The sequence below is a fragment of the Shewanella sp. S1-49-MNA-CIBAN-0167 genome (genome assembly GCF_040310145.1).
Lineage (GTDB): Bacteria > Pseudomonadota > Gammaproteobacteria > Enterobacterales > Shewanellaceae > Shewanella > Shewanella psychromarinicola.
Map to the genome: position 1 here is coordinate 1 of NZ_JBEOPO010000033.1, position 57,671 is coordinate 57,671.

Annotated in this window: 47 protein-coding genes and 1 tRNA gene (1 of these 48 running past the window's edge); 24 read left to right on the plus strand and 24 right to left on the minus strand. The window is 41.2% G+C overall.

Going from position 1 to position 57,671, the window contains the following annotated elements; translation table 11 throughout:
* Positions 1 to 103: 103 nt before the first annotated feature.
* Positions 104 to 179, plus strand: a tRNA-Val gene (locus AAEZ00_RS15155).
* A 215-nt stretch (positions 180 to 394) separates the two neighbouring features.
* Here the strand turns inward: AAEZ00_RS15155 and AAEZ00_RS15160 are convergent.
* Entirely contained in the window at positions 395 to 2,224 is a 1,830-nt protein-coding gene (locus AAEZ00_RS15160) for an ABC transporter ATP-binding protein (RefSeq protein WP_351078377.1), read from the minus strand.
* A 221-nt stretch (positions 2,225 to 2,445) separates the two neighbouring features.
* On the opposite strand from AAEZ00_RS15160, the gene AAEZ00_RS15165 reads away from it, so the two are divergent.
* The 6 genes from AAEZ00_RS15165 to sstT all read left to right on the plus strand — a co-directional run bounded on the left by AAEZ00_RS15165 (position 2,446) and on the right by sstT (position 9,532).
* Positions 2,446 to 3,981 (plus strand): AlkA N-terminal domain-containing protein, encoded by a 1,536-nt coding sequence (locus tag AAEZ00_RS15165; RefSeq protein WP_124013652.1) that lies wholly within the window; start codon positions 2,446 to 2,448, stop codon positions 3,979 to 3,981.
* Positions 3,982 to 3,985: 4 nt separating this feature from the next.
* Positions 3,986 to 4,537, plus strand: a complete 552-nt coding sequence (locus AAEZ00_RS15170) for a methylated-DNA--[protein]-cysteine S-methyltransferase (RefSeq protein WP_124013651.1) — start codon at positions 3,986 to 3,988, stop codon at positions 4,535 to 4,537.
* Between the two features lie 71 nt (positions 4,538 to 4,608).
* Positions 4,609 to 5,895 carry a DEAD/DEAH box helicase gene (locus AAEZ00_RS15175; protein ID WP_124013650.1) on the plus strand — a complete coding sequence of 429 codons (1,287 nt, stop codon included), beginning with the start codon at positions 4,609 to 4,611 and terminating at the stop codon, positions 5,893 to 5,895.
* A gap of 11 nt (positions 5,896 to 5,906) precedes the next feature.
* Positions 5,907 to 6,386: a dual specificity protein phosphatase family protein gene (locus AAEZ00_RS15180; RefSeq protein ID WP_124013649.1), complete on the plus strand. Its 480-nt coding sequence runs from the start codon at positions 5,907 to 5,909 to the stop codon at positions 6,384 to 6,386.
* Positions 6,387 to 6,895: 509 nt separating this feature from the next.
* The gene (locus AAEZ00_RS15185) at positions 6,896 to 7,798 is read left to right on the plus strand and encodes a chemotaxis protein (RefSeq protein ID WP_351088963.1); all 903 of its coding nucleotides are present in this window, start codon (positions 6,896 to 6,898) and stop codon (positions 7,796 to 7,798) included.
* Positions 7,799 to 8,299: 501 nt separating this feature from the next.
* Positions 8,300 to 9,532, plus strand: a complete 1,233-nt coding sequence (gene sstT / locus AAEZ00_RS15190; protein ID WP_124013648.1) for a serine/threonine transporter SstT — start codon at positions 8,300 to 8,302, stop codon at positions 9,530 to 9,532.
* Positions 9,533 to 9,607: 75 nt separating this feature from the next.
* On the opposite strand, the gene AAEZ00_RS15195 is transcribed toward sstT, so the two are convergent.
* The 3 genes from AAEZ00_RS15195 to AAEZ00_RS15205 form a co-directional block, all read right to left on the minus strand.
* A complete protein-coding gene (locus tag AAEZ00_RS15195; RefSeq protein ID WP_124013647.1) occupies positions 9,608 to 10,261 on the minus strand; it encodes an RluA family pseudouridine synthase in 654 nt (217 codons plus the stop codon).
* A gap of 137 nt (positions 10,262 to 10,398) precedes the next feature.
* Positions 10,399 to 11,004 carry a protein disulfide oxidoreductase gene (locus tag AAEZ00_RS15200; RefSeq protein WP_101030211.1) on the minus strand — a complete coding sequence of 202 codons (606 nt, stop codon included), beginning with the start codon at positions 11,002 to 11,004 and terminating at the stop codon, positions 10,399 to 10,401.
* A gap of 28 nt (positions 11,005 to 11,032) precedes the next feature.
* The gene (locus AAEZ00_RS15205) at positions 11,033 to 11,629 is read right to left on the minus strand and encodes an acyl carrier protein phosphodiesterase (RefSeq protein WP_101030212.1); all 597 of its coding nucleotides are present in this window, start codon (positions 11,627 to 11,629) and stop codon (positions 11,033 to 11,035) included.
* A gap of 193 nt (positions 11,630 to 11,822) precedes the next feature.
* Between AAEZ00_RS15205 and AAEZ00_RS15210 the strand changes: the two genes are divergently transcribed.
* The 6 genes from AAEZ00_RS15210 (at position 11,823) to secF (ending at position 17,593) form a co-directional block, all read left to right on the plus strand.
* A complete protein-coding gene (locus tag AAEZ00_RS15210; RefSeq protein ID WP_351088965.1) occupies positions 11,823 to 12,029 on the plus strand; it encodes a hypothetical protein in 207 nt (68 codons plus the stop codon).
* 68 nt (positions 12,030 to 12,097) lie between these two features.
* Positions 12,098 to 13,138: a tRNA preQ1(34) S-adenosylmethionine ribosyltransferase-isomerase QueA gene (queA, locus tag AAEZ00_RS15215; RefSeq protein ID WP_101030214.1), complete on the plus strand. Its 1,041-nt coding sequence runs from the start codon at positions 12,098 to 12,100 to the stop codon at positions 13,136 to 13,138.
* Positions 13,139 to 13,280: 142 nt separating this feature from the next.
* Positions 13,281 to 14,405, plus strand: a complete 1,125-nt coding sequence (gene tgt / locus AAEZ00_RS15220; protein WP_124013644.1) for a tRNA guanosine(34) transglycosylase Tgt — start codon at positions 13,281 to 13,283, stop codon at positions 14,403 to 14,405.
* A gap of 25 nt (positions 14,406 to 14,430) precedes the next feature.
* Positions 14,431 to 14,763 (plus strand): preprotein translocase subunit YajC, encoded by a 333-nt coding sequence (gene yajC, locus AAEZ00_RS15225; RefSeq protein ID WP_101030216.1) that lies wholly within the window; start codon positions 14,431 to 14,433, stop codon positions 14,761 to 14,763.
* Between the two features lie 17 nt (positions 14,764 to 14,780).
* Positions 14,781 to 16,631, plus strand: a complete 1,851-nt coding sequence (gene secD, locus AAEZ00_RS15230; RefSeq protein WP_124013643.1) for a protein translocase subunit SecD — start codon at positions 14,781 to 14,783, stop codon at positions 16,629 to 16,631.
* Between the two features lie 14 nt (positions 16,632 to 16,645).
* Positions 16,646 to 17,593, plus strand: coding sequence for a protein translocase subunit SecF (secF, locus tag AAEZ00_RS15235; RefSeq protein ID WP_124013642.1), 948 nt, complete (start codon positions 16,646 to 16,648; stop codon positions 17,591 to 17,593).
* Between the two features lie 268 nt (positions 17,594 to 17,861).
* Here secF and AAEZ00_RS15240 read toward each other — a convergent pair whose 3' ends face one another.
* Positions 17,862 to 18,263 (minus strand): DUF3224 domain-containing protein, encoded by a 402-nt coding sequence (locus tag AAEZ00_RS15240; RefSeq protein WP_124013641.1) that lies wholly within the window; start codon positions 18,261 to 18,263, stop codon positions 17,862 to 17,864.
* A gap of 165 nt (positions 18,264 to 18,428) precedes the next feature.
* On the opposite strand from AAEZ00_RS15240, the gene AAEZ00_RS15245 reads away from it, so the two are divergent.
* The 5 genes from AAEZ00_RS15245 (at position 18,429) to AAEZ00_RS15265 (ending at position 21,582) form a co-directional block, all read left to right on the plus strand.
* The gene (locus AAEZ00_RS15245) at positions 18,429 to 18,749 is read left to right on the plus strand and encodes a putative signal transducing protein (RefSeq protein WP_101030221.1); all 321 of its coding nucleotides are present in this window, start codon (positions 18,429 to 18,431) and stop codon (positions 18,747 to 18,749) included.
* 117 nt (positions 18,750 to 18,866) lie between these two features.
* Positions 18,867 to 19,226, plus strand: a complete 360-nt coding sequence (locus AAEZ00_RS15250; protein ID WP_101030222.1) for a rhodanese-like domain-containing protein — start codon at positions 18,867 to 18,869, stop codon at positions 19,224 to 19,226.
* 8 nt (positions 19,227 to 19,234) lie between these two features.
* A complete protein-coding gene (locus AAEZ00_RS15255) occupies positions 19,235 to 20,146 on the plus strand; it encodes a precorrin-2 dehydrogenase/sirohydrochlorin ferrochelatase family protein (protein ID WP_124013640.1) in 912 nt (303 codons plus the stop codon).
* Between the two features lie 78 nt (positions 20,147 to 20,224).
* Complete coding sequence (locus AAEZ00_RS15260) at positions 20,225 to 20,761, plus strand: YaeQ family protein (protein WP_101030224.1); 537 nt, start codon at positions 20,225 to 20,227, stop codon at positions 20,759 to 20,761.
* 218 nt (positions 20,762 to 20,979) lie between these two features.
* Positions 20,980 to 21,582, plus strand: a complete 603-nt coding sequence (locus AAEZ00_RS15265; protein ID WP_101030225.1) for a CBS domain-containing protein — start codon at positions 20,980 to 20,982, stop codon at positions 21,580 to 21,582.
* A gap of 58 nt (positions 21,583 to 21,640) precedes the next feature.
* On the opposite strand, the gene AAEZ00_RS15270 is transcribed toward AAEZ00_RS15265, so the two are convergent.
* The 15 genes from AAEZ00_RS15270 to AAEZ00_RS15340 all read right to left on the minus strand — a co-directional run bounded on the left by AAEZ00_RS15270 (position 21,641) and on the right by AAEZ00_RS15340 (position 41,613).
* Positions 21,641 to 24,088, minus strand: coding sequence for a S8 family serine peptidase (locus tag AAEZ00_RS15270; protein WP_351088967.1), 2,448 nt, complete (start codon positions 24,086 to 24,088; stop codon positions 21,641 to 21,643).
* A 482-nt stretch (positions 24,089 to 24,570) separates the two neighbouring features.
* Positions 24,571 to 24,948, minus strand: coding sequence for a rhodanese-like domain-containing protein (locus AAEZ00_RS15275; protein WP_124013638.1), 378 nt, complete (start codon positions 24,946 to 24,948; stop codon positions 24,571 to 24,573).
* 13 nt (positions 24,949 to 24,961) lie between these two features.
* Positions 24,962 to 25,174 (minus strand): YgaP family membrane protein, encoded by a 213-nt coding sequence (locus AAEZ00_RS15280; protein WP_124013637.1) that lies wholly within the window; start codon positions 25,172 to 25,174, stop codon positions 24,962 to 24,964.
* Positions 25,175 to 25,219: 45 nt separating this feature from the next.
* Entirely contained in the window at positions 25,220 to 28,492 is a 3,273-nt protein-coding gene (locus AAEZ00_RS15285; RefSeq protein ID WP_124013636.1) for an efflux RND transporter permease subunit, read from the minus strand.
* A 5-nt stretch (positions 28,493 to 28,497) separates the two neighbouring features.
* Positions 28,498 to 29,547, minus strand: a complete 1,050-nt coding sequence (locus tag AAEZ00_RS15290; RefSeq protein ID WP_351088969.1) for an efflux RND transporter periplasmic adaptor subunit — start codon at positions 29,545 to 29,547, stop codon at positions 28,498 to 28,500.
* Positions 29,548 to 29,788: 241 nt separating this feature from the next.
* Positions 29,789 to 31,072, minus strand: a complete 1,284-nt coding sequence (locus tag AAEZ00_RS15295; RefSeq protein ID WP_351078345.1) for an OmpP1/FadL family transporter — start codon at positions 31,070 to 31,072, stop codon at positions 29,789 to 29,791.
* Positions 31,073 to 31,499: 427 nt separating this feature from the next.
* Entirely contained in the window at positions 31,500 to 32,957 is a 1,458-nt protein-coding gene (gene putP, locus AAEZ00_RS15300; protein ID WP_124013633.1) for a sodium/proline symporter PutP, read from the minus strand.
* 134 nt (positions 32,958 to 33,091) lie between these two features.
* Entirely contained in the window at positions 33,092 to 33,799 is a 708-nt protein-coding gene (locus AAEZ00_RS15305) for a DUF3379 domain-containing protein (RefSeq protein WP_124013632.1), read from the minus strand.
* Positions 33,792 to 34,355 (minus strand): sigma-70 family RNA polymerase sigma factor, encoded by a 564-nt coding sequence (locus AAEZ00_RS15310; RefSeq protein WP_101030234.1) that lies wholly within the window; start codon positions 34,353 to 34,355, stop codon positions 33,792 to 33,794. The genes AAEZ00_RS15305 and AAEZ00_RS15310 overlap by 8 nt, the downstream gene beginning before the upstream one ends.
* Positions 34,356 to 34,456: 101 nt before the next feature.
* Positions 34,457 to 36,085 (minus strand): BatD family protein, encoded by a 1,629-nt coding sequence (locus AAEZ00_RS15315; protein ID WP_351078342.1) that lies wholly within the window; start codon positions 36,083 to 36,085, stop codon positions 34,457 to 34,459.
* Positions 36,079 to 38,133, minus strand: a complete 2,055-nt coding sequence (locus AAEZ00_RS15320) for a vWA domain-containing protein (protein WP_351088971.1) — start codon at positions 38,131 to 38,133, stop codon at positions 36,079 to 36,081. Before AAEZ00_RS15320 ends, AAEZ00_RS15315 begins: the two co-directional genes overlap by 7 nt.
* The gene (locus AAEZ00_RS15325; protein WP_351088973.1) at positions 38,133 to 39,137 is read right to left on the minus strand and encodes a vWA domain-containing protein; all 1,005 of its coding nucleotides are present in this window, start codon (positions 39,135 to 39,137) and stop codon (positions 38,133 to 38,135) included. Before AAEZ00_RS15325 ends, AAEZ00_RS15320 begins: the two co-directional genes overlap by 1 nt.
* A complete protein-coding gene (locus AAEZ00_RS15330; protein ID WP_124013628.1) occupies positions 39,137 to 39,679 on the minus strand; it encodes a DUF4381 domain-containing protein in 543 nt (180 codons plus the stop codon). The genes AAEZ00_RS15325 and AAEZ00_RS15330 overlap by 1 nt, the downstream gene beginning before the upstream one ends.
* Entirely contained in the window at positions 39,680 to 40,615 is a 936-nt protein-coding gene (locus AAEZ00_RS15335) for a DUF58 domain-containing protein (protein ID WP_124013627.1), read from the minus strand.
* A gap of 41 nt (positions 40,616 to 40,656) precedes the next feature.
* Positions 40,657 to 41,613, minus strand: coding sequence for an AAA family ATPase (locus tag AAEZ00_RS15340; protein WP_124013626.1), 957 nt, complete (start codon positions 41,611 to 41,613; stop codon positions 40,657 to 40,659).
* A 248-nt stretch (positions 41,614 to 41,861) separates the two neighbouring features.
* On the opposite strand from AAEZ00_RS15340, the gene fadI reads away from it, so the two are divergent.
* Both fadI and fadJ read left to right on the plus strand, forming a co-directional pair.
* A complete protein-coding gene (gene fadI, locus AAEZ00_RS15345; protein ID WP_124013625.1) occupies positions 41,862 to 43,172 on the plus strand; it encodes an acetyl-CoA C-acyltransferase FadI in 1,311 nt (436 codons plus the stop codon).
* A 5-nt stretch (positions 43,173 to 43,177) separates the two neighbouring features.
* Positions 43,178 to 45,304: a fatty acid oxidation complex subunit alpha FadJ gene (fadJ, locus tag AAEZ00_RS15350; RefSeq protein WP_351088976.1), complete on the plus strand. Its 2,127-nt coding sequence runs from the start codon at positions 43,178 to 43,180 to the stop codon at positions 45,302 to 45,304.
* Between the two features lie 483 nt (positions 45,305 to 45,787).
* Here the strand turns inward: fadJ and AAEZ00_RS15355 are convergent, their stop codons facing one another.
* From AAEZ00_RS15355 to AAEZ00_RS15365, 3 genes are all read right to left on the minus strand, one after another.
* A complete protein-coding gene (locus AAEZ00_RS15355) occupies positions 45,788 to 46,318 on the minus strand; it encodes a hypothetical protein (RefSeq protein ID WP_351088978.1) in 531 nt (176 codons plus the stop codon).
* 109 nt (positions 46,319 to 46,427) lie between these two features.
* A complete protein-coding gene (locus AAEZ00_RS15360) occupies positions 46,428 to 50,729 on the minus strand; it encodes an EAL domain-containing protein (protein ID WP_351088980.1) in 4,302 nt (1,433 codons plus the stop codon).
* A gap of 280 nt (positions 50,730 to 51,009) precedes the next feature.
* Positions 51,010 to 53,799, minus strand: a complete 2,790-nt coding sequence (locus AAEZ00_RS15365) for an insulinase family protein (protein ID WP_351088982.1) — start codon at positions 53,797 to 53,799, stop codon at positions 51,010 to 51,012.
* A gap of 188 nt (positions 53,800 to 53,987) precedes the next feature.
* Here AAEZ00_RS15365 and sixA point away from each other — a divergent pair, with 188 nt between their 5' ends.
* Positions 53,988 to 54,461 carry a phosphohistidine phosphatase SixA gene (sixA, locus tag AAEZ00_RS15370; RefSeq protein WP_101030247.1) on the plus strand — a complete coding sequence of 158 codons (474 nt, stop codon included), beginning with the start codon at positions 53,988 to 53,990 and terminating at the stop codon, positions 54,459 to 54,461.
* Positions 54,462 to 54,549: 88 nt separating this feature from the next.
* Here the strand turns inward: sixA and smrB are convergent, their stop codons facing one another.
* On the minus strand, positions 54,550 to 55,077 hold the full coding sequence (smrB, locus tag AAEZ00_RS15375; RefSeq protein WP_101030248.1) for an endonuclease SmrB: 528 nt from the start codon (positions 55,075 to 55,077) through the stop codon (positions 54,550 to 54,552).
* Positions 55,078 to 55,156: 79 nt separating this feature from the next.
* On the opposite strand from smrB, the gene prmB reads away from it, so the two are divergent.
* The 3 genes from prmB to AAEZ00_RS15390 form a co-directional block, all read left to right on the plus strand.
* Entirely contained in the window at positions 55,157 to 56,101 is a 945-nt protein-coding gene (prmB, locus tag AAEZ00_RS15380; protein ID WP_124013620.1) for a 50S ribosomal protein L3 N(5)-glutamine methyltransferase, read from the plus strand.
* Positions 56,102 to 56,169: 68 nt separating this feature from the next.
* Positions 56,170 to 57,264 carry a chorismate synthase gene (gene aroC / locus AAEZ00_RS15385; protein WP_124013619.1) on the plus strand — a complete coding sequence of 365 codons (1,095 nt, stop codon included), beginning with the start codon at positions 56,170 to 56,172 and terminating at the stop codon, positions 57,262 to 57,264.
* On the plus strand, positions 57,264 to 57,671 hold the beginning of the coding sequence (locus AAEZ00_RS15390) for an MFS transporter (RefSeq protein WP_351079249.1). The gene runs 774 nt beyond the window's last position; 408 of the gene's 1,182 nt are visible here — the first part of the coding sequence; it begins with the start codon at positions 57,264 to 57,266; its stop codon lies beyond the right edge, outside the window. The genes aroC and AAEZ00_RS15390 overlap by 1 nt, the downstream gene beginning before the upstream one ends.

The window sequence follows — 57,671 nt, forward strand, 5'->3', positions numbered from 1 at the left end:
TCGCTTAGCTCAGCTGGGAGAGCACCTCCCTTACAAGGAGGGGGTCACTGGTTCGAGCCCAGTAGCGACCACCATATCAATTTAGATTTTGCGTTATATCCCAGGTCGCTTAGCTCAGCTGGGAGAGCACCTCCCTTACAAGGAGGGGGTCACTGGTTCGAGCCCAGTAGCGACCACCATATAGCTTTACTGTTAATCTCATCAAATTATCTCGCTGCATCTATCAAACCCCCTAAGCTTTACCATTTTTTTGTACATCAATTATTTTTGTTAATTGCTAAGTCTCTAATGTAGATGTTTTTGTTGGATTGGGTTATCTCGGCAAACCGCAATAAAAAACCACTCAAAGTTGAGTGGCTCTTATTAGTTTTATTTTAATAATTTAAGTACTTAATTAATCTAACCCTAAAAACCCTCCAGTTTGATGGGCCCAGAGTTGCGCATAGATGCCACTGGCATTAATGAGCTCTTGATGGGTTCCTTGTTCAACAACACAGCCTTGATCCAATACGATGAGTCTATCCATAGCCGCAATCGTTGAGAGTCGATGCGCTATTGCTATCACGGTTTTGCCTTCCATTAATTCATAAAAGGATTCTTGAATCGCTGCTTCAACTTCAGAATCGAGTGCTGAGGTTGCCTCATCAAGCAATAAAATTGGCGCGTTTTTTAATAATACACGTGCAATGGCAATTCGTTGACGTTGACCACCTGAGAGTTTGACTCCACGTTCGCCAACTTGAGCGTCAAGACCTTTATTACCAAATGGGTCAGTTAAATTTTCAATAAACTCTGCCGCTTGTGCTTGAGTGATTGCCGCCATTAATTGTTCATCACTTGCATGGGGATCGCCGTACAAGATATTTTCACGAATTGAACGGTGCAATAACGACGTATCCTGAGTCACCATACCAATATTGGCGCGTAATGAATCTTGGCGAATATCCGTTATTGGTTGATCATCAATGAGTATTTCACCTTTCTCCACATCATGGAAACGCATTAGTAAGTTCACTAAGGTCGACTTTCCTGCGCCTGAACGTCCAACCAGACCGACTTTTTCCCCCGCTTTAATGTTCAGGTTTAGCTGCTCAATAACGCCCGTTTTCTCGCCATAATGAAAACAAACTTGATTAAAGTCTATTTTACCTTGATTAACAATAATGTCTTTGGCGTCGGGTTTATCTTGGATAGCAATGGGTTTAGATAGCGTGTTCATACCATCGGTCGCCGTGCCAATATTTTCAAAAAGTGAGCTGATTTCCCACATGATCCATTGTGACATGCCATTTAAACGCAACGCTAAACTCACGGCTATGGCAATGGCGCCAACCGTAATCGCACTGTCAGCCCATAACCAAATAGACACTGCGGTGATGGTAAATGCTAAAAGGTAATTGATGATTTGTACCAAAACATTAATTATCGTCACCAAACGCATTTGGCCATAAACGGTTTTTAAGAAACGCGTCATACTATCTTGGGCATAGTCGGCTTCTTGGGTGGTATGTGAGAACAGTTTTACGGTTGAAATGTTGGTATAACTGTCAACAATACGCCCTGTCATCGTTGAACGAGCATCGGCTTGTTCTGTGGATATTGCTTTTAGCTTTGGCACTAATTTCCATTGAATCAAGATATAAGCAGCCAACCATAGGAGCATGGGTAACACTAAGCGCACATCAGCAGCGGCAATCATCACGAGCATAGACGTGAAATACACTAAAATATACATCAGTACGTCCAGCAATTTCATTACCGTTTCACGTACCGCAAGCGAGGTTTGCATGACCTTTGTGGCTATTCGTCCAGCAAAGTCATCTTGATAGAAAGAAATACTCTGTTTGAGTAAATAACGATGCGCTTGCCAGCGAATGGCCATGGGGAAGTTACCCAAAAGCGTCTGGTGCACGATAGACGAATGTAGCCAAACAATCACAGGAATGACCACTAAGACAACCACCGACATGGTAATTAACGTCGTGCTTTCATCTTGCCACAAAGTTTGCGGGTTTTTGGTCACTAACCAATCGACTAATTTGCCCATAAAGCCAAACAGTGATACCTCCAACATCGCCAGCACCGCCGTAAGCACCGACATGATAATTAATGGCCTACCAAATCCGCGGGTATAATGGCGGCAAAATGCATATAAGGTATTGGGTGGCTGACTCGGTTCTTCTTGTGGTAATGCTTGGGTCAATGATTCAAAAAATTTAAACATCTAATGCTCTAACTTCATGGTGATAGTTCTGCTGACTAGGATAACGTAAAATGGCCAAATGTAATCGGTTAAATTGTTACATGATACGAAACGATTGAGTTCCGTTTTCCGCTAGTCGTGGTGGTTGTGTTTCGGTAAAGTAATCACTTAAGTACGCAGTGCAGGGAAAATGGTTCAGTTTTCGATTGAACCTGATTAACGTAAAGAGGCTAGCGAGACTAATGGTACAGATCCACAGCGATTGTAATGTTGCAGCACAGATTTGCCGGCAGGCTAGATTAAGTCGTGACGCTCGCTTTGATGGTCAATTTTTTACAGGGGTGCTAACTACAGGTATCTATTGTCGATCAATTTGTCCCGCGCCTGCGCCTTATGAGAAAAATGTGCGTTACTTTGATTCTGCTGTAAAAGCAGCTAATGCTGGACTGAGGCCTTGCCTTCGATGTCGACCAGATAGTGCACCAAGCTCATTTGCGTGGTTAGGGACTCAAACAACGTTAATGCGGGCAATAAAGTTGATTGAGCAAGGCTTTTTAAAAGGCGACAATCCAGGAACTGTGGTCAAGCTGGCAGAGAAACTAGGTATTAGCAGTCGGTATTTGAATAAACTCTTTAGCCAAGGATTGGGTACATCCCCTAAACGCTTTGCGTTGTACCAACAGTTGATGTTTGCCAAACAGTTATTGCACCAAACACCATTATCGATGACTGAAGTTGCCATGGCTGCGGGTTTTAATAGCATCAGGCGGTTTAATGAAATATTTAAACAAGAATTACGATTAACCCCAAGTGATTTACGCCAGAAAAGTCGATCCTCAACGAATGTTATTCACCCTCACAAAGATAACCACGTGAGTACTTATATTAAACCAATAACATTAGCATTAGCCTACAGACCACCCCTCAATTGGGCGAAGATGTTGGCTTTTTATGCCTTTCGCCAAGTCGACAATATGGAAGTAATTGATGATATTTCTGGCCGTTATGGTCGAACGTTTTCATTTGATGGCGTGGAGGGTTTTTTTTACATTTCAGCTCATAAAGATAAACCCCAACTTGATGTGAGTATTTACTTAGTTGATGCCAATGATATTAAGTTTTTACACAATATAGTGTTGCAACTTCGTCGCATGTTCGATTTAAATGCCGACATGGATATAATCCAGCAGGCATTATTACCCATCATCGAATTAGGAGCCAAAATTGATAGTGGTTTGCGTATTCCTGCCGCGGGTAGTGTGTTTGAAGCTGCTTGTCGAGCCGTTTTAGGGCAACAAGTGAGTGTCCTGCAAGCGACTAAATTATTAAATTTGCTGGTCGAGCATTATGGTACCTCACTGGTAATTGATGGTAAAACTTGGCGATTATTCCCGACAGCAGAAGCAATCGCTAAGGCATCATTAGATGAACTTAACATGCCTGGTGCGCGAAAATTAGCCTTAAATGCCTTGGGGGAATTTGTGCATCAACACCCAGATTCTATGCCTGATGATTGGCTTGCGGTAAAAGGTATTGGCCCGTGGACAGTTGCTTACGTTAACATGCGAGGCTTGAGCGATCCTGATGTTTTTTTGAGCTCTGACTTAGTCATTAAAAATCGCCTGCATGCGTTACATGAGCAATTGGGTAAAGCCATTGAAACACCTAAATCATACCTAAATATTGCCGCTGAGATCGCAAAACAAGCATCACCGTGGGGCAGTTACTTAACATTTCAGCTTTGGGATAACGATCCTGTTATTGCAAAAAAAGGATAATATTATGCCCCAATTTGCCTTACCTAAGCGTCACGCTTTAGTGACAAGTCCTGTTGGTTTACTCTCGCTTAAAGCCTCTGAGCATGGGTTAACGCATTTACAGGTTGAGGATCTCGTTCAAATAAGTTCAACAGTAGAAATTCAAACTCAAGTTACATTGCAGCAAAGTGGCATAGTGCATGCTCAAACTTTACTGTTACAGGCTCAGCGACACATTGATGAAACTGTGTTCCAGTTAGCTGAGTATTTCGCTAAGCAAAGGCAACAATTTGATGTGACCTTAGCGCCGAAAGGGACAGTGTTTCAACAAGAGGTTTGGCAAGCATTGAGTCAATTAACATTCGGTCAGCGTTGCAGTTACAGTGATATCGCTAATACTATTGGGCGACCTAAAGCCGTTAGAGCTGTGGGGGCTGCAAATGGTGCTAATCCAATTGCCATTATCGTCCCATGTCATCGGGTGATAGGCAAAGGTGGTAAGCTCACAGGTTATGCTTATGGGCTCGACATGAAGCAATGGCTACTCGACCTAGAAGGGATTGACGAAATTAACTGATTTATCTGACTGCTGCGCCAAAGTACGTTAAAATGACCGATTGATAACCTTTTTTTGAGCGCATTTGATACATGACCCAAGCTTCTTTAGTCACGACTTTTGCTGAATTTGGCCTGCATACCCCATTGTTGGCAAGATTAGCTGAGCTTAATTATATTCAGCCTACACCAATCCAAGCTGAAACCATTCCCAGTACGCTAACCGGTAAAGACTTACTGGCGGGTGCGAATACAGGCTCAGGTAAAACAGCGGCTTTTGCTCTGCCGATTTTACATCAATTAATGAATCGTCGGGCAACATCATCTGCTAAAGGTAATTTTGTGAGTGCATTAGTCTTGGTACCCACACGGGAATTAGCCAAGCAAGTTGCTGACAGCTTTAAATCCTATGCGGTTCATTTAAATGGTGACATTAAAGTGGTTGCTGCATTTGGTGGCGTATCGGTCAACACTCAAATGTTAGCATTGCGTGGCGGCGCGGATGTGGTAGTGGCAACCCCAGGCCGTTTACTCGATTTAGTCTCTTCTAATGCACTCAGGTTGTCTCAAGTGTCAACGTTGGTGCTTGATGAAGCTGACCGTATGCTAAGTCTTGGTTTTACTGAAGAATTGACTCAAGTACTCAACTTCCTCCCTAAGCAAAAACAAACGTTATTGTTTTCAGCGACTTTTCCTGATGAAGTTCGTCAATTAACGCAAGCGTTGTTAGTGGACCCACTTGAGATACAATTACAAAGCGCTGAGACGAGTACCTTAGTGCAGCGTGTAATGACGGTTAACCGTGAAAAAAAGACGGCATTACTTGCACACTTGCTACAACAACATCAATGGCGCCAAGTATTGATCTTTGTTAGTGCCAAAAATAGTTGTAATCATTTAGCTGAAAAATTAGCTAAACGTGGTATCACTGCAGAAGTCTTTCATGGTGATAAAGCCCAAGGCGCGCGAAGTCGGGTATTAGACGGTTTTAAAGCGGGTGAGATTCAAGTACTCATTGCGACAGACATTGCTGCCCGTGGTCTCGATATTGAAAAATTACCTGTGGTAATTAATTTTGACTTACCGCGCAGCCCAGCAGATTATATGCATCGAATTGGTCGCAGTGGACGTGCGGGAGAAATTGGTTTAGCGTTGACCTTATTGTCTCATGACGAGTATCATCACTTCTGTGTAATCGAGAAGAAAAACAAAATTCGCCTTGAACGTGAACAAGTTAACGGATTTGAGGCTGATGATGTTGTGCCTGAAACCGTACTCGAACAACCTAAACCAATGGCTAAGCCAGAAGGTAGTGGTAAAAAAAAGCGCAAAAAAGTAGCCTCCGTTAATATTGGTATTTGGGCTAAGAAATCTGATTAGTAGTAGGTAATATGAAAGATATTTTTTGGTTAGTTGATAAGCAAGTCGCAGGCCGTAGTGGTCCAAACAAAGATGCATGGGACTTAGCTGAATTAAAGCAAGCTGGTTTTGCTGCTATCGCATCATTAAATAATGGTGAAGGTTGTGATGTCGATGCTATGGCAGAATTAGGCTTGCGTCATAAAGTGTTTAATTTACCTGATAATATGCCACCTAAACCACAAGATTTAGCCATTTGTGCTGAGGTATTACCTCAGGTATTAGCATTCATTCGTGAATGTGAAAGTGAGCAAAAGGCAATATTATTGCACTGCAGTTCGGGAATTAATCGTACTCAAATGGTGATGGCTTATTATTTGATGGAAAACGGTGCCGCCCCTTTGCATGCTGTTAGCCAAGTCAGAAATGCCTGCGGGTTAGCGTTTGATGCTGAAGGCTGGGATCAATTTGTTTATGACGTGCTTTACGAACTGCAAGCCGCTTCGAACTGATTTATTTGAGTTTTAGCCTCATTGTTTTAGATCTCATATTATTAGGGAGACAATTGATTGGATCTGTAACTGATTAAATCAATTGACTCCCTTTGTTGTTTTTACCGAACATCTCCACATTCCCGAATGTTATATTCAGCCCTCTATCCGATATTCATCGGCAGTTAAGCTTATTACAGTGGCCGTGATGATTTACATTGTAGGCGGCGGAACATTTCAACTATTATCGACTATGCCCGTTACACTGGCTGTTTGCCGAGAAAAGAGCATTAAATACTACAAGCCTGTTTTACATTGCGAGTAAGCGATATCTCTTTTACCAACAGTGGGGTTTGATTGAGTGTAAATCGAATATCATCTAGTAATAGCGGAACTGATCATCGGATGAATTGCTAATTTTGTGATTTGTAATGATATTTGCAGATAAAATAGCTGGCTAAAGTTAGTCTATATTCTGACGATAAATGTTATAGTGAGGCTGATTTCAGTCTTCAGATGAAGGGGTAGTGATGAGTCCGAAAACGAGCAAAGCGAATCAATCGCAGGGTCTATTACTTTTTAAGTTAAATCAAACACAACTGTTTGCTTTAGGTACTTTAAAAATTCGTGAACTTGTGCCGTTTACTCCTTTAAATAAAATTCTGCACTCTCACTCTTCCATAATGGGTGCAGCCACTATTCGGGGGATGACTATTCCGGTTATCGATATGGCTGCTGCCATTGGTTATAAACCTGTGACCGAACAAGAGCGTAAAGATTGCCACATCATTATTACTGATTGTCAGCGAATGGTGATAGGTTTTCTTGTGCGTTCAATCGATAAAATTATTGAGTGTAACTGGCGTAATATCGAGGCGCCTTCCAGCAACTTAGGTAAAAATGCCTTTCTAACCGGTGTAACTCGTTTTGATGATCAGTTAGTTCAATTACTGGATGTCGAATTGTTACTATCAAAAATCTTTCCTGATGATCCTCTTCGTAATCGAGCCATATTAACCGATGTTCAACGTGAAAAATTAACACCATTACAAATTTTACTGGTGGATGACTCAAAAGTGGCCCGTAAACAGCTGTCTGATGCACTAGACTCGATTAACATTGCCTATCAAGTGACGGCAGATGGTCGGGACGCACTAGATATTATGCAACAAGCCGCTACAGACCGAAAACCAATTGATTTACTGGTGAGTGATATTGAAATGCCTGGTCTTGATGGTTATGAATTAGCCTTTGAGGTTAAAAATAATCCCGAAATTGAACACGCGTACATTATTTTACATACATCATTATCCAGCGAAATTAGTGTCAGCCAAGCTAAACAGGTCGGAGCCAATGAAGCATTAACTAAGTTTGATGCTCAAGAGTTAATTGAAGCGATGCTTAGAGGCGCTCATGCATTACAGTCTGCTTAATATTTAATAGTTGTTTCTCTGTTAGTATTTCATGGCTTTTAACATTGATAACAATTTTGCATCAAAAAAAGTGTAACCATTAAATTAACGTTTACTTTGCGAACGATGGTTGAATTTTTTTACTCATTTGGCATCAAGACTAGACTTATTACACACCATCCTGATATACAGCTATAAGGCTTTTACAGTGTCAGTATACACGATGTTCACAAGGTAATGCTTAACGTTAATGAGGGAGTGCTATCCCTGAAAACGAATTGATTGAAGTGTATTTATTGAGTGTGAGTTAATTGCACATCAATAAGTAAAATGAGCAGGGTGTTTTCAGTAATAGCATTGTTATTATCGATAATGTCATGAGTATCGTAGCATACGTGTTATATCACTATATGTTGTAAGGTGGTTAACGTGGATGTTACCAGTATTGTGATGTTTCCTTTTTAAAGATAAGCAAAATCTTGATCATAAAAAGCCATAAATATAATAATCATAGGTTAAACAATGAATCAAAAAAAATCTCTGTTAGCTCGTATCGCTAGCGGTAGCCTCGTGCTACAAATTATCAGCGGGATCATTTTGGGCGTGATTCTGGCAAGTATTTCAACAACGGGTGCCAATAGTGTGGCTTTTCTGGGCTCACTCTTTGTGGGTGCACTGAAAGCCATTGCGCCGATTCTGGTTTTTGTTCTGGTTGCATCATCGATTGCCAATCAAAAGAAAAATAGTCAAACCAATATGCGCCCGATTATTATGTTATATCTTCTGGGTACCTTTGCTGCGGCATTAACGGCGGTATTATTCAGTTTTGCGTTTCCAACCACCTTACTGCTAACCGCAGGCATTGAAGGCTCTAATCCTCCTCAAGGGATTGGCGAAGTTATTAATACCTTATTATTTAAAATTGTCGATAATCCGGTTAACGCATTAGTAACGGGTAATTATATTGGTATTTTAGTATGGGGAGCAGGCTTAGGGATAACCATGCATCATGCCAGTGACAGCACCAAGCAAATGCTTTCAGATGTCAGTGACGCTGTATCAAATATTGTCCGCTTTGTGATCCGTCTAGCGCCGATAGGTATTTTTGGCTTAGTGGCTGCTACGTTTGCCGAAACAGGTTTTGAAGCACTAGCAGGTTACGGCCAGTTACTCATGGTACTCGTGGGCTCTATGTTATTTATTGCCTTGGTTGTTAACCCAATTATCGTTTATGCCAAAATCAAACGTAACCCTTATCCCTTAGTGTTTAAGTGTTTACGCGGTAGTGGTGTTACGGCATTTTTTACTCGTTCAAGTGCTGCCAATATCCCGGTCAATATGGCCTTGTGTGAAGAGCTAAAACTGCATAAAGACACTTATTCGGTATCGATTCCATTAGGTGCCACCATCAATATGGGCGGCGCTGCTATCACCATTACGGTATTAACCTTAGCTGCAGCTCATACTTTAGGTATCGAAGTTGATTTTATGACGGCATTGTTATTGAGTTTGATGGCTTCTGTTTCAGCTTGCGGTGCTTCAGGTGTTGCGGGTGGTTCGCTATTATTAATCCCACTGGCGTGTAGCTTGTTTGGTATTTCTAATGATGTTGCGATGCAAGTTGTGGCTGTCGGATTTATCATTGGTGTGATCCAAGATTCTGCAGAAACCGCATTAAATAGTTCTACTGATGTGATCTTTACTGCTGCAGCGTGTGAAGCTGCTGAAGCAAAAGAGGCCTCTCAAGCCGGCTAATATTGTAAAGATATATTGATTGAAGAAATGCCGACGCGATTGAGTCGGCATTTTTTTCATTTAATTAGCTGCGAATTAAAATGGATGCTGACTAAAGAAAGTCATCTCGACTTGGCTGTAAGGGTGGGTAATCGTTAGCAATTGCGCATGTAAATTTAAGCGCTTACTGGCATTAATTGTCTCCGTATCGCCATAAAACTCATCCCCTAAAATGGCATGACCAAGCGACAGCATATGAACCCTAAGTTGGTGAGTGCGACCAGTGTGCGGTTTCAGTTCCATCAAGGTTGACTGTGGCCTATGTTCAAGCACTTGGAAGTAGGTCAACGCAGCTTTGCCAGAGTCGGTGAGCATTTGGAATGGTGGCGAATCAGGATTAGGCCCAATGGAGACGTTTACTTTGCCTTGTTGTTCATTGACGTAGCCCATGACTTCGGCAATATACACTTTTTTAGCTTGGCGATTTTGAAATTGAATTTTTAAATGCGATTCTGCTTTTTTAGTTCGAGCAAAAATCATGATCCCAGAAGTGTCACAATCTAAGCGATGGATCAGAATGGCTTCAGGATAGCTTTGTTGCAAGCGAGTGATTGCCGTATCGTGTGTGTCAGGTGAACGTCCTGGATTTGATAATAGGCCTGAAGGTTTATTGATGACGATAATGTCACGGTCTTTATAGCGTATGTCCAACCATGGGATCGAAGGAGGTTGATAAGTAAAGATGTGCATTATGAGTTATTCTCTTTAATTGAGTCAGATTCAGGTATTCGTATTACGAAAAATTAACGTCGCCAATACTACCGCCGCGAATACTAACAAAGTTTTACTCATAACAAAAAATCAATTGTCCAGTTGAACAGAGGCGTTTAACTAAAGGCGGGTGACCAAGTCGCTAACCACAAGCGCAATGACATTCCCCAACCGCTGGTCACGCCTGAGGTAACAAAACGGATATTATTGTTGGTATCAATGATATAAATAGCGGGTAAAGCCATTGCACCCCATTGTTGGCTTAATAACGCAGCCTGAGGTTGGTATTGTTGATTGATCACTTCAAAATCATAATGATGTTGTTGCATAAAGCGACTAATTTCAACATCAGATCCTGAAGCTACCGCAATGGAAATAACCTGATAATCTTGATTAAGATTAACCGAGTTGACCATAGGAGAGGTCACTTTGCATACCGGACACCAAGTACCCCAAAAATAGATCAAGGTGGGTTTATTGTTGGTATTCATCGGTCTGATATTTATTTGCGTGTTAGCAGAGGTTGAGGTAAACAATGATATGGGTTTATTGGCTATCGTGTGGGCTTGAATTGGCGTGGCGATACCTGTTCGCATATCTCGTTGTAAATAACTGGCAAGCGTGAACAATACCACTGCGATGAGTATTATATCGCGAAGGCTAGTTAGCCAAAACCGCCCGGATGTGAGTGTGGATTTTAGGTTAGTTAACCATGATGTCATACTTAATTAACTCCATTATTGCTCGGTGTTAAGGTAAATATTCAGCTGGAGTTTTACGACTATAAACTTTGCTATAGGCCATTAATTGCGGATAAAAGGTTCTAAATGCAATTTCAATATCAATATAAATCTTATCAATATCGTTAATGGCATGATCAAACAGTTCCGGTTTTGATAAGCGACGACTCACACCTTTAATCGCTTGATCTAATCCTTGCCTTGTTTGGTAACTACTTAACCAATCTTGCTCAATAATTTGTGGCGCAATTGCCTGTAATGTCGGGGGTAATTCAGGTGTCGTGCTAAGTTGATGGTATGCTTTTTGGCAAAATTCATCCAATGGCTGGTGATGATACTCTTCCCAATAAAACGCTAAGTAATGATCAAAGACTAAATCAACCAGTATCGGTGCAACGCGGCGTGAGGTTTTAGGGAATAACTTGAGTAAGTCGATAATAATTTCATGGCTGTCAGTAACTTGGTCTATCTGACGGTGAAGCCATATCCCTTGTTGCAGATGTTTTGGATGTTGCTGTATATTACCTTTTGCGAAATCGCCCGACAAATTAGCGACTAGGTGAGTGTTGCTGATGTCGGCTAAATGTAAGTGAGCTAAAAAGTTCATAAATTGTACTTCTAATTTTATTATTTTACAGTATGATACTAACCGATTGTAACAAAGCGTTACGAAGTGGCGAGTGTGTAGACCTAATGATAACGCTTTATCGAAAAATGTCATTGAGTATTGAGCATCTCTCGTTGTGACGGCTAGAGGTCAGTGCTTTTAAAGGGTATAGGATTAATTATAGGGATCAAGGATGATGAAAGATTGGTTTAAAAAATTATTGGGCAGGTCTACAGCGACCAAAAGAAATAAAGTATACATCGACATGCGTTATGAAGTGCATTCATATAAATCGAATGAAATCTTTTACGCTGCTAAGCCTAAGCCTAAGCCTAAGCCTAATCCGATTACTAGCGATGATCTCGACACTGAGATCATAGAGCAAAAGCCGACAACATAATCAGTAAACTTGATCTTAACCTTTGCTCGCCATAGACTAGCGGCCGTTTTTACTGTTGAGATAATACTATGCGTGTTGCAGATTTTTCATTCGACCTACCAGATGAGCTGATTGCTCGCTATCCGACAGCACAACGCAATGCCTCGCGTTTACTCACGCTAAGTGGCGAAAACGGTGAGCTTGTTGACAAAAAATTTACTGATTTACTCAATATGATCAATCCTGGTGACTTGATGGTGTTTAATAACACTCGAGTCATACCAGCGCGTTTATTTGGCCAAAAGTCCACTGGCGGTAAGCTTGAGATCCTCGTTGAACGTATGCTGGACGATAAACGTATTTTAGCCCATGTTCGCAGCTCTAAATCCCCTAAAGTTGATACCCTTATCGATTTAGACGGCGGATACCAGATGAAAATGTTGGCGCGTCACGATGCCTTATTTGAACTTGAGTTACTTTCTGATAAAACCGTATTAGAAGTGCTTGAAGACGTCGGTCATATGCCTCTGCCGCCTTATATTGATCGTCCAGATGAAGATGCTGATAAAGAGCGTTATCAAACGGTATATAACCAAACACCAGGCGCTGTTGCAGCACCGACCGCAGGTTTACACTTTGACGACGCTATGCTGGCTGAACTAAAAGCTAAAGGCGTCAATATTGCTTTTGTGACATTACATGTTGGCGCGGGTACCTTTCAACCAGTACGGGTCGATAATATTCTGGAGCACAAGATGCATTCAGAATGGGCAAACGTTCCTCAAGATGTCGTTGACCTCATTGCGCAAACTAAAGCCAACGGCTATCGCGTCGTTGCCGTTGGCACGACGTCTGTTCGTTCACTTGAAAGTGCAGCTCGTGCCAGTGGCGATGGTCCACTAAAAGCCTTCAGTGGTGATACCGATATTTTTATTTACCCTGGCTTTCAATTTAAAATAGTCGATGCCATGGTGACCAATTTTCATTTGCCTGAGTCGACATTAATCATGCTATTAAGCGCTTTTGCCGGTTTTGATGAAGTGATGAACGCCTATCAGCATGCGATTACGCAAAAATATCGCTTTTTTAGCTACGGTGATGCAATGTTTGTGACGAAAAAAGCCCCCTAAGCAACGAATTTGATTTAAAATACTCGCCCACAGTAGTGGGCGTTTTTTTGATTTAATGTGTCAGTAACCTTGAAGCAGTAAAATTCGCCCTCATTACTATAGAAACTAAACGAGTCAGACTGTTTATCTGGCAAGGTGATTTATGAAATTTGAATTAGATACAACAGATGGTCGTGCTCGTCGCGGACGTCTTATTTTTGATCGTGGCACTGTTGAAACGCCTGCATTTATGCCAGTGGGAACTTACGGTACGGTAAAAGGTATGACGCCTGAAGAAGTGCGTGCTACCGGTGCCGATATTTTATTGGGTAACACCTTCCATTTATGGTTACGTCCTGGTGAAGAGATCATGCGTAAGCACGGTGACTTGCACGACTTTATGAATTGGCAGCGTCCTATTCTAACGGACTCAGGTGGATTCCAAGTGTTTAGTTTGGGCGACATCCGTAAAATCACTGAAGAAGGTGTCCATTTCCGCTCACCAATTAATGGTGAAAAGATTTTTTTAGATCCAGAAAAATCAATGCAAATTCAGAATTCTTTAGGTTCTGACGTGGTAATGATTTTTGATGAATGTACCCCATATCCTGCAACACATGACGAAGCGCGTAAGTCGATGCAAATGTCACTGCGTTGGGCAAAACGCTCGCGTGATGAATTTGACCGCTTAGAAAATCCAAACTCTTTGTTTGGCATTATTCAAGGTGGGGTATTCGAAGATTTACGTGATGAGAGTGTAAAGGGTCTTTTAGACATAGGTTTTGATGGCTATGCCGTTGGTGGCTTGGCTGTGGGCGAGCCTAAAGCTGATATGCACCGTATTTTAGAGCATGTTTGCCCGCAAATTCCAGCTGACAAACCACGTTATCTAATGGGTGTAGGTAAACCTGAAGACTTAGTGGAAGGTGTTCGTCGTGGCGTCGATATGTTTGACTGTGTGATGCCAACGCGTAATGCCCGTAATGGCCATTTATTTACCAGTGAAGGTGTGATTAAAATTCGCAATGCACGCCATCGTGATGATACAGCAACATTAGACACTAAGTGCGATTGTTACACTTGTAAAAACTATTCACGTGCTTATTTGTACCATTTAGATCGTTGTAATGAAATTTTAGGTGCGCGTTTAAACACCATTCACAATTTACGTTATTATCAAATTTTGATGGAAGGTTTGCGCGGCGCAATTGAGACAGGTACATTAGACGCCTTTGTTAAGGAGTTCTACACCAGTCTAGGTCGTGAAGTACCTGAGTTAATCGATTAATTTTAGCTAATAAGAAGAGAGAACTATGTTTATTTCAAATGCATATGCAAGTCCAATAAGTGGAATAGCCGGTGGCGAAACCATGCAATTAATTTTCATGCTCGTCATGTTTGGATTAATTTTTTACTTTATGATTTTCCGTCCACAGTCAAAGCGTGTTAAAGAACACAAAAACCTAATGGCGTCGATTTCAAAAGGTGATGAAGTGTTAACCAGTGGTGGCATTCTCGGTAAAGTGACCAAAATCGCTGATGAAAGTGATTATGTGTTATTAGCTATTAATGATAATAACCAAATCACGATTAAAAAGGATTACATCGCAGCGGTATTGCCTAAAGGTTCTATTCAGTCGTTATAAGCCAAGAGGGCTATGGTGTGTTAAATAAATACCCAATGTGGAAAAACATCATGGTGATGCTTATCATCGCCGTTGGTAGTTTTTATGCAATTCCAAATTTGTTTGGTGAAGATCATGCAGTACAGATCGTCGCGACTCGCGGCGCTGAAGTCACTGTATCGACACAAACGACTGTCGTTGATCTATTAGAGAGTCAGGATATTGCCGTAAAGCGCGCCGAGCTTGAAAATGGTCAGTTATTAGTTCGCGTACAAAATCCTGAGCAGCAGTTGGTGGCGAAAGAGGCTATCGCTGAACTACTTGGTCAGAAATATACCGTTGCGTTAAACTTAGCACCGGCAACCCCAGCATGGCTTGAAGCTGTTGGTGGGTCGCCAATGAAGCTAGGTTTAGACTTGCGCGGTGGTGTTCATTTCTTAATGGAAGTGGACATGGGCGAGGCGGTCCGCAAAATGGAAGCGGCTAAAATAGCTGATTTTCGCAGTCAGCTTCGTGAAGAGAAAATTCGCTACGCCGGTATTCGTAAAACCCCGAAAGGGATTGCGATTAAGTTTCGTGATGCTGAAACGGTTGTCGAAGCTGAGGATTTTTTAAAAATCCGCAGCAATGACATGACCTATACCGATGCGAGTAGCGGCGATGAGTTTATGCTTCTTGCTACCATGAGTGATACCTACCTTACGCAAATTAAGGAAGAAGCACTGAAGCAAAACATGACCATCCTTCGTAACCGTGTCAACGAGCTTGGTGTCGCTGAGCCTGTCGTACAACGTCAAGGCGCAGAGCGCATTATTGTTGAACTGCCAGGTGTACAAGACACTGCTCGTGCAAAAGAAATTTTAGGTGCTACAGCATCAATTGAATTTCGTATGGTTGATGACAAGGCGGATGTAAGTGCCGCGGCAAATGGTCGTGTACCTGCCGGTGCAGAAGTGTACAAACGTCGTGAAGGCGGGATTGCCGTATTGAAGAAAGAAGTCATGCTCACTGGCGATCATATCACCGGCGCGCAACCGACTTTTGACCAATACAGCCGTCCACAGGTTGCGATTAATCTTGACGCCGAAGGCGGCTCGATTTTCTCGAACGTTACCAAAGACAATATCGGTAAGCCAATGGCTACATTGTTTATCGAATATAAAGATAGTGGTACACGTAATCCTGATGGCACAGTGAAAATGACTAGGATTGAAGAGGTCATTTCGGTTGCCACTATCCAGGCTCGTTTAGGTCGTAATTTTGTGATTACGGGTCTTGAGCACTCTGAATCACAGAGCTTAGCGTTACTGTTACGTGCCGGAGCGCTTATTGCTCCTATCACTATCGTAGAAGAAAGAACGATTGGTCCAAGCTTAGGCGCTGAAAATATCCAAAACGGTGTTCAAGCAATGGTTTGGGGCATGGTTGTTGTGCTTATATTCATGATGATTTACTACCGTGCGTTTGGCTTTATTGCCAACTTGGCATTGATGGCTAACTTAATCATGGTTGTTGGTGTGATGTCGATGATCCCTGGTGCGGTGTTAACCTTACCTGGTATTGCTGGCATGGTATTAACGGTGGGGATGGCAGTAGACGGCAACGTGCTTATTTTTGAACGTATCCGTGAAGAACTCCTAAACGGCCGCAGTGTACAACAAGCCATCCATGAAGGTTATGGTAATGCGTTTTCAACCATTGCAGATGCCAACATTACTACCTTTATGACAGCGTTAATTTTATTTGCTGTTGGTACCGGTGCGGTTAAAGGCTTTGCTGTTACCTTAATGATAGGTATCGCGACTTCGATGTTTACAGCCATTATTGGCACACGCTCAATCGTGAATGCGGTTTGGGGTGGTAAACGCGTTAAGTCATTGTCTATCTAAAGGAGAAGTTGAATATGTTTCAGATATTTTCAGTAAAGAACACCGTCGACTTCCTTCGTCATGCAATGCCTATCAGTGTGATGTCGATGATCTTAGTGATAGCCTCATTTGTGTCGCTGGGTGTCCAAGGCATTAACTGGGGATTAGACTTTACCGGTGGTACTGTTGTTGAAATGGAGTTTTCAGCTCCTGTTGACTTGAGTGCTTTACGCGCGAAGATGACTTCAGCGGAAGCTGAAGGGGCGGTAGTACAGAACTTTGGTTCTAGCCGCGATATATTGGTTCGTTTACCGGTAAGAGAGACCTTAAAAAGTGATGTGCAAGTAGCTGCAGTATTAGCTGCTGCTCAAACTATTGATTCTGCTGTAATTCAAAAGCGAGTTGAGTTTGTTGGACCACAAGTGGGTAAGCAATTAGCAGAGCAGGGTGGCTTAGCGGTTATTGTTGCGCTTATTTGTATTCTTATCTACGTATCATTTCGTTTTGAATGGCGTTTAGCAGCAGGTTCTGTTGCGGCGTTAGCCCATGACGTTATTGTGACTTTAGGGGTGTTTTCGGTATTACAGCTTGAGTTTGACTTGACTGTATTGGCAGGTTTATTGACGGTTGTAGGTTACTCACTTAACGATACTATCGTGGTGTATGACCGTATCCGTGAAAACTTCCTTAAAATGCGTAAAGGTAGCCCTATAGAGGTTGTGAATACCTCAATCACTCAGACCATGAGTCGTACTGTGATAACCACAGGTACTACATTAGTTACCGTTATTGCGCTGTTCTTAAAAGGCGGCACAATGATCCATGGCTTTGCGACGGCATTGTTATTAGGTATTTTTGTTGGTACATACTCATCGATTTTCGTGGCCAGTTATTTAGCCGTTAAATTGGGTATCAATCGTGAGCATATGTTACCTGTAGAGATTGAAAAAGAAGGTGCAGATCAACCTGCAATGATGCCTTAATAGGCATGATTAATATCAATCACTAAAAATAAACCCTGGCTTTGCTGGGGTTTATTTTTTTATGACCAGGTTATTTCTTTGTTGGCTTAAATGAACTTCACAGGCAGCGACTAACGTTTTGTACCACTGAGTGTGTGGATCGATTATCAATGCTTCCCACCCATCACAGCCTAGTATGTCAACGGTGCTAAAAAGCAATCCAGACGGCGTGAGCTTGACCGTGGTTCTAAACGTGCCGATATCAGTATCTAAACGAGAAATGGTTACCTTAGTCATGATATAGGGTGATGGTGTAATCAGCTTGACCATTTTCGGTTGAGGTAAACTCTCCGTGGCCAAGATAGTGTTGCAGGTTATGGGTCCCCGAGTCCGCTATTACGCTAAATTGGCTTTGTGCAACGCCTTGTGAAAATAATCCATCATGTTGTAATACTAATGTACCCGCTATCTCGGGGGTATTTATGGTTAAGTGCTCTATCCCTACAAATACCGCAGAGCCATCTTTTTGATACGACATCACACAGCGGTTCTGTGCAGCACCACTGATATCACCAGAGTAAGTTTGGGCAATTTCTGCAATGGTTTGTTTGCTGCTATCATCATGTTCTGCATAAGCAGTTTCATTCCAAGCAGTGATTTGAAAGATACCTTTTAAGACTATTTTTGTCATCTAGCATCCCATTAATGATGTTATTGAGTGCGAATGACTCATACAGCGTTAAGATAATCATTGTTTATGATAAATGTCCAATTTATAAACAGTACTCGACAGATTTTGATTGAGGCAGTAGGATGAAATTAATTTGCCAGCAAGAGCAATCACGGTGGATAACGCATGGAACAACGAAAAGTATTATTGGCCGGTGGTAATTTATTACAGGCTCACACATGGAAAGGGCTACTGGAAACCAGCGGAATAGACGTTGATCTTAAAGGTGAAGCTCTCATTGGTGGTGTAGGAGGTTTGCCGATTGAAATGCAGACGGTTGAGTTATGGGTAGCAGACAGTCAACTTGTCGCGGCACAAACGCTACTGGATGCACATGATATCGAACAGCCTCAATGGCAATGTGTTCAATGCCATGAAATAAACGAAGGAAGTTTTGAATTGTGCTGGCAATGTAGTTCGCAACAAAGTGAAATGCATAACGAATAAGCGCTTGTATAAGATTATTTTTTTCTTAAACTAGTGAGTAAACCACTTTTAGGTTTATGACGTATGTAGTGCTAATTTGTCGCTAATGAGTGACTTTACTTTACTTAAGGAAACCCTATGCAAGCAACCCCAGCATTCGCCAGTTTGGTTGATTCTGTTATGCCTCATGTCACCTTGTTAACCATTGAACAATATCAACAACAAGATCAATGGCTATTAATTGATGTACGAGAAGATAACGAGTGGCTGCAAGGTCATTTACCCAATGCCAAACACTTGAGCCGCGGCATTATTGAACGCGATATAGAGCATCGTTTTCCGGACAAAAACACCCCGTTATTGCTTTATTGCGGCGCGGGTCAACGTGCAGCGTTATCGGCCTATAATCTACAACTTATGGGCTATACACAAGTCGCTTCAATGATTGGTGGGTACCGCGCTTGGATCCAACATCAATTTCCTATTGTTGAAGACTGAGTAGATTAATGCAATATTTCCCATTGTTTGTGGATACTCAAGGTCTACAGGTTTTAGTCGTTGGCGCTGGTGAGGTCGCCACGCGTAAATTGGATTTACTGTCTCGTACTGATGCTCATATTCATGTAATAGCGCCTGTGATCGCTAATGACATTGAAAACTATCATACCCAAGCTCGGATCCAGTTGTCTCGTCGTGAAGTGTGCCGTGATGATATTGCCAACGTCGATATCATTTACCTCGCCACTGCCGATGAGCAGTTGAATATGGAGTACGCAGAATTAGCGACTGAGCGTGGAATTTGGGTCAATGTAGTCGATAATCCTAAGTTTTGCAGATTTATTACGCCTTCAATAGTGGATAGAGGCAGGTTAGTCGTTGCCATCAGTACCGCTGGCGCCGCGCCAGTTTTTGCTCGAACTATCCGTTCACGACTCGAAACGATGTTACCGTCATCGTTAACGCCTTTATTTGATTTTGTTGCCAGCAAGCGAGAGGAAGTTCAAGATAAATTACTTGCAGGTAAAGATAGACGTTTGTTTTGGGAACGATTTTTTACCACTAACCAAGATAAATTTGATACGTTAACCGAGCAGCGTTTCCATAACGCTTTTCAAGATTTTAGCGTTAAAGGTGACATTATTCTATTAACTGAGGATACGCCAGCACATTTATTGCCTATCGCAGCAATGCCCTTGCTACAGACGTTAGACGTTGTCTTCAGTGATAACCCGCTTGACAGCGAGTTTAATGAGTTATTAAGGCGTGATGCAAGCAGAGAAACGCTACCATTATTAAGTGATATTACCCATCAATATGAACATGGAAGTCGTATGTTAATAGTGTCTTCTGTTGCAAAAGTTGCCCAGTTAAGTGCGCATTTCCCCATGGCCAAACATCTACGCCCTGGCGCTATTTAACCCGATAAGTACGATGTCCTATTATGCCGAGTCTACTTTGTAGTAGACTCGGTTTTTTTATGTTAGTTGGAACCCTTTATGGCCGCTAAAGCTACCGTTTTTAAAGTATTACTGCAGATAGCAGATATGGATCGTCATTATTATGCCGATCATCAATTTACCTTAGCGCAACATCCCTCTGAAACGGATACCCGTATGATGGTTCGTTTATTGGCGTTCGCCTTAAATGCCTCTGAGTCATTAGTGTTCAGCAAAGGGTTAAGTGTTGATGATGAAGCAGAACTTTGGGATAAAAATCTAACGGGTGAAATCGATCTTTGGGTTGAGTTTGGCCAAGCTGATGAGAAGTGGCTCAGAAAAGCCTGTGGTCGCTCAAAACAAGTCATTCTTTATACTTACGGTGGCAGAAGTGTACCGATTTGGTGGCAACAGAACCAACAAGCGTTTACCCGTTACGATAATTTAGCTGTGATTAATCTTCCTGAAGATGCAGTGAAACAAATGGATGTATTTGTTAATCGAAATATGACATTGCAAGTGAGCATTAGTGAGGGACAAATATGGTTGTCGGATGCAAACAATAGCGTATTAATCGAGCCTGAAACCTTAAAATGATCGAGATTGCACCTAGTGGTCATTATCATATTTACGACCACAAAAAAGTGAATTTAACCTTAATTTAGCAAAAGTTAATTAAATTTAATCAAAAGGGTCTTGTACTAATAAAAACACAGGCAGATAATTAATTCATGTAGTGGACATCATGAAAATATATAACCAATTAATATATATGGTTTTTTGTTTCTTGATGGTTGTTGATTAAGGATGTTATTGTGAAGAAGTTAGCCCTATACCCAGTAGAAAAAATTGATGAATTAACCTCTCCTGATGTTCATGAAGATATATCAGTACTATCTTCAGCGCTAAATGTGTTCACTGACTTTAAGAAAGTGACTCCGCTGGTTATTGAATCAAATACATCCGCTGTTAACGTTGAACATTTAATGCAGAAATCTCATGTTCGTCTTAAATTAGTGATCGATAATGCAGATCGATTTATAGGTTTAATCAGTTTTGAGTCTTTACATAATCAAGAGATATTAAAACGTGTTGCAGCCGGGCATCAACGTGAGCAATTAAGTGTAGCGGATTTTATGATCCCTAAAGAAGACCTTAAAGCGATTGATTATGAAGATTTAAGTTATGCAAGAATTGGCGATGTGATAGAAACATTAAAATCTGCAGGACAGCAACATTGTTTAGTATTAGACCGTGTAAACCATGCTATCTGTGGTGTGTTGTCTGCTAATGATATTGCTCGGCGATTAAAACTTGCTGTCGATGTGAGTACGCCCAATTCATTTGCTTCAATATTTGAAGTTATTTCGAATAGTCAGCAGCCATCAGTGTTGCAATCACCGCAGCCTCATGTTTAATCTATAAATAATAAAAATAGCCACATCACGTGGCTATTTTTGCGTTCAATTGAATATATTATTGAAAGCTTAAGCTCCAAGTGTCGATATATCCGCTGTCTTGGTTTGCATTATCAACGGCTTTTAATGTCCATATACCACTTGATTCAACACCTGCCATATTAGCTGTGTAAGTCTGGGTTAGGTTATCGGTTCCGCCACCTGTGTTGTTATGAATAACAACCGTTTGACCTGTAGGGCTAACTAACTGGATTTTTAAATCGCCGATATAAGTATGAATAATCCCGATAGACACCGATACCGTTCCTGAATCGCCAGTGCGGTTAACATTTATAGGGCTGACTATGCCAGTAGTATTATTATCTGGAATAGTATAATTACCCGTATTAGTGTAGCTTGCTGGACCTCCAGTGTTACCACCACTCGTATTACCAGCAGTGTAATTAGCGACTAAACTGACACCGCTAAATGCACTGTAACCTTGTACCATCACATAATAAGTACCAGATAGAGGCGTCGCAATTGGGCAAGACTCTGCATTACCACTTTTCCAAGGACGACAGTCATAACTGCTGCTGGTAGGTGATGCGCCATACTGCACATACAAGTCAGCATCGCCTGTACCACCACTCATGGTAAAGCTTAAGTCTTTTGCACCTGTTGGCACATCTAACGAGAAATATAGTTCATCACTTTTTGCACCAGCTAAACCGGTTTTAACAGCGCCTTTTTCAAGTACACTGTCTCCAGATCCGGTTCCCGGATCGGTTGGACCATTACATGATTCGTCTAGATAAGCTTTTGCTGCAACGGCATTAATCATCCCGTAACCTGTTTGGTTATCACGACCCGCAACGCTTAAGTCATCTGCGGTTGCATTGAGTGCAGCACGCACTTGGCTAGCGCTACATTCTGGATGATAACTCCACACTAATGTGGCGACACCTGAAACATGCGGCGTTGCCATTGAAGTACCATTATAATATGCATAATCTCGGTTCCCTTGGTTGCTCACCGTGGTTGATTGCCCCAACTTGGCTTTAAGAGCAAGCCCTGTTGTCCGATCGATAGAAACTGAAGGCACTGTAATGTCACTATTTGCATCAACCAAAAATGGATTTTGTAAGCCAGGTAACGCACTATTACTGTAAACAATGATCCCAGCTGCCCCAGCATCTTTACAGGCTTTGGTTGAGTTTATTTCTGGATAGCTTGAGCCTTGATTGCCGACTCGCTCGACTAAACAGATTTTGTTACTCATATTACCGCAGTTAACACTAGTACCACTCACGGTACATTCTGCCAGTGTGGCCGTTGCACTTGCGTTAATAGGTGCAGCAGTGTAACTGCTTCCAGATGGTGTCAGACGGTTATGCGGCACTACGCCATTACTAAAATACGACTGAGCACCAATGGTGATATCGGCCAAACGTCCTTCACCAACCGTTACGGTTGAAAGAATCGCTTCACCGGGGCCGGATATTTCAACTTGATCTGTATATTGTGAAAACGCGGCATGATCCAGATTGCTATCAACCGCTGCCACCGACATCACACCGTCGTAAGATGCTGGATAGCTGTAACTACTGTCTCCTGCGTTGCCTGCTGCTGCAATTAATAATACCCCATTATTATAATGAGTATTCAATGCATTACGCTCAGTAGTAGTTGAACCGCTGCCACCTAAACTCATTGTGACTACATTGGCGCCACCTGAATTGACACACGTATCGATAGCGGCCACGAGTGATGATGAGTAACCCCAGCCTGCTTCGTTAAACACTTTTACCACATGAATATTGGCATTTTGGTTAGGCATAACCCCGACCACACCTTCGTTATTTGCAATTGCCGCAATAGTACCTGCCACATGGGTTCCATGGGCATTATTGTTACCTGGTTGATACCAGTTCCCTGTACCTGAGTTATTGGTTCCCGTAACGTTGTTTGCATTTAAATCGTTGTGGCTACGATCGTAGCCAGAGTCGATAATACAAATAGTGCGATTACCTGCTTGGCTGTCACTGAGTACTGTCGCGCCAACAAAGGTTTGTCCCCAAGGTGTTGTTTCTGCAAGTAGTCTACGTGGTGAATCCTCTTCAACATATTCAACATCTTGGCGTAAACGCAATGCATTAATAGAAGGCGAGTCGAGTTTGACCGAATAACTATTGCTACGACCAACGCGTTTCATTTCTCGCGCTTTTACGCTGTTCAAGGCACGAAATTGACTGAAGACTTCATTTGAGCGAGGCTCATAAGACATGCTATTTGTTTCTGATTGCACGTCCACATTTTGTACTGCAGAACTGTCGCTGAATGTTTGTGCTGCGTTGTCATTTCTAAACTTAACAATATAACGTTTTGGTAACGGAGATTGTTGTTCAATTTGTTGGTTAGTTGCAGAGAGTTGCAAGGGGGTCGGAGCAGCATTGACTTGAGTTGAAATGGCTAACGCGAGTGCTGTCATGCTAAGCACGACAGCTGGGTTTTTATGCTTTTTCATATTATCTTCCATGTTACGAGGGTGACGTAATGTCTTTTATAATTATGTTTTATTGATAAGCTTATTCTGCCTATCTGTATAAAAGGTAATCACTTTTTCGGTGCATGTAAACAAGATGTTAACTAGTGTCGTTGGTAAACGAGTGGCTTAAACTCTACTATATGAATATTTATTTGTTATATTTGAATTAAAAATCATATTGCCGCCCTAAAATAGAACGTTATCTATCTAATTATAATCGAGTTAATGTTATAATCCGCTTAACTTAAAAGTGAATAGATAAAGCTGTATATGCTAATAAATAATTAACTAATACTAAGTGTAAACAATACTTTGCGGAATGATGAATATGGAACGATACTGATAAAAAGAGTGTATTGATACTAGGGGGTTAGGCAAGGCAAGCCATTAGGTTATTGAACTTAAAACCACAGTAATAGACCTGTGGTTTTAGACTTGGTTGATATAGCTGATTGCTAAGATTATCGTGATGACATCAAAGTGTCGAAACCGCCAGCGTTATAGGTGTTGCTGTAACCTTGTTTTACTAATGATTCCTGTGCAATACCACTACGGCGACCGCTATGGCAATATAATACAAGGTCAGTATCTTTGGCCAAGTTAAGTTTTGCAAGTTCTGGCACTATTTGATCAAATGGAATGTTAATCGCACCGTCAATATGCCCCGCAGCAAACTCTTCAACAGTGCGAACATCAATTAACGTGACACCGCGATCTATTTTTTCCCATGCAACGCTAGGCTCTTGCTCTGTTGCCCAAGTTGGCATTATTGCTGCCGATAACATGACTAATAGCGCCAATATGATTTTAACAGACAAGAGCATAGATTTTTTAAACACAATAATTTCCTTGTTATTTATTTAAGGCTATTTCTGCCGCGGTTTTGATCCCAAATTTTTTCATGACCATTGCCGCAGGACAAAAGCCTGTGAAGGCACTCTGGAATAGATTAGCGCCTACAAACACGGTTAGCCAGACAAAATGTGGACTGACGGTTGCGGTTAACACAATGGATAATAAAACCATGAAGCCTGCAAAGGCCATAATACTTCTCTCTACTGACATATCGAGCTCCTTATTGGGCGTTGCCCAGTTAACAACATAATCTTGTTACTTAGCTGTGATAACGAGTTTATTTTTCATCACCGAAAAATACAATACGGGGATCACCACTAACGTTAAAATGGTTGAGATAAAAATTCCAAAAATTAAACTGATGGCTAAACCGTTAAAAATAGGGTCATCAATAATGAATAATGCGCCAATTATTGCTGCTAATGCAGTCAACATAATCGGCTTTGCCCTTACCGCACCTGAGTGGATCACGGCTCGCTCTAAGGGCACTCCCGCAGCCGTTTGTTGATTAATGAAATCAACCAATAAAATAGAGTTTCGAACAATAATGCCTGCTAATGCAATCATGCCTATCATTGACGGTGCAGTAAATTGAGCGCCTAACAAAGCGTGTCCAGGCATAACGCCGATAATGGTTAATGGAATTGGCGCCATGATGATTAACGGCACGATATAAGATTTAAATTGACCCACAACGAGTAAGTAAATCGCAATCATACCGACGGCGTATGCAATGCCCATATCACGGAAAGTTTCATAGGTGATTTTCCATTCACCGTCCCACAAAATGGAAACGTCGGTTAATCCATCTGGCTGATTCACCAGATTTTGTTTAATAGGATAACTTGAGTTACCTTGTTCATTTTGTTGATTAATTTGACTGACCATATCAAACATGCCATAAAGTGGGCTACCTGTTGGCCCTGCCATATCGGCAATAACCATTATCATAGGCACCATATTTTTATGAACAATAGGTGCATTAATCACTTGTTGTTGCACCTTAACTAATTCTGTCAGTGGTACTGTTTCACCTGATTGAGTCGGTAGGCGTAATAACAAGACTTGCTTTAGATCTACTTTAGCGGCTTCATCAAGCTGTAATCTAATCGGTGTGGGATGAGCTAACTGTGCTTGATGCAAGTAACTGACGTCCTTACCATCCACGGCAGTGCTGATCGTATCCACAATACTGGCGTAAGAAACACCCATTAAGCTGGCTTTATTTCGATCAATGACCACTTGCCACTTTTGTTGTTGCGCAGGCAAATAAATATCCATATCAACAACGTATTCGGTATCTCTGAAACGTTGCAATAAGTCATTGGCTGCTTGTTCACGTAACTCGGTGTTAGGCGCATAAACCTCAGCAACTATAGGTGACCAAACCGGTGGGCCTGGTGGTACCTCAACAATTTTGATATTGGCTTGATAACGTAGGCCAATTTTTTGCAACGGCTCGCGTACAGATGATGCAATGGTATGACTGTCGCGGTCTCGATGTTTTTTATCCACTAGATTGACCTGAATTTCACCGAGCTCTTGGCTGCTGCGTAAAAAATAATGACGAACTAAGCCATTAAAATTCATAGGTGCATGGGTGCCCGCATACAACTGTAAATGCTCAACTTCTTCTACACTGCTGAGATATTGACTGAGATCTTGCAATACTCTTTGAGTTTGTTCCACAGGGGTGCCTTCAGGCATGTCGACCATCACCTGAAACTCAGACTTATTATCAAAAGGCAGCATTTTTAGTACTACAGCTTGCATTACAGGCAAGGCGATAGCGAAGGCAATCAATAATACGATCCCTAAAGCCAAGCCTTTTCGCGCTTTTGGCGCATGTTCGCCGAGTAAAAAAGGACTCATTATTCGCGTAAATAGACGTGTTAATCGATTGTCTTCTTCTACTGGTACGCCTGTGTCAGTCGCTTTATTGTTTGAGCTATGTGACTTTTTATGAGGTTTTAACAATATGCGGCTTAACCATGGGGTCATAATAAACGCGATTAATAGCGAAATAATCATTCCCATACTGGCATTAATCGGAATTGGGCTCATGTATGGACCCATTAGTCCGGATACGAATGCCATTGGCAATAGGGCGGCGATAACGGTGAAGGTGGCTAATATAGTTGGCCCACCGACTTCATCAACGGCATGAGGTATGAGCTCGCTTATGGGTTTATCACTCATTGCCATATGCCGATGAATATTCTCTACCACCACGATGGCGTCATCGACCAAGATACCAATGGAGAATATAAGTGCGAACAATGAAATTCGGTTTAGGGTGAATCCCCATGCCCAAGATGCAAATAAGGTTATGGCGAGAGTAATGATAATGGCTACACCAACGACGGCAGACTCACGAAGTCCCATGGTGAAAAATACCAGTAGTACTACCGCAGATGTGGCAAAGATCAATTTGAAAATAAGTGTATTAGATTTATCTCCAGCGGTTTTACCGTAGTTGCGAGAGATAGCGACATTGACATTATCGGGAATTAATACGTTATCGACAGCATCGATTTTGGCTAATACGGCATCAGCAATGTCGACGGCATTTTGCCCTGCCTGTTTACCAATAGCGATTGTTATAGCCGGGTAAGTACCCTTATCTGTTACGTGCCAAACATGCTGTTTAGGAATATCACTTTTAAGGCTCACATCGGCGACATCAGATAAATAAACTGCACGAGGAAATGGACTTTTCTCCGTTGTTGTATCACTCTGATTAACTTTAATCAGCAGATTATTCACATCATCAGGCGTCTGTAAAAACTGCCCCGCTTGCAGTTTTATTACTTGATTAAACTGCGTCATCGAGCCGACTGTAGACAGTTGGTTATTATCTTGTAATGTGGCACTAATATCGTTGAACGTTACGCCGAAACTGTTCATCTTGACAGGATCAATACGCACATTTAACACCATCTCGTGGCCACCTTGGCTATAAATCTCTCGAGTACCCGGTATCCGTTTTAGTTCGGTTTCTAGGCCCGATGCGACCAAGGTAAGCTGCTCTGCAGTGATGTTTGGATCTTGAGACCAGAGCGTCAACCCTACTATAGGTACGTCATCAATACCTCTAGGTTTGATTAACGGCTCACCAATGCCTGCTGCATGGTTAAACTTATCGCTGTTTGAATACAGTTGATTGTATAAATTAACCACGGCTTCATCTCGTGGAACGCCGACGTCAAAAATAGCGATAATGAGCGCGCCATCGGGCTGAGAAAATGAGTAAAGGGTATCAATGCCTTTTATTTGAGAAATGATCCGTTCTGCAGGCAAGGTGACCTGGTTTTCAACTTCCGTTGGTGTAGCTCCTGGGTAGGGGATAAACACATCTGCAAAAGTGACATCAATTTGCGGCTCTTCTTCTTTGGGGGTAATAATCACTGCAAAAAGGCCTAGTAATAAACCTAAAATAGCCAATAATGGAGTAATAGCACTGTGTTGAAATGCCTTTGCTATGGAGCCTGAAATGCCGAGTTTCATTGATTCATTTGGTGTTGTCATCAGGTTTACTCCTGACCTTTCGCTGCTGAGGACATAATTAAATATCGTCCAGCATCGATAACAATTTCATCGCCTTCCAGTAGCCCTGATAATACTTCAGCAGTATTATGTTGACGATCTATTCGGCCTATACGTACTTGGTTAAGCACTATTTCCCCCGCATTTTTGCGATACACAGAGGTTAAGTCACTGACTTGGTGTATGGCCGACAATGGGATCATCAAACTCGTTCTGCTTGGAAAGTTTACTATTACTTTGGTCCATTGACCCACAATGACATCTTGCATATTACTGACATCAAGATTGACTCTCACTTGATGTTGGTGTGTCAAAGGATCGGCAAATTGATACACTTGGATATCATTCGAAGTGATTTCATCGCCGTTTAATAATTGAATAGTAACTTGATCTTGTTGTTGCACCTGAGCAATATCTTGTTGGGGAATTTGAAATACCGCTCTAAGATGTTGATTATCATAACCGGAGAATAAGGCTTGGCCGTAGGATATCGTTTCACCTTGTTCAACGAAGCGTTGGGTCATTCGACCACTGAAAGGTGCGCTCACTACGGTGTAATTCAAACCTTCTTTAGCTTTTACTAATTGTGCTTGAGCGGCGCTGATAGCTTGTTTGCTGGATTTGGCTTTGGCAGTGGCTTCATCCATGGCACCTTTTGATATCGCCCCTTTGGGGAATAATGCTTTATAACGAATATACTGTGCTTGAGCTTCAGTGTTTAACGCTTCTGCTTTGGCGAGTTCAGCTTCAGCCCCTGCTAATCCAGCCCCTTGTTCTTTATTGGTAATTTCCAATAAAGCCGCGCCTTGTGGAACCAGGTCATTAACATCAAAATGGATATTCATGATCCGTCCCGAGGTTTGCGCAGACACAGTTGCAGCTTTAATGGCTTCAATTTTCGCATCGTATAATCGCGGTTGATATTGTTCGGAATACACCAGCTTTAATGTATCAACATCAGAGGCTTGGGCTGTGCTGGGTAAAACTATTGTGGTGAGTATGGCACCAAGGAATAAATAATTGGATAAGCGAGACATATTGATAGCCTATTCGGAAGTCTATAAGAAAATTCTAATGGACTTTCGCCTGTTACGCAACCGATATATTATAAAACTTTATAAATTAGAACTCAGTGATATAACAGCTATAAAAAAACCGCCAGTTTAAGATGAAGGCGGCTTAGTTGAAAAGGGTGCTGCTGTTCTTTAGTCCGTGGTGAGTGGACGAAAAAAAACAGTAAAGACAAATGATTAAATAGTAATAATTGAGTACTGCTAATTAGAAACTGTAGTTATATTGTACTGAGTAATAAACAGCATTAGATCGGGTTTGTGCTGAAATCTCACTGTTGTAGCCAGGCACTTGCGCAAGAAGATTGCTATTTTCTAATACAGTAACATCTTCTCCTCGGACAAAAGCAATGCCTAAATCAACGCTCGATTTTTGATTTAAATCGTAACTGACACCCGCGGTATACCAAGTACGATCAGAATCAGGGATAGATAAAGATGAATGCTGATTAACTACGCCTTGATCTGTTGCGATACCAGCCCGTAGAGTCCAATCTTGAGTGAGGTTATAGGTTGCACCTAAACTTAGGAACCACGAGTCTTTCCAGTGATATTCTTTTAAGTCTGCTTGGTCGACACCATTTGAACCGTCTTTAACCACGATTTTGTCGAATGCACTCCAATTAGTCCATTGAGCAGTATAATGCACGGCAAATTTATCCGTTAGCTGGTGGAAACCGGCAAACTGAGCAATATCAGCGATAGGAATATCTATTTCATTGTATTGAGAGTAAACGTAGTTTACATCACCTTTGGCGGTCAGTTTTGGGCTAATACGATAGCTTAGACCAAAGCGGTTATCCGGGTTAACTTCATAAACCACGCCCACAATCCCACCCAAAGCCCAGCCATCAGCATCAACATCAACTAAGTTACCAACCTGTGGGTTTTCGCTTGTACGTGTCAGGGTTCCGCTGCCATAAACCGCATCAATACCAAAACCAAAACTAAATTCATCATTCACACGATAAGACATACTGGTGTTGAAGTTAATGGTAACCACTTCGGTGTTACCCAATAAATCTACCGGCGGGGGCAGCGGTACAGCATTGCCGTTAATAGTAGGGGTTCTGTTTGCCAAGTCGCCTAAATCGGTGCCGGTGCCATAGTTACTGAATACGGCAACACCGAAAGCCATTTTATCGTTAATTGGGTTGATATAGTAAAAATTGGGGATGACTTTTGCTTCTGCAGCATGATGTTCACTACCAAAATCAACATCTTTTCCGTTAAAATTTCCTTCAGCATCCGATACCGAGACATCGATATCAGCATAAATAATGCCCAAAGATATCGCGGTTTCATCAAAAAGAGCCATTGCTGCAGGGTTACGAGATAAGACTGATGCATTGTCAGCAATAACTGCATCTCCAGCCATAGCACGACCGATACCGGTAGCTGATTGGCTATTTAACTGGAAACCGGCTGCGGATGCTTGGGTACTAATTAAGCCTACAGCCAGAGCAATAAGGGTTTTGTGGAACTTATTCATTATTATTTCCCATTTATTATTACCGTTTTGGTACAAAGTTTATTCATTTCAGATATTTGACGGTTAAAAATTAGGGCATTTTAGGTAAATGTGAACAATGTGACAACTCCGACCAGATGTTAGTTGTTGTTAATGTTATGTTAATTGTTATTTTTAATGGTGAAGTAGGTGTTTGATAGCATGACAGTATAGGTAAATTATCGTCAGTTTTAATACGACAATTAATAGGCGGGGAGATGTCAATTAACGTTTATTTATACTGAATGATGTTGAATCAAACAAATAACGATTAACCATAATCGGCTTAATATGACGTAACGTCATCTTTTTTGGATGTTTGGTGACTTAACGCCATTACGGTAGTGAATAACTCAACCTCTGAGGGAGAGACGCTGAGTTATCAAGATCAGTGAACTACATAAAAGTACTATGATTTTAATGATTCACGAAAAGCCGTAAAGTCGGCGATAGTTTTTTGTGTTGGTGGTGATACTTTACTGACGATGACGCCAATTAACATTGCAAAAATAAATCCAGGTACGATTTCATATAAATCAAAAATCCCGCCAGTCATTTGTTTCCATATCACTACCGTTATCGCACCCACCAAAATGGTTGAAATCGCACCATTACGACTATAGTTCTGCCAAAAAAGCGATAATAACACCACGGGACCAAATGCAGCTCCAAACCCCGCCCATGCATAACTGACGAGCCCTAAAACACTGCTTTCAGGATTGAATGCAACCACTCCAGCCACTAATGCGATAGCGATAACGCCAATTCTCCCTACGAGCATTAATTCTTTGCTGCTGGCCTGGGGACGCAACCATTTAAGATAAAAATCTTCTGTGATCACACTGGAACAGACTAATAGTTGTGAATCAATCGTGCTCATGATGGCTGATAAAATAGCCGCAATCAGTAAACCGCCAATCCAAGGATTAAAGGCCACATGTGCTAAATAAATAAATACCGTTTCTGAGTTCTCAAGTGGATCGGCAGCAAAGTAAAGACTGCCAGCAATACCTGTGGCTAAGGCACCCAATAGCGACAATATCATCCAAGTCATCGCAATACGTCGGGAAAGCACTAAATCATTCGGGTTGCCGATAGCCATAAAACGAGACAAAATATGCGGTTGACCGGAATATCCTAATCCCCAGGCCAGTAAAGAGACAAGTCCAATAACCGTGGTGTTTTCATTAATAAATGACAACATGGCTGGATCAATTTTTTCAAGACCTGCTTGTGTATCTGGTTGACTAAAGATAGATATTGGCACGATGATTAATGCTATTAACATTAAGCAACCTTGAAAGAAGTCTGTCCAACTAACGGCAAAGAATCCCCCCACAAAGGTATATGAAACAATAATAAATGAGCCGATTATTAAGGCGACGGTATAATCGAGACCAAATACTTGTTCAAATAATATCGCGCCGCCCACCATGCCTGAAGATGCGTAGAAGGTGAAAAATATGATGATAGTTAACGCTGAGATCGATTTTAATAGCCCATTAGAGTCATTAAAACGGTTTTCAAAAAAATCGGGTAACGTTAAAGAATTATTGGCAACTTGGGTATAAATACGCAAACGTTTGGCGACAAATAGCCAATTAAGCCAAGCGCCAAACACTAATCCAAAACCAATCCATGCTTCGCCTAATCCGCTTAAATATACGGCACCGGGTAAACCAAGTAATAACCAACCTGACATATCTGATGCACCCACACTCAGAGCGGTTACCGCGGGGCCCATTTTTCGCCCACCGAGAATGTAATCATCGACTGTATCGGTTTTACGGTAGGCCCAGTAACCAATGCCCATCATTAAAGCCAAGTATCCGATAAAGGTAATGAGGATCGGTGTTTGAATTTCCATATGGCTTCCAATGAATTATTTTTATGGCCAACATGCTTGTAGAAGTTAAATATAGTTCACACCTTGAATTATTCAAGTGTAAAAAAATCCGCTATTCAATGAAGTAGCGGATTTTAGATTGTCATCAATATGATTTAAATAAAGGTGTTTTCAACTTCTTTTTTGATAAAATCAAGATCCGAAGCGGGTTCTCCAACCAAGACCATATAGGCATCAGCTGTTTGAAAACTTTTACCTTTATATTGGTTATCAGCAAAAGCTTCTTCTAACACAATACGGCTTTCTATGGGAACAATGAACAAGGTGACCTTGTTTCCGTGCTCGTCGGCCATCACCAAGTGCAATGATTTGACACCTTGGAAGTCACAATATGAGGTGTAAAAAACGCGCCCAGGTTGTTGGATAAACTTCGAATCACGTAATCCATCTAAACTGGCTAGTTTAAAGTTTACGTCATTAAAACCAATATCTTGTTCCATGATTAATGCTTTGGTTTCATGGTGAACATGAGCCAACGAGTTTTCGCCTAAGTTTACGGGCGTAAAGCGCAATAAACTAAAGCTGACACCCACAATAAATGCCACCGATGCAGCCATTGCCATCATATAACGAGCGTGTTTTTTACTCTTTTGATGTTGACTCAATTGCTGTCGTAAAATCAATTTATCAGCCAAATCATCAGGCACGCTAATATTGAGTGCTTGGATGAGTTTATGGTCAAAAGCTTTTAGGTCTTTGACAAATTTAGCATCGTCTTTATTTTCAGCTAAATGAGCTAAAAATTCATCGGACTGATTATTGGGGTCACCATATGCTTGGCGACGAAACTGTAGATCATCCATTTGATTGACCTCTTACCTCAGGTGCTTCGAGAGCGTCTTTTAACTGGTTTCTGGCTCTAAATAAACGTGTCATTACCGTATTTCGATTGAGCTCGAGCATGGTGGCAATTTCATCACCGCTAAACCCGCCGATCAGCTGCAATAACAGAGGTTCTCGGTATTCGATATCGAGTTTACCTATTTGACGACGTAACCAATACTGTTCAGTATCTTCTTCATGACTTGTTGAGCGAACATCTTCAAGTAATTCTTGTTCCACGTCGCTGTAGTTAAATTGTTTACGCTCAAAACGTCTGGCATTTTCCCGTCTTAAAATGGTAATTAACCATGCTTTAGCGGCTTTATCGTCATTTAAAGAGTCCAACGCTCGCCACGCTCTTAAGAACGTTTCTTGAGTAATATCTTCGGCGACATGTTTATCACCACATAGCCAAAAGGCGTAGCGAAAAATGTCGGTATGAAGGGCCCTGACAAGGCTATCGTATCGTCGTTGTTTTGTTAGCATCTCAGATAAGACCGCGGGTTCGGACTTTTTCTTTCGCAGGTAATCAAACATTTTTTAACTTTATTGAGTTAATAATATGTAACAGCTTAAAAAGGGGATGGCTTAATAGCAAGCTAAATAGCAGAATTCACCTGCTACCTAGCCTTTTGATACTAGGGGTTAAGCTCTGCAATTAACGATTTTTTATAGGTAATGGATGGTTGCTGATACGCTAAAATCGCATCCATTAGCGTTTTTTTGTCCATTGCTTGTGGTTGGCTACTGTATCTATCAGCTTGTAATTTATGAATGGCAAACGCAAGCTGTGTTGATAGTCTGCTTATTTGGGTCAAACTCATAGGTTGACCTAAGCACTGACTAAAATATTGTTGTACGGCCTTTATTGCACCACTGCTGTCATTACGATCACAGGCATGAATAATGGCATTTAATCCCGTTGTCGCATTTGTTGTAGGTATTTTTTTACGTTTGGGTGTTTCATCACTAATGGCAACGTTTGCTATCACGGCTTTACGCCATAATATGAGGGTGATTATCCAAAGTACTGCCAATATTGCGCTTATATAAGGCCAATAACCTGCGGATTCATTCTCGGTAAAACGAGCTGTTGATGGAATATTTGTCGGGGTAACAGTGCTGCCAATCACATTAATGGTACGAGCAGGAAGCGTGGCAAATTGTTGTTTTTTAAGATGCGGATTCCACCAAGGAACACGTATCTCGGGTAAGGTATAGGTGCCTGGTTTTGTTGGCACAATGGCAGTGGTTAAACTGTATTGAGATACCACTTGATTATCACGTACAAAAGTTTGTCGTAACGGCTTTTCTGGGTACGCCTTTAATCCCTCAGCAAGCGGAATGTCGATATCAGGTAAGCTGGTGTTATCGGTATTAGAAGCGATTAAACTGATAGTGCGAGTGATCGGGCTGCCCACTTCAAATTCGCTGATATCATCTGGCCAGGTTTCTTTTAACACCGCAATATCACTGACCAACCATTTTCCTTGATAGCTTGGTGGCGTTGGGTTGATTTGAATGACTTGCCTTTGTGCTTCAGTTTGTATTGGACGACTTTCGTTAAAACCAAACATACCATCACGTCTTGCTGCTTCCACTAACACATCGCCTGAAAAACTCGCGCCATTAATCACCAACTCGCCAGGGAGATCGGCAATAATACCGTAGGTGCGCTCAATCACTCTAAAGCGACGACCCTCGACAATTTCGCTGCCGTCTTTGTCATCACCGATTTGCTTGACTTGCGCCCCTTCAATCACGGGGGCACTTAACACTCCGCGCTGTAATTCTACTGCAAGATATAATTTTACTTTATAAGTGATTAATTGCCCGACATAGGCGTCGGATGCAGGGGTGTCAACATCAATAAACACATTTTGTACTTCACTTGGCTGAGCACCTTGTGGTATCACTTTTAGAGTGATGGGTTGAGAGCTAACGCCAGTGATATTGAAAGCAGGTATGGTGACATTACCTAATGATTTAGGTGACAATAATATCTGCCAGCGGGTTTCTTTGCTGGTGTCAAAATTAATCATTTTGGTGCTACGGCCAACACTGGTTCTGCCGACAATAAAGTCATTGAGCAATACCGAGGTATCTAATGCGCCGGCATTGAGATCATCATCGGCAATAACATCGAGTACTAGGTATTCACCAGCAACAACCGGGTTACGGTCTACGGTTGCTTGCACTTGGCTAAGTGCAAAGACGGGGGCTGCAATGATGAATAGCAATAGGCTAAAAAAGGTTCTAATTACCACTGTTCATTATCCTTGGTAGGTTGGCTATTTTGACGACGTTTTTGGTATTCAAGTTGCATTTTGTTGCGGATCAACACTTGTGGGTCTTCATTAATGGCACGTAATGCACGCTGCATGTCAGCAGGTAAATCATCTTGGTTCATTTGCGAAGCCGATACCACTTCAGCAGAATCACTTGCTGGCTTATCTGTTGTACTTTCCTCTGTAGATGATGCACTCAATGGTTGTTTTTCGGTAGGCTGATTTTGTGCCTGGCCTGACTCTGCTTGCATGCTGGCTTCGTTACTCAGTGATTTGTCATCGCTCGGTTTTTTATCACTTTGCTGAGATTGGCTATTACTCTGTGAAGGTTCTGAATTAGCTTGCTCACCAGCTGCTTGGCTATTGTCGCTGTTTTCTTGTTTATCACTTTGTTGCTGCTGAGGATCAGACGGTTGATCTGTACTTTCCTCTGACTTGCCTTGCGATGGTTCTGCTTGATCGCTTCCAGTCTCGTTTTGTGACGGGTTCTGTTTCTGCTCATCGCTTTGTTGATTATTTTGCTCATCGTTTTGTTGATTTGATTGTGACTGTTCAGAGGATGACGAATTAGAGTTTTGCTTAGATTTGTCTGAATTTGAGTCATCTGACTGTTGGCCATCGCCTGATGGGTCTTGATTTGACTGATCAGATTGTTTTTGTTGCTCTCGTCTTTTTTTAGCCAGCTCAAGGTTTTGCTGTGCTTCAGCAAATGGAGAACGTACCTCTAGGGCTTGCTGATAACGGTTAATCGCTTCTTGATAATTGTTAAGCTGCATCAGTGCATTACCTTGATTATACAATCCGTTTGCACTGTTATCTTGCTCAAATCCTGCTAGTGCTTGTTGATAATTACCGGCTTTGTATTGCGCAGAGGCTTGCCATTGTGGGTTCTCGAATGTTTCAGCGGCTTGGGTAAATTCACCTTGCTCAAACGCTGATTGTGCTTGTTGATCTTGGGTTTTCCATAAGTCTTGCCAGATTGAGGCTTGTGCAGGTTGGCTATTGACGGCACTTAAGCTCATTAAGGTGCCAAGTAATAGTAATGGATTCAATATTAGAGTGAGCAATCCTTGTCTAAAACTCATTAACATCGGAATAATTAATAACATGGCAAGATATGGCCCCAGATCTTGCCAGGTTTCACCAACAAGTTCAGTTTCGGTTGCATCGCCTTCTGACGTTAGCCAGTGGGTTAACGTTGTGACATCGCTGCCATCGGTTTGGGCTGGCACAAGGATCCCTTGATGTTGTTGCACAAGTTGTTGCAACAAAACATAATCGGTTTTAGTCACTACCACTTCGTTACTATTATCACGCAGTAATTGGCCGTCAGCTAAACGAATGGGTGCGCCTTGCTTACTGCCAAAAGCCATGATTGATAAACGATAACGGCCGTTGAGTGCATTTGTGGCTTGATCATATTGTTGTGCAGAAATGCCATCGGTCATAACAATGATATCACCACTAACATGCCCCCCTTGAGCCAGCAGCTTTTCTGCTAGTGATAATGCAGCCGTTAAGTTTGAGCCTTTGGTCGGCATAATATCGGGTGATAATGTAGGCAGTAAATTTAAAATGGTGCCACTGTCTCGGGTTAACGGGCTAATAGTGTAAGCATCACCTGCATAGGCAATCAGCCCGGTTTCGCCCTCTTTTAATTCGTTGAGTAAATCGGTCGCTCTAAATTTAGCATAGGACAAGCGGTTCGGGCTTAAGTCAGTGGCATACATGGACTGGGACATATCCATAATGAGCACTCGTCCTTGCTCGGTAGCAAATACTGGCAGGCTTTGTTTATTCAATGCCGGTCCTGCAAGCGCGATCACTGTAATCATCCAACAGGCAATTAATAGCCATTTAGGTTGATGAGTTTTATCGACTGTTTGAGTGATCAGCAACTGACTTAAATGCGGAGCAATATACTGCTTCCATGCAGATTGCTGGCTATGTTTACGCCAAAATAATGCACTTAATATCACCACCGGAATAAACCCGATTAGCCACTCTGGGCGAATAAAATGAACCATTACTTTTTCGCCTCTTTATTAGCGTTTGTTTTAGGCACTAACTGAGCAGGCCATTGCTGTTGCAAGCTGATTAAAAAACTGATTAATAATGACATTAATAACGGCCAATAAAATAATTCACTTTTGGGGCGGTAGCTCAATTGATCTCGACTCACAGGTTCTAACTTGTCTATTTCTTGATAAATGCTTTCTAGTTCTTCACTGTTTCGGGCTCTAAAGTAACGACCTTTGGTCATGTTGGCTAATTTTTTGAGTTGGACTTCGTCTAAGTCCATTGATGGGTTAATGCGCTCTTTGCCAAAAATAGTTCGCCGTTCTAAGATTTCTGCGCCAACACCAATAGTGTAAATGGTGATATTACGTTTAGCGGCAATTTGGGCGGCAATATCGGGTTCAATATTGCCGGCATTATTAGAACCGTCCGTGAGTAAAATCAGTACACGGTTACTTTCATCTACTTTATCAAAGCGTTTAACCGCCAGCGCGATAGCTTCACCGATAGCGGTTTGCTTACCGACTAAACCTATTTGTGCATCGTCTAGAAATGTGGCCACAGAGCGACGGTCTAGGGTCAGTGGTGCTTGTAAATAAGCATGGTCAGCAAATAAAATCAGTCCGAGTCGATCACCTTTACGGCGTTCGATAAAGTCACTTAGGACATGTTGTATCAGGGTAAATCGGTCCACTGTTTGATTGTTTATTACCATGTCTTCAATTTGCATGCTGCCTGATAAATCGACCGCTATCATTAAATCACGACCTTTTGAAGGTAATTCAATTGGATCGCCTAGCCATTGTGGCCTAGCTACCGCTAACAATAGACATATCCACATTAACCAATAACGTTTACGGCCGCCTTTATGGCTTATTGAGTTTGTTTTTGTAACCGTAGTGGTGATGCCGGGTAATTGTAAATGTCCGCCGACATTGGTTAAATTGATGCGCTTAATTAACAACGGCAACGGCAGTAAGATTAATAACCATGGCCAGTAAAATACTAACATTAGGCCTCCTGATGGGTATGGTTGGATGTTAAGGTCGCATCACTAAAAGGACGTTTATTGCTTAGCCAGGCTTTTGCTAAACGGTGTAATTGTGCATTTTCGGTTTGATCTAAGCCACTCGCTTGATGACGCTTAACTAATAATGGACCGATTTTATGTTGTTGCCCAGGCGCGAGACGAGTATCTAACCAATCAAACCAAGGTTGACCATTGAGTTTGGCGAGGTGCTCGCGTGGTAAATAGGTTAGTGCAGTGCGTTTGAGTAAGCTATTGACTTGTGCAGCAAAGGTATCATCGTCAATATGATAATTTTCTAGCAGCGCCAGCGCTATTTTTCGCGGTGCATGATATTGATGTTGCTTGTAAAAACGGTAACTCAGCCAACTCGCTAAGGCGACAAATACTACCGCGATTATCCAATATCCTAGTGCAATAGGCATAGCGCTAATAGGATCGGGTAACGCAATATCTTGCAATTGCGCTAAAGCGGATGCTTTAGTATCGATTGGCATTGGTTGTGTTGGTAAATTCTGAGTGGTCATTTAACGTAAAATATCCAATTGTGCACTGAGAGGTTTGGCAGCATCAATAAATTTGGCTTGTACTTTGATCAAATTCATTAAGGCAAGAAATTGTTGCTGCTGTGCTTGTTGATCCGCTAACCAAGCCTCATAACTTTGCCGTGTTAAGGTCAGTTGTTGTTGGCCATCACGAACAGGTAAGGCAAATTGTTTGGGTAACGCTAAGGTCCCTTGTCTTAATGGGTCGGTGACCACAAACGCGCCGATATCACAGTGACGCGATAATTCAGTTAAGGGCGCTAAACATTGTTGGTTAATATTTTGGCCGTCGGTGATGATCCAAATAAGTGATCCCGGTTTGGCAATACGTTGCAACCGTTGGCAGGCTTTAAACATGTGACCTGGATCCGATGACAATTGATTAATTTGGCTTAATTGCTGTTGATGAACATTAATAAGTCCTGAGGTTAACTGTAAAATCCCTTGGCGACGGCTTCGCGGTTTGAGTTCTAAATGAGTACTTTCACTAGCAATTAATGCCCCGAGTCTATCGCCATGGTTAATGGCATTCCAACCTAAGGTTGTGGCTAAATGGGCCACTTGAACTGATTGTAATAGTAGCTGGGAGCCAAAATATGCACTGTGGCTCAAATCAATTAACAACAGAATAGGGCGTTCACGTTCTTCAACAAAAAGCTTGGTGTGCGCGACGCCTGTACGAGCCGTTACTCGCCAGTCGATAGTACGAACATCATCACCATTTTGGTAATGACGTACTTCGGCAAACTCCATCCCGCGGCCTTTTATCTGGCTGTTTCTGTGACCCGATAATGTTGCTTTAGCCCGCGATGAGCGATCGGGTATCGCGCGCGATAAGCTTTGACAAGCAATAAGTTCCTGCTCGTTTAAGCTCATACCATCACTGTAAAGTGGTAATGAATTAGTTTGGTTCATCATAATCTAATCATGTTTAATCGTTGGTGTCCGTATTGTAATATTTACGGTACGGCAACTTGGCTAAGAATGTGATCAATCACATGATCTGCAGTGACACCTTCCGCTTGTGCTTGATAACTGAGCAATAAACGATGACGTAAAACATTGGGTGCAACCGCTTGAATATCTTCTGGCGAGACAAAGTCGCGTTCATGCAACCAAGCACGTGCTCTTGCACAACGTTCTAATGAAATAGTGGCTCGAGGGCTGACACCATATTCAAGCCATTTGGCTAAATCAGTGCTGTACCTTGCAGGTTGGCGAGTGGCCATAATAATTTCAACAATGTATTTCTCTAACGGTTCCGCTAAATAAATCTCTAATGCCTGATCCCGGGCGGCAAATACGTCGGCTTGAGCGACAGGCTCAATGGTCGGCAATTGATGTGTTTTGGCCTCTTTACGCGATTGGCGTAAGATTTCGCATTCTGTTTCAGCACTAGGATAATCAAGATTAAGATGCATTAAAAAACGATCTAATTGTGCCTCTGGTAGCGGGTAAGTGCCTTCGTTTTCAAGTGGGTTTTGTGTCGCCATGACTAAAAATAGCGGCGGTAAAGGATAGCTGTGTTTACCGACGGTAACTTGACCTTCGGCCATGGCTTCTAATAAAGCAGATTGTACTTTAGCTGGGGCACGGTTAATTTCATCCGCTAAAATAAGATTATGGAAGATTGGCCCCGCTTCAAATTCAAATGTACCCGTTTGCTGACGATAAATATCGGTACCGGTTAAATCAGCTGGCAGTAAATCTGGCGTGAACTGAATACGGTGAAACTCGCCTTCTACGCCATCGCATAATGCTTTTACTGCACGGGTTTTAGCTAAACCTGGCGGTCCTTCAACTAATAAATGTCCGTTGGCGATAAGTGCGATCAGCAAGTTTTCAGTTAATACGGGTTGGCCTAACACTACAGTATCTAAATAGGTTCGTAGTGAGTGGAAACGACTTAACGACATAGCGGTACTCAATTTATTTAGTTGGCATTGGGGTTATTACAACCTATGTTATGAATTCTATTGGTTTTTGGCTAGTAGGATTAACACATTTTAACTATTAATGAAGTAGATAGTTATAAACGCCTGTTTAAAACCATGCAATAAAAAGTTAGACTTAGATCACGCTTTGATGGTCTGACCAGACTATCTAACAAAATAGAAACTTACCGGCCGAGCCGAGATGAGCTAACAATAATAGAGGGTGGCACATGAGTGATAGACAACAGGTAACGAATTCCCGGGGTGAACGCATTGCGATTGTTGCCGGTTTAAGAACACCATTTGCGAAACAAGCAACCGCTTTTCATGGCGTATCTGCGCTGGATATGGGCAAAATGGTGGTAAATGAGTTGCTGTCTCGCTCTGAAATCGACCCTCAATTAATTGAACAACTTGTATTTGGTAAAGTGGTGCAAATGACAGCTGCGCCAAATATTGCTCGTGAAATTGTACTCGGTACGGGAATGAATGTGTCAACTGATGCCTATTCGGTGACCCGAGCTTGTGCGACTAGTTTTCAATCTACCGTTAATGTGGCTGAGTCAATCATGACGGGCAATATCGAAATCGGTTTAGCCGGTGGTTCTGATTCGTCTTCGGTATTACCGATCGGAGTATCAAGAAAATTAGCACATGCTTTAGTCGATCTAAATAAAGCTCGTTCGTTTAAAGAAAAATTTGCGATTGCACGTCGTTTAGGTTTGAAAGATCTTTTACCTGTACCGCCAGCTGTTGCTGAGTATTCAACTGGTTTATCGATGGGACAAACTGCAGAGCAAATGGCTAAAACTTATCATATTAGCCGCGCTGATCAAGATGCATTAGCGCACCGCTCGCATACATTGGCGACAGAAGCGTGGAATTCAGGTTATCTGCGCGATGAAGTCATGACCGCTCATATTCCTCCGTACAAACAATTTATTGATCGCGATAATAATATTCGTGAAGACTCAGTATTAGAGTCTTATGCCAAATTGCGCCCAGCCTTTGACCGTCAACACGGCACGGTAACAGCGGCGAACAGTACGCCATTAACTGATGGTGCCTCTGCAATCATTTTAATGAGCGAAGGTCGTGCCAAAGCCTTAGGCTATCAGCCAATGGGTTACATTAAGAGTTACGCGTTTACTGCTATTGATGTTTGGCAAGATATGTTGATGGGTCCATCGTATGCCACACCATTAGCATTAAAACGTGCTGGTATGGAATTAGAGGATTTAACCCTGATTGAAATGCATGAAGCGTTTGCAGCGCAGACATTAGCGAACATGCAAATGTTTGCTTCTAAAAAGTTTGCCCAAGAAAAATTAGGTCGAGATCGTGCCATTGGTGAAATCGACATGAGTAAATTTAACGTATTAGGTGGTTCATTGGCTTATGGCCATCCTTTTGCGGCAACCGGTACTCGATTAATCACCCAAGTCTGTCGTGAGCTTAAGCGTCGTGGTGGTGGTACAGGTTTGACAACGGCTTGTGCAGCGGGTGGTTTAGGTGTAGCAATGATTTTAGAGGTGGAGTAATGAGCATGGAAAAGACATTTAATTTAGCTCGTCGTGATGATGGTATTGCGATTTTAACCATGGATGTTCCTGGCGAAACCATGAACACCTTAAGGGCGGAATTTGGGCCTGAAATTACAGAAATTTTAGCTGAAGTTAAAGCTGATCCAAGCATTACAGGTTTAGTCATTATCTCTGGTAAAGCGGATTCATTTGTTGCTGGTGCTGACATTAGCATGCTCGCGGCATGTAAGAGTGAGCAAGATGCTAAGGCATTATCACAACAAGGTCATGTGCTATTTTCTGAACTTGAAGGATTATCTATTCCGGTTGTTGCTGCGATAAATGGTGCTTGTTTAGGCGGTGGCTTAGAGTTAGCGCTAGCATGTCATTTACGTGTATGCAGTGATGATAAAAAAACCATGCTAGGTTTGCCCGAAGTACAACTGGGTTTGCTGCCTGGCACTGGTGGTACCCAGCGTTTGCCTCGTTTAGTCGGTATTACTACAGCACTTGATATGATGTTAACCGGTAAGCAAATTCGCCCTAAACAAGCGTTAAAAATGGGCTTAGTGAATGATGTCGTACCTAATTCAATTTTATTAGAAACCGCAATCGAGCTGGCTAAAAAAGGCAAAAAAGCCATTAAGCCAGTGGTGCAATCTAAAATTAATCAGTTTTTAGAATCAACATCATTTACGCGCGACATCATTTTTGATCAAGCGCGTAAGCAAGTGTTAAAGAAGACTCAAGGTAATTATCCTGCTCCGACTAAGATCATAGACAGTGTTCTCCAAGGTATGAGTAAAGGCATGGTGAAAGGTCTTGAGGTTGAAGCGACTCATTTTGCTAATTTGGTCATGTCTAAAGAATCAGCCGCACTGAGAGGACTCTTTTTTGCTACTACCGAGATGAAAAAAGAGACTGGCGCTGAAGGCGCTGTACCTCGTAAAGTCAAAAAAGTGATGGTATTAGGTGGTGGCTTAATGGGCGGCGGTATTGCGTCTGTGACCACCACGAAGGCTAAAATCCCCGCTCGAGTGAAAGATATCTCTGAACAAGGTTTGAGTAATGCCTTAGCTTATGCTTACAAGCTATTAGATAAAGGGGTTAAGCGTCACCATATGACGCCTGCGGCCCGCGACAAGTTAATGGCGTTAATGACCACAACGACTGAGTATAAAGGCATTAAAGATGCTGATATCGTTGTTGAAGCAGTATTTGAAGACCTCGCATTGAAACATCAGATGGTGAAAGATGTTGAACGTGAGTGCGGTGAAAACACCATTTTCGCATCTAACACTTCATCTCTGCCGATTGGACAAATTGCCGAAGCAGCAAGCCGCCCTGAAAATGTCATTGGTCTACATTACTTCTCTCCAGTAGAAAAAATGCCGTTGGTTGAAGTTATTGCGCATAAAACAACGTCACCTGAAACCATTGCAACGACCGTGGCTTTTGCTCGTAAGCAAGGTAAAACGCCTATTGTGGTACAAGATGGTGCTGGTTTTTATGTTAACCGTATTCTTGCCCTGTATATGAACGAAGCGGCGCAATTATTACTAGAAGGTCAGCGTGTTGAGCATCTAGATCGCGCATTAGTGAAGTTTGGTTTCCCTGTTGGGCCGATGACATTACTTGATGAAGTAGGTATAGATGTTGGTGGCAAAATTTCGCCTATTTTAGAAAAAGAGTTAGGTTCACGTTTTAAAGCGCCTGCAGCATTTGATAAGTTATTAGCCGATGACCGTAAGGGTCGTAAAAATGGCAAAGGTTTCTATCAATACGGACCTAAAGCGAAAAAAGCTAAATCAGTTGATGAGTCAGTTTACAAAGTGCTCGATATTTCAATTGCTTCAGATAAAGAAGCAAAAAATGTGGCTGAGCGTTGTACTATTCAAATGCTCAATGAGGCCGTTCGTTGTCTTGAAGAGGGGATCATTGCTTCTGCTCGAGACGGTGATATCGGTGCGATATTTGGTATTGGTTTTCCGCCATTCTTAGGTGGCCCGTTCCGTTACATTGACACATTAGGTGCAAGTAACTTAGTGGCGACATTACAAGGTTATCAATCACTCTACGGTGAGCGTTTCTCACCGTGTGATACGTTAGTCAAAATGGCCAGGGAGGGAAGTCTGTTCTACACAAAGTAAATTCTTTGTTGTATAGATAGCTTGTTAGTTATCGCATTGTAATAAAAAAGCGGCAATAACTTGCCGCTTTTTTATTTGTTAAAGGCATACTTTTGCCTGTTTTTTAAACGATATAATACTTCTTTACGGTATATACCCAAACGACCTCGAAATGCAGGATCCAGCATGTCGAGAAGTGACAGAGTTCAAGGTGCTAGGACGGACTGCGTCCTGCTAGGGTCGCTTCGCTGCTAGGGCGGACTACGTCCTGCTAGGAAACGATAAAAGCGGACGTTGTCCTGCCGGCATTTAACAAAAAAGGAGCTAATGCTCCTTTTTTGTGGCTGATGGTTAACCATCCGTCAGTACTATACCGACTACTTCCACCACGCTTTAGCTTGGATCACTTCGAGGTGGTTTAGACCTTCAGGTAATTTTACTTTCTTACGAGCTGGTTTTGCTAAACCAAGTGCAATTTTTAGAGAAGTAAACATAGGATTCTCCTTAAGCTGTTTGAGTGTCTAAGACTTTAATGTATGGAATACTGGCTGTTTGAGTATCAAGGACTTTAATGTATGGAATACTGGCTGTTTGAGTATCAAGGACTTTAATGTATGGAATACTGGCTGTTTGAGTATCAAGGACTTTAATGTATGGAATACTGGCTGTTTGGGTATCAAGGACTTTAATGTATGGAATACTGGCTGTTTGGGTATCAAGGACTTTAATGTATGGAATACTGGCTGTTTGAGTATCAAGGACTTTAATGTATGGAATACTGGCAGTTTGATCAAGGACTTTGATGTATGGAATACTGGCTGTTTGAGTATCAAGTACTTTAATGTATGGAATACTGGCTGTTTGGGTATCAAGGACTTTGATGTATGGAATACTGGCTGTTTGGTCAGCATTAAGTTCATGTGCTATTTTTACTGCTATAGCTTGAGGTGCAGCATTATCAAGCTCACTAGACTCAGCTATACTTGCAAAAGATAATGCCGATAAAACTGCTACTGTAATTATTCCTTTAATCATTTTAATCTCTCTTATATTTAGTAATTCAAGCTCAGGGTTAAATAACAATATTATTTTGACAACTGAACTTGTACTAGCATTTGTCATGCCAAATATAAGAGAGAATGATTTATTTTTTCATTATTGTATGACTTAAGGTTTCAAACTTGAGTTTTTCTGCATTTAACATGAGTTCAAACTCTGCTTCTTTGATTGGTTTGCTATATATATACCCTTGAATCTCTTCACAGTTAAGTGCTTTTAAAATGTTGAGTTGTGCGGTTTGTTCTACGCCTTCACCAACGACCGTTAACCCCATGTTGTGGGCAATAGTAATAATAGAATCGACCATCTTGAGATCTCGGTCTGATTTATCAATATCATCAACAAAGGTTTTATCAATTTTTAAACAGTTGATAGGGAATCGTTTTAAATATGATAAAGAAGAGTAACCGGTACCAAAATCGTCAAGAGCGAGGCTAATGCCCATTTTTGCCAATTGTTGCATCACTTTAATGGCTTGCTCTGGGTTTTTGATAACAGTGCTTTCAGTGATTTCCAGTTCTAAGTGTTCAGCCGGTAGCTTTGTGAGGCGTAAAATAGACTCTATGCGTAATAGTAAATCAGGAAGTGCAAATTGTTTTGATGACAAATTGACCGCAACGCGACCACTAAATAGTCCTAGTTCCAACCATTTCTGCGCAGCAAAACAGGCTTTTCGCATTACAACATCACCAATTTCAACTATCAGACCGTTTTCTTCAGCAAGGGGAATAAATTCATTCGGTCCTATCAGGCCTAATTTAGGGTGATTTAATCTCACTAGCGCTTCCATTCCAGTGAGGCGATCTTTTTTTACATCGACTTTAGGTTGGTAATAGACTTCAAATAAATCATCTTTTAGTGCTTCCCGAATTAAACTTTCGATTTCCAGTTGGCGTAAAGCATTTTGGTTTAATGATTCTGAATAGAACTGATAGCGGTTACCACCCCCTGACTTAGCGTGATACATGGCGATGTCCGCTTTACGTAATAAGGCTTGCTCGTTTTGCTCATCTTCAGGATAAAGCACAATGCCGATACTAATACCTAATACTAGCGAGTCATTATTAACAGTGAAGGCGGGTTTTAGACAGTTAATGACTTGGGTAGCTATGGCGGCACAAGAACCTATATCTGGGAGTTGATCGACGAGTAAAGCAAATTCATCCCCCCCGAGACGGTATAAGCTGGCATGTTTTGGAATAGTTGATTGAATTCGCTCAGCAACGCCAATCAATAAATTATCACCAATTTGATGGCCTAAAGAGTCATTGATACGCTTAAAGTTATCTAAATCAAGTACCATTAAGGTGTGATGAATGTCTTTTTTGACTAAGTTGCTTAAAGTCACTTGTAAACTAGAACGATTAGGTAGCCCGGTAAGTAAGTCATTATTGGTCAGCTTTCGCAACTCTTCTTCTTGTTGTTTACGGCGGGTAATATCGGAAAACACGCCAACGTAATGGCTTGTTTCTTCTTGTTCATTGTATATGGCGTCGATTGTTAGCTCCATTAAGAAGAAGTCGTCTTTGCCTCTTCTGGCTTCAACTTCACCACTCCAACGACCTTGTTGCTTTAGCAAGTTTCTTATTTGTTCAGAATAACTCGCTGGATAGCGAGTGAAATTGAGTGTTTCATCGACAATTTTTTCTTTTGTTGAAGCGGTGAGTTCACAGCATGCATCGTTGACTTCAACAAACTGATACTTTTCGTTAAGAATAAACATCCCTTCAGAGATATTCTCAATCGCTCTGGCAAACAAACGTAATTGTTCTTCCGTTTGTTTAATATTATTGATATCTTTAATTGTGCCCGTCATCCGCAGCGGCTGATCTTTTTGATCGCGCTCAACTATTTTGGCTCTGTCTAATATCCATATCCATTGTTGATTACGCGCTTTAACGCGGTAGGCAATTTCAAAATGGTCGGTTATAGCATTAAAATGATCGTTTAATGCTTTTGAGACTCTATCTCTATCGAGAGGGTGGATATTACTTTCTTCGTCAGGATTACCCGAACGACGACCGTCTTGAGGGAAATCGAGCGACCCCCAAATATTAGAGCGGTATATTTTGCCGGTTTCAATATCCCAGTCCCACATTTCATCGCCACTACCCCATAAAGACAGCTTTAACCGCTCTTCACTCTGGGCTATTATTTTCTGTATTTGTCGACGCCTAATGGTTGACCTAATTATTAAAAATATAATGAGAATAATTAAAGAAGCATAAATTGTAATTGCAGTGCTAGATAACCACCATGGTGGAGTGATGATGATTGTAATATATCTAACATCTGTTTTGCTACCCGTTAACCTATTTTCTGCATAGAGTTTAAACGTATATTCACCAGCAGAAAGATTAGTGTATGTTACAGTGTTATTACCTTCAGTAGATAACCAGTTTTCCTCTAAATCTTCTAGGTAATAAAAGAAGTCATAATTATCATTCAGAGCCCCTAATATATTAAATTTTATTGTAAATGGGTAGTCTGAATATTTTAAAGTTATTTCTTGTTGTTCATTTAAAGATTTTTTTAATATACCATTCCCAATTTTAACAGGTGAATTGAACAGAAGTAATTCTTGAAAGATAATTTCTTTTTTGTGTTCAGCTTTTAATTCTTTTATAATTTTATCGGGGCTAATGAAACTAATCCCTTCATTGCCGCCCAGCAATACTTTGCCTTTGAAAGCTAGTGATGCTTGAGTGTTGTAGTCTTCAGATGAACCGCTGTGCGTCCCTAGTGTATAATTAGTTTTATCATCAAGATCGATAATGTTAACTTCTCTATTTGATGCGACAATTATTTTGTTATCTATTTTTGTGAGTGAGTATATTATTTTGTTTCTATCAAGGATTTTTGATATTTTAAAATTATTATCATCCTTTAAAAAATAAACTGAGTTTCTCGTTCCAAAATATAATCCATCATTATATTCAAGAAGATTAAATACAAAGTCGCCATCAAAAAAAGATTTTATCTCATTGTTTTTATATCTAAGCAACCCTTTTTGGGACGCTATCCATAGAGAATCATTTATAACTAAGGTGTCATAAACTGGGTAGCCAGATTGTGTATTTATTATTTCATAAATCTCACCATTAAGTTTCATTTTGTATATGTTTCCTGTAAATGTGGAAACATATAAGAAGTCAGAAAATCTTTTTATATTAAATACAGTTTCATCAATGATTTTTTTTTCAAATCCAGTGTTTAAATTTATTTGGTATAAGCCTGATGAAGTTCCAATAAAAACATATTCTTGATCTATTAATATTGATTTCGGTCCGTGAGGTACGTTAATTTTTTTCTTTTGTACAAGTTTTAAATCTTTGTTGTAAATATTTAAAAAACTATCATCACCAATTAAATATATATTTTTTTCGTCTAATGCGATTGACCAAACACTATTCTTTTCGATGTTTATTTTATTAATATAGTTTTCATTATGTGCTATTGTTATAAAACCATCGGCATAATTTGAGATGTAAATGTTATTGTTTTTTTCTTTTATAAATGTTTTCTTTAGCCTCTCTTTGTCTATATTTAGTTGACCTATTTTTTTTGCTGTAAATTTATCGTTATACTTCAGGATATATATTTCATTTTCATTAATAGAAATTGATTCTTTGTTGATATATGGATCAATGCTTGTAAATTTTAGATTCGATATTTTTATTATATTAGTCGAAATATCAAAAACACCATCGTTTGTTATAGTAATTAACTTTCCATTTATCAAAGAAATATCATTTGTATTTGACGTTATTTTTTTGAGAGTTCTATCTTTAATAAAGAATAATGTTCCTTCATAGTTTCTTAAGTATATTTTTTTATTGAAACTAATTACATTCTTAATTTCACCTAATATACTATCCTTGAAGGAATGATTAACTTTTAAGTTTTTTCTGAAATAAGATATAAACTTACCATTCAAACCAATAAAAACTTCACCATTTTGTTTTGATATTGACCAAATAGCTTGTTCACCAATTTGAGTAGAAATACTGTTTCTAGTGAATGACTCTGTTTCTTTATCAAATTGAACGAGACCTTTATCCGTCCCGACTAATAGCACGCCATTATCATCTATAAGCAAATTGCGAATAAAAGAGCTGGGGAGAGACTTTGCATCGTCTTCAGCATAGAACTGTTTAAACTCGTTACCATCAAAACGGTTTAAGCCATTGATGGTACCAACCCAAACGTAGCCATCCTGATCTTCTACAATGGCGGTAACGGTATCTTGTGATAAACCATCGGCAACACCATAATTGGTATGATTGAGTAGAATATCAAAATTTGATTCGGTGTTGTCAGCTTCAATGGCTGTTACGCCAAAGCTACAAATAAAATAAACACAGATTAACAATAAAATTTTAGGCATAATTTTTATACTTATTCTCTTTCGATGCCGCAAAGAAGTTGATGAATTGTCTACTTTTTCAGAAACCTGAGCCTTTGTCAAAAGCATGTTAACAAAAAAGGTGTGATTGATAGGATATTACCTAACAATTACGATAGCATTGTCTAAAAGTCGTTTTTTAATCAATAGCTTATGGGATATTAACGTTTTATTTAGTATTTTGCACCGTTAATATTGGTAGCGACTATTTTGTAACCGTAATCGCAGTCTCTTTTCTGAACTTTTCTGCCGTAGACATTTACTAAAACTGAAATTTATCCGTCTGTTGTTTAAACGTTTTTAAGTCTACAATCATATTATTTGAACGCAGGCTCGCTTGACTGTGATGTTGTTTACCGCTGTTAAACAGGACTAAGCGGTCACAATCTTTACTGCGCATGTGAGCCACCATAAACTTAATCAAATCTGCTCTTGTGAGCTTTTCTACTTCAGCCACGACCATCTCACGTTGATTAAATTCATAATCGCGGTTTCCTAAGCTCACCCAATAGCGTTGGCTGCGTGTTTTTAGGTTAGTATCGTGCTCCATTATTTGACCTATCATGCCTCGTTTAGTGCTTTCCCATTGTTGATTGGTTATTTGCATCACGGCATAATTAAAGTCGGCGATGAACTCATCTATGGCTTCGAGTAGTTGTCTTGGACCTGTAGTGGGGGATTGAACATAGAAAATCATCCCTGGATGTCGGTTTAATGGCAAGTAGCCTGTTCCTACCATGTAGCCTAATTGTTGTTTAGTGCGTAACTCATGGAAAAAGGTTGATGACATTGTATGGTTTAGTAGGCTAAATAATGCCATACGATCAGGTGTTGCCATACGAGACTGATAGTAAACAATAATCGCGCTATCTTGGTGATCCATGGTTTTTTCGCGAAGCAATGAGCCTCTTTTATCGAGATTGATAAGTTCGCGAGATGCTTCAGCGCTTGGCTTTGTTACCAAAGATAATAAATGCTGCAAACGCTTGGCGAGTAGCTGAGCTTCTTCAACCAGCCAATCCCCGTAAACTAATCCTTCAAGATAAATCTTTTTGTAAAATGCGCTAACATGATTATGCAAATCATCAAGGGTCAGTAGCGTGAGTTGTTCAGCCATTGTTGTCGGTTCAAAACTGCTTTTTTGTAGCGTGACCGTTAAGCTGGTAAATAATTGTGATATTGGCTTGGCTTGAGCAACATTATTCCAACTGCGTAATATCTGTTTTTTAATCATGTTAAAGCGCTGCTCGGTAAAATTTCGCTCGCGTGCTTTTTTGATTATTAAGGTTAATAGCTTTTCTTGGTTACCAGTAAAGCCGGTTAAATGGAGGGTAATACCGCCTTGGTGGGGGTAGATATTGTAGTTAAGGCCAGCAACCTCTGCTTGATATGTTGGTTCTGTCAGGTAATCGATAAGCATTTCGACGTACAGTCTTGTTAATGCTGCCTGTCTTGGCGTTGAGCTAGCTTGATCGGAATCTAATGATAAGTATAAATGCCCTTTAGGGACATTGAACTCATCATCTTTTTTATGCCAAATACGGTAACCTTCACCTTCAGCAACAATAGTGGGTACTGGGGTATTACTTTTGTTTGCTCGAGCTTGTGGATCCGAGACAATAAACGGATTTTTTTCAGGTAGTTTAAGATCTTCTCTTATTGAAACCGCAGACCATTTTTTTATTTGTTGAGCTTGTAATGGCCTAGCTTGGTAAGGGGTGTCGTACCATTGGGCTTGATTATCGACCTGAGACTCTTTTGCTACCGTGAGGAGACGCATATTGGTCGCCGACATCAATGAAAGGAGGTATTTTGTTTCATCCTCAAGCATCTCATCCATGCGATAGTCGCCATAAATAATGTTTTCAATATCGTAATGGTGCATGTTGATGCTGAGATGACTCGCTAAATCCAAGGTTTTGATCTGTTCTTGGAAACGAAAGGCAGTATCAAGCAGATTGGCTCGTTCTTGGTAACGCCATGCTTGAACACCTTGTTGCTTTATCAGTTCGATATATTCAAAGACACAAGAGACCACTTCATTTAGTTCAGTAAATCCCTTGTCGGTTAGCTGTATGCTGATCGAATAATCTTTGAAATTGTAGCCATTTATGCCACCGCCAGCAGATAAATGGTTGGCTAATCCGTGTCCTTTTAAATAAGACAATAAACTCCCCGGACTTTCATTACCGAGTAAGTGGCTAATAAAGGTGAGGGGTTTACGTTTATAAAATTGGTCTATCTCTGGGAGTGAAAAGCAAATACTGAGTCGTTTTTGATCTTTCAACGGTACAATTTGTATATGTGTTTGTTGCTGAGCCTCGGTTATCAGTGCTTCAGAAGGATAGTGTTTACTTACATTTCTATTGAGTATTTTTGAAAAATATTGTCTAACGATGGTGTCGAGTTCTGCGATAGGACGAGGCGCTACAACGCACAACGTCATAATATTAGCACTGTAATGTTGCTGATAAAAAGCCAGCAGTTCATCCCGAATGTCTGCTTGTTTACCTGCTAATGTCGCTTGGTTACCCACAGAGAATTTTGAAAACGGATGTTTTGGGTTAACGGTTTCTTTTTGAACTTGGTAGACTCGACGAATGTCATCTTTTAATTTTAAACTAAACTCCGATTCTATTGCCTGCCTTTCTCTATCAACTAACTCTAAATCAAACTTGGGAGCAATGAAAAATTGACTAAATCGGTCTAACGAACCTTCTAAAGCTTCTGCATTAATGCTATAAAAAAAGTTAGTTTGTTCTGTGCCTGTCCACGCATTATTGTTTCCACCATGTTGATTAATATAAGCATGGTATTCACCTGAGTCTGGATATTTTTCTGTGCCTAAAAACAACATATGCTCAAGAAAATGCGCCATACCAGGCCGTTCAACGGGATCGTCAAAATGACCAACACTGACAGCCATTGACGCTGCAGCTTGATTCGATTGCATATCTTCAACCAATAATACTCGAAGTTGATTGTCTAACACTCGATATTGGTACTGACGATGATCATTTTGGCTTTTATAAACTGCTGGAAATTCAGGCAAAAGGAGACTCCAGAAAAGATAACTTGTTATATATTGATCTTGTTATTACTTTTTAGCAAATTACCTTGGCTTGTTTTATTCGATTATCGACTAAAGTTTATCAAAATAAGCTCAATTCTAGGTTTGTTGTTGCGCTGATTAACGCTACAATTGGCTAAGAATGATAATAAAAACATCACGAGAGAAGTATGCAGCTATTTTTGATGCGCCATGGTGAAGCGGGTTTTGATGCACCGTCAGACAGGGAACGAAAGTTAACTGATATTGGCCGTATTCACACAGGTTTTATGGCTAATTGGTTAGCAAAACAGGTTAGCCATTTTGATTTGGTTATTGTGAGTCCTTATTTACGTGCACAACAAACATGGCAAGAAGTCAGTAAACACCTATCCGATCCCCGTAAGTGGTTAGTGCTTGATGATGTCACCCCCTCTGGAGATGCCAAAATGACTGTTGATATTGTGCTTGCTTATGCAGAGCAATATAAAGCGGATAATGTATTGGTTATTGCACATATGCCTATTTTAGGCTTTATGGTTAGTGAACTTGTGGCAGGTATTGAGCCACCGTTGTTTGCTACGTCTGCGGTGGCTCACATTGACATGCATGGCCAGCACTCTAGTTTTGTGGCTATGACTGCACCACATCAAGTTATTGTGTAATGGCAATATTGGTTGTAATCATGTGTACTCATAAAAAGGTAAGTCAGCACTTACCTTTACTAACACTTTTTGCGCTTATTACCTCGAATTAACGTCGGTGAGGTTGCTCACCAATATCAATTAATACCAATAACGCTGCATCGCCACCCCATTCTTTTGGTGCTTGATGGAATGCTTTTACGTTTGGATGTTGCGCTAACCACATTGGTGTTTGCTGCTTTAAAATCCCCATACCATAGCCGTGCATGACACAACAACATATTGTGCTTTGCTTAACGCATGCCTGGATAAGTGCTGCTAATTCAAGTTTGGCTTCAGCTTGACGCATCCCGTGTAAATCAAGCAGTAGGTCAGGTGAATAGTCACCACGTCTTAAACGTTTTAATTCAAGCTTATCTGTGTTGGCATTAATCCAACGCATAGGACCATTAATCGGCAGAAGCGGCTGATATGTATCCGAAAAATAACTGTCAACATGGATCTGACGTTCTTTTATTTCGAACTGTTGTTTGGGTTTGACAGGCTGTTTAAAGTAGTGGGTATCTTGTTTTAGTGGTTTGATACCATCGATTAATGTACTAAACAGCGATAAGTCTACATAATTATTGTCTTTCATCGGCGTATTGTATTGAATTTTAGGTCATCTTAATAGACATCAGTTACAATAGCTGAGAAGAATTTTTAAGGAGTGTGTTTTGGATAAGATCTTTGTAGATGAAGCTGTCACTGAGTTACGTACCATAGCTGATATGTTGCGTTGGGCTGTCAGTCGTTTTAATGATGCTAACATTTATTATGGCCACGGAACGGATAATGCCTGGGACGAAGCGATTGCATTGGTTTTTGATGCTTTACATTTACCCGAAGAAATCGGCCAGCAGGTTATTTTAAGTAATTTAACCAGTAGCGAAAAACACAAAATCGTTGAATTGATTATTCGCCGTGTACGTGAACGTTTACCGGTTCCGTATTTGACCAATAAAGCCAATTTTGCCGGACTCGAATTTTATGTTGATGAGCGCGTACTTGTACCACGCTCACCGATAGCAGAAATGATCAATTATAAATTTAGCCCTTGGTTATATAATAAACCTGTTAATCGCATTATGGATTTATGTACCGGCAGTGCTTGTATTGCCATTGCTTGTGCCTATGCGTTTGAAGATGCTGAAGTTGACGCCTTAGATATTAGTGAAGATGCACTTGAAGTGGCCCAGATTAATGTTGAGTCTTTGGGTGTGTTAGAACGTGTTTTCCCGATTCAATCCGATTTATTTTCGGCGATCCCTAAAGGTCCTCATTACGATTTAATTGTATCTAACCCTCCATATGTTGATGCTGAAGATATTGGCGATATGCCTCAAGAGTATCATCACGAACCCGCGATAGGGTTAGCGTCTGGTAATGATGGCTTAGATTTAACCAAACGCATTTTGGCGAATGCGGCAGATTATTTGACCGAAACCGGTTTACTTGTGGTTGAGGTGGGTAATTCAATGGTGCATTTGATTGAGCAATATCCTGATATGCCGTTTACTTGGGTTGATTTTGAATTTGGCGGTGATGGTGTGTTTGTATTAACTCGTGATCAGCTAGTTGAAAATGAAACACTTTTCGCCATCTACAAAGATGGTGAATAATCGCGATAACATTAGCGACAAGAATAGCACTCAATAAAGTGAATAATTAATAGAGGTAGTTAACGCGCATGTCAGGAAATAGTATTGGCCAAAACTTTGTTGTGACAACATTTGGTGAAAGCCATGGTGTTGCTCTAGGTTGTATCATTGATGGTTGTCCTCCAGGGCTTGAGTTAACTGTTGAAGATATGCAACATGATTTAGACCGTCGTCGTCCTGGCACGTCACGCTACACTACTGCCCGGCGTGAAGCTGATGAAGTGAGAATTCTGTCAGGCGTCTTTGAAGGTAAAACGACTGGCACCTCTATTGGTTTGTTGATTGAGAATACCGATCAACGCAGCCAAGACTATTCCGACATAAAAGACACTTTTCGTCCTGGTCATGCTGATTATACCTATCAGCAAAAGTATGGCATGCGTGATTACCGTGGCGGTGGTCGCTCGTCTGCGCGTGAAACCGCAATGCGCGTTGCTGCCGGTGCGGTTGCTAAAAAATACCTTAAACAAGTTCATGGCATTGAAATCCACGGCTATCTTGCTCAATTAGGGCCAATTTGCGCCGAGACCATCGATTTAACTCAAATTGAACAAAATGCATTTTTCTTTCCTGATGCCAGTAAATTAGAAGCATTGGACGAGTATATGCGTGGTTTACGTAAATCTGGTGATTCGATTGGTGCCAAGATAACTGTGGTGGCAACTGGCGTACCTGTGGGGTTAGGTGAACCAGTATTTGATCGCCTCGATGCTGACATTGCCCATGCACTAATGGGCATTAATGCAGTGAAGGGCGTTGAAGTGGGTGATGGCTTTGGGGTTGTCACTCAAAAAGGCTCTGAAGGTCGCGACTTAATGTCACCACAAGGATTTGCGTCGAACCATGCTGGCGGAGTTCTGGGGGGGATTTCATCCGGTCAACCTGTTGTGGCTCATATTGCGCTAAAGCCGACCTCAAGCATTAGTGTGCCTGGTCAAAGCATGACAGTACAAGGTGAAACGATTGAGATGATCACCAAAGGTCGTCATGATCCTTGTGTCGGAATTCGTGCCGTACCCATTGCTGAAGCGATGCTTGCTATCGTGTTAATGGATCACTTATTAAGACATCGTGCTCAAAACCACGATGTGACCAGACAAACGCCCGTTATCGGAATGCGCTAATGTCCTCAGTTAAATGCCCTGAGCCGGATTTACGCTGGCTCAGGGCTTGTTATTTCTTTTTCTTTTCTATTCTTGGCATCATGGTCCCCTATTTGGGGGTTTTCTTTGACAGTCGAGGCTTCAATGCCCAAGAGATAGGTTTTTTGTTGGCGATATTAATGGCTACTCGCATTGTCGCACCTAATGTGTGGGCGGCGGTTGCTGATCGAACTGGCATGCGTTCAGAACTGATTAAATTAGGTTCTTGTGCCGCGGCGATCACCTATATCAGTTTTTTCTTTGATGGCAGCTTTGTCTATTTAGCGATTAGTCTGGCGATATACACGTTTTTTTGGAATGCGATTTTAGCTCAGCTAGAAGTGATTACCTTAGAAACGCTAGGTGACAAAGCTGAGCGTTATGGCGCT

What these genes read in the sequence shown, in the direction of transcription:
- AAEZ00_RS15160 (WP_351078377.1), bottom strand. Translation starts at nt 2,224, where the DNA reads ATGTTTAAATTTTTTGAATCATTGACCCAAGCATTACCACAAGAAGAA.
- AAEZ00_RS15165 (WP_124013652.1), top strand. Translation starts at nt 2,446, where the DNA reads ATGGTACAGATCCACAGCGATTGTAATGTTGCAGCACAGATTTGCCGG.
- AAEZ00_RS15170 (WP_124013651.1), top strand. Translation starts at nt 3,986, where the DNA reads ATGCCCCAATTTGCCTTACCTAAGCGTCACGCTTTAGTGACAAGTCCT.
- AAEZ00_RS15175 (WP_124013650.1), top strand. Translation starts at nt 4,609, where the DNA reads ATGACCCAAGCTTCTTTAGTCACGACTTTTGCTGAATTTGGCCTGCAT.
- AAEZ00_RS15180 (WP_124013649.1), top strand. Translation starts at nt 5,907, where the DNA reads ATGAAAGATATTTTTTGGTTAGTTGATAAGCAAGTCGCAGGCCGTAGT.
- AAEZ00_RS15185 (WP_351088963.1), top strand. Translation starts at nt 6,896, where the DNA reads ATGAGTCCGAAAACGAGCAAAGCGAATCAATCGCAGGGTCTATTACTT.
- sstT (WP_124013648.1), top strand. Translation starts at nt 8,300, where the DNA reads ATGAATCAAAAAAAATCTCTGTTAGCTCGTATCGCTAGCGGTAGCCTC.
- AAEZ00_RS15195 (WP_124013647.1), bottom strand. Translation starts at nt 10,261, where the DNA reads ATGCACATCTTTACTTATCAACCTCCTTCGATCCCATGGTTGGACATA.
- AAEZ00_RS15200 (WP_101030211.1), bottom strand. Translation starts at nt 11,004, where the DNA reads ATGACATCATGGTTAACTAACCTAAAATCCACACTCACATCCGGGCGG.
- AAEZ00_RS15205 (WP_101030212.1), bottom strand. Translation starts at nt 11,629, where the DNA reads ATGAACTTTTTAGCTCACTTACATTTAGCCGACATCAGCAACACTCAC.
- AAEZ00_RS15210 (WP_351088965.1), top strand. Translation starts at nt 11,823, where the DNA reads ATGATGAAAGATTGGTTTAAAAAATTATTGGGCAGGTCTACAGCGACC.
- queA (WP_101030214.1), top strand. Translation starts at nt 12,098, where the DNA reads ATGCGTGTTGCAGATTTTTCATTCGACCTACCAGATGAGCTGATTGCT.
- tgt (WP_124013644.1), top strand. Translation starts at nt 13,281, where the DNA reads ATGAAATTTGAATTAGATACAACAGATGGTCGTGCTCGTCGCGGACGT.
- yajC (WP_101030216.1), top strand. Translation starts at nt 14,431, where the DNA reads ATGTTTATTTCAAATGCATATGCAAGTCCAATAAGTGGAATAGCCGGT.
- secF (WP_124013642.1), top strand. Translation starts at nt 16,646, where the DNA reads ATGTTTCAGATATTTTCAGTAAAGAACACCGTCGACTTCCTTCGTCAT.
- AAEZ00_RS15240 (WP_124013641.1), bottom strand. Translation starts at nt 18,263, where the DNA reads ATGACAAAAATAGTCTTAAAAGGTATCTTTCAAATCACTGCTTGGAAT.
- AAEZ00_RS15245 (WP_101030221.1), top strand. Translation starts at nt 18,429, where the DNA reads ATGGAACAACGAAAAGTATTATTGGCCGGTGGTAATTTATTACAGGCT.
- AAEZ00_RS15250 (WP_101030222.1), top strand. Translation starts at nt 18,867, where the DNA reads ATGCAAGCAACCCCAGCATTCGCCAGTTTGGTTGATTCTGTTATGCCT.
- AAEZ00_RS15255 (WP_124013640.1), top strand. Translation starts at nt 19,235, where the DNA reads ATGCAATATTTCCCATTGTTTGTGGATACTCAAGGTCTACAGGTTTTA.
- AAEZ00_RS15260 (WP_101030224.1), top strand. Translation starts at nt 20,225, where the DNA reads ATGGCCGCTAAAGCTACCGTTTTTAAAGTATTACTGCAGATAGCAGAT.
- AAEZ00_RS15270 (WP_351088967.1), bottom strand. Translation starts at nt 24,088, where the DNA reads ATGAAAAAGCATAAAAACCCAGCTGTCGTGCTTAGCATGACAGCACTC.
- AAEZ00_RS15280 (WP_124013637.1), bottom strand. Translation starts at nt 25,174, where the DNA reads ATGTCAGTAGAGAGAAGTATTATGGCCTTTGCAGGCTTCATGGTTTTA.
- AAEZ00_RS15285 (WP_124013636.1), bottom strand. Translation starts at nt 28,492, where the DNA reads ATGACAACACCAAATGAATCAATGAAACTCGGCATTTCAGGCTCCATA.
- AAEZ00_RS15290 (WP_351088969.1), bottom strand. Translation starts at nt 29,547, where the DNA reads ATGTCTCGCTTATCCAATTATTTATTCCTTGGTGCCATACTCACCACA.
- AAEZ00_RS15295 (WP_351078345.1), bottom strand. Translation starts at nt 31,072, where the DNA reads ATGAATAAGTTCCACAAAACCCTTATTGCTCTGGCTGTAGGCTTAATT.
- putP (WP_124013633.1), bottom strand. Translation starts at nt 32,957, where the DNA reads ATGGAAATTCAAACACCGATCCTCATTACCTTTATCGGATACTTGGCT.
- AAEZ00_RS15305 (WP_124013632.1), bottom strand. Translation starts at nt 33,799, where the DNA reads ATGGATGATCTACAGTTTCGTCGCCAAGCATATGGTGACCCCAATAAT.
- AAEZ00_RS15310 (WP_101030234.1), bottom strand. Translation starts at nt 34,355, where the DNA reads ATGTTTGATTACCTGCGAAAGAAAAAGTCCGAACCCGCGGTCTTATCT.
- AAEZ00_RS15320 (WP_351088971.1), bottom strand. Translation starts at nt 38,133, where the DNA reads ATGGTTCATTTTATTCGCCCAGAGTGGCTAATCGGGTTTATTCCGGTG.
- AAEZ00_RS15325 (WP_351088973.1), bottom strand. Translation starts at nt 39,137, where the DNA reads ATGTTAGTATTTTACTGGCCATGGTTATTAATCTTACTGCCGTTGCCG.
- AAEZ00_RS15330 (WP_124013628.1), bottom strand. Translation starts at nt 39,679, where the DNA reads ATGACCACTCAGAATTTACCAACACAACCAATGCCAATCGATACTAAA.
- AAEZ00_RS15335 (WP_124013627.1), bottom strand. Translation starts at nt 40,615, where the DNA reads ATGATGAACCAAACTAATTCATTACCACTTTACAGTGATGGTATGAGC.
- AAEZ00_RS15340 (WP_124013626.1), bottom strand. Translation starts at nt 41,613, where the DNA reads ATGTCGTTAAGTCGTTTCCACTCACTACGAACCTATTTAGATACTGTA.
- fadI (WP_124013625.1), top strand. Translation starts at nt 41,862, where the DNA reads ATGAGTGATAGACAACAGGTAACGAATTCCCGGGGTGAACGCATTGCG.
- fadJ (WP_351088976.1), top strand. Translation starts at nt 43,178, where the DNA reads ATGGAAAAGACATTTAATTTAGCTCGTCGTGATGATGGTATTGCGATT.
- AAEZ00_RS15355 (WP_351088978.1), bottom strand. Translation starts at nt 46,318, where the DNA reads ATGATTAAAGGAATAATTACAGTAGCAGTTTTATCGGCATTATCTTTT.
- AAEZ00_RS15360 (WP_351088980.1), bottom strand. Translation starts at nt 50,729, where the DNA reads ATGCCTAAAATTTTATTGTTAATCTGTGTTTATTTTATTTGTAGCTTT.
- sixA (WP_101030247.1), top strand. Translation starts at nt 53,988, where the DNA reads ATGCAGCTATTTTTGATGCGCCATGGTGAAGCGGGTTTTGATGCACCG.
- smrB (WP_101030248.1), bottom strand. Translation starts at nt 55,077, where the DNA reads ATGAAAGACAATAATTATGTAGACTTATCGCTGTTTAGTACATTAATC.
- aroC (WP_124013619.1), top strand. Translation starts at nt 56,170, where the DNA reads ATGTCAGGAAATAGTATTGGCCAAAACTTTGTTGTGACAACATTTGGT.